At 30.4% G+C, this 57,671-nt stretch carries 46 protein-coding genes and 1 tRNA gene (2 of these 47 running past the window's edge); 23 read left to right on the plus strand and 24 right to left on the minus strand.

Annotation, left to right across the window (positions count from 1 at the left end):
* The 8 genes from C4S75_RS00665 to C4S75_RS00700 form a co-directional block, all read right to left on the minus strand.
* Window positions 1-551, minus strand: partial view of a hypothetical protein gene (locus C4S75_RS00665; protein ID WP_146105534.1) — the 5' end (the start) only. It extends 916 nt beyond the left edge of the window; only the first 551 of its 1,467 coding nucleotides appear in the window; the start codon lies at window positions 549-551; its stop codon lies beyond the left edge, outside the window.
* Between the two features lie 232 nt (window positions 552-783).
* Window positions 784-1,512, minus strand: a complete 729-nt coding sequence (locus C4S75_RS00670; RefSeq protein ID WP_105296392.1) for an SDR family NAD(P)-dependent oxidoreductase — start codon at window positions 1,510-1,512, stop codon at window positions 784-786.
* Window positions 1,509-2,309, minus strand: coding sequence for a hypothetical protein (locus C4S75_RS09995; RefSeq protein WP_146105535.1), 801 nt, complete (start codon window positions 2,307-2,309; stop codon window positions 1,509-1,511). The genes C4S75_RS00670 and C4S75_RS09995 overlap by 4 nt, the downstream gene beginning before the upstream one ends.
* A gap of 593 nt (window positions 2,310-2,902) precedes the next feature.
* Entirely contained in the window at window positions 2,903-4,228 is a 1,326-nt protein-coding gene (locus tag C4S75_RS00680) for an FAD-binding oxidoreductase (RefSeq protein ID WP_105296394.1), read from the minus strand.
* Between the two features lie 4 nt (window positions 4,229-4,232).
* Window positions 4,233-5,096, minus strand: coding sequence for a decaprenyl-phosphate phosphoribosyltransferase (locus C4S75_RS00685; RefSeq protein ID WP_105296395.1), 864 nt, complete (start codon window positions 5,094-5,096; stop codon window positions 4,233-4,235).
* A gap of 91 nt (window positions 5,097-5,187) precedes the next feature.
* On the minus strand, window positions 5,188-5,784 hold the full coding sequence (locus C4S75_RS00690) for a ribonuclease HII (protein WP_105296396.1): 597 nt from the start codon (window positions 5,782-5,784) through the stop codon (window positions 5,188-5,190).
* Window positions 5,785-6,555, minus strand: coding sequence for a C40 family peptidase (locus C4S75_RS00695; protein WP_105296597.1), 771 nt, complete (start codon window positions 6,553-6,555; stop codon window positions 5,785-5,787). It abuts the gene before it with no gap.
* Between the two features lie 10 nt (window positions 6,556-6,565).
* Window positions 6,566-7,198 carry an O-methyltransferase gene (locus tag C4S75_RS00700; RefSeq protein WP_105296397.1) on the minus strand — a complete coding sequence of 211 codons (633 nt, stop codon included), beginning with the start codon at window positions 7,196-7,198 and terminating at the stop codon, window positions 6,566-6,568.
* A 589-nt stretch (window positions 7,199-7,787) separates the two neighbouring features.
* Between C4S75_RS00700 and C4S75_RS00705 the strand changes: the two genes are divergently transcribed.
* Window positions 7,788-8,114 carry a YegP family protein gene (locus tag C4S75_RS00705; RefSeq protein ID WP_105296398.1) on the plus strand — a complete coding sequence of 109 codons (327 nt, stop codon included), beginning with the start codon at window positions 7,788-7,790 and terminating at the stop codon, window positions 8,112-8,114.
* A 177-nt stretch (window positions 8,115-8,291) separates the two neighbouring features.
* On the plus strand, window positions 8,292-11,102 hold the full coding sequence (uvrA, locus tag C4S75_RS00710) for an excinuclease ABC subunit UvrA (RefSeq protein ID WP_255410554.1): 2,811 nt from the start codon (window positions 8,292-8,294) through the stop codon (window positions 11,100-11,102).
* 136 nt (window positions 11,103-11,238) lie between these two features.
* Here uvrA and C4S75_RS00715 read toward each other — a convergent pair whose 3' ends face one another.
* From C4S75_RS00715 to C4S75_RS00750, 8 genes are all read right to left on the minus strand, one after another.
* Entirely contained in the window at window positions 11,239-13,509 is a 2,271-nt protein-coding gene (locus C4S75_RS00715; protein WP_105296399.1) for an aconitate hydratase, read from the minus strand.
* A gap of 1,505 nt (window positions 13,510-15,014) precedes the next feature.
* Window positions 15,015-15,515 carry a cupin domain-containing protein gene (locus tag C4S75_RS00720; RefSeq protein WP_221404040.1) on the minus strand — a complete coding sequence of 167 codons (501 nt, stop codon included), beginning with the start codon at window positions 15,513-15,515 and terminating at the stop codon, window positions 15,015-15,017.
* A gap of 46 nt (window positions 15,516-15,561) precedes the next feature.
* Complete coding sequence (locus C4S75_RS00725) at window positions 15,562-16,623, minus strand: alpha/beta hydrolase (protein ID WP_105296400.1); 1,062 nt, start codon at window positions 16,621-16,623, stop codon at window positions 15,562-15,564.
* 10 nt (window positions 16,624-16,633) lie between these two features.
* On the minus strand, window positions 16,634-17,380 hold the full coding sequence (locus C4S75_RS00730; RefSeq protein ID WP_105296401.1) for a carboxymuconolactone decarboxylase family protein: 747 nt from the start codon (window positions 17,378-17,380) through the stop codon (window positions 16,634-16,636).
* Between the two features lie 381 nt (window positions 17,381-17,761).
* Window positions 17,762-17,835, minus strand: a tRNA-Ala gene (locus C4S75_RS00735).
* A 10-nt stretch (window positions 17,836-17,845) separates the two neighbouring features.
* On the minus strand, window positions 17,846-18,277 hold the full coding sequence (locus tag C4S75_RS00740) for an Rrf2 family transcriptional regulator (protein WP_105296402.1): 432 nt from the start codon (window positions 18,275-18,277) through the stop codon (window positions 17,846-17,848).
* 14 nt (window positions 18,278-18,291) lie between these two features.
* Window positions 18,292-18,963: a 16S rRNA (cytidine(1402)-2'-O)-methyltransferase gene (rsmI, locus tag C4S75_RS00745; protein ID WP_105296403.1), complete on the minus strand. Its 672-nt coding sequence runs from the start codon at window positions 18,961-18,963 to the stop codon at window positions 18,292-18,294.
* A 15-nt stretch (window positions 18,964-18,978) separates the two neighbouring features.
* Entirely contained in the window at window positions 18,979-19,674 is a 696-nt protein-coding gene (locus C4S75_RS00750) for a hypothetical protein (RefSeq protein ID WP_146105536.1), read from the minus strand.
* 71 nt (window positions 19,675-19,745) lie between these two features.
* Between C4S75_RS00750 and C4S75_RS00755 the strand changes: the two genes are divergently transcribed.
* Both C4S75_RS00755 and C4S75_RS00760 read left to right on the plus strand, forming a co-directional pair.
* Window positions 19,746-20,345 (plus strand): thymidine kinase, encoded by a 600-nt coding sequence (locus C4S75_RS00755; RefSeq protein ID WP_105296405.1) that lies wholly within the window; start codon window positions 19,746-19,748, stop codon window positions 20,343-20,345.
* Between the two features lie 20 nt (window positions 20,346-20,365).
* Window positions 20,366-22,810: a bifunctional UDP-N-acetylmuramoyl-tripeptide:D-alanyl-D-alanine ligase/alanine racemase gene (locus tag C4S75_RS00760; protein WP_105296406.1), complete on the plus strand. Its 2,445-nt coding sequence runs from the start codon at window positions 20,366-20,368 to the stop codon at window positions 22,808-22,810.
* A gap of 218 nt (window positions 22,811-23,028) precedes the next feature.
* Here C4S75_RS00760 and C4S75_RS00765 read toward each other — a convergent pair whose 3' ends face one another.
* A complete protein-coding gene (locus C4S75_RS00765; protein ID WP_105296407.1) occupies window positions 23,029-23,760 on the minus strand; it encodes a S24 family peptidase in 732 nt (243 codons plus the stop codon).
* 352 nt (window positions 23,761-24,112) lie between these two features.
* On the opposite strand from C4S75_RS00765, the gene C4S75_RS00770 reads away from it, so the two are divergent.
* The 5 genes from C4S75_RS00770 (at window position 24,113) to yaaA (ending at window position 28,178) form a co-directional block, all read left to right on the plus strand.
* Window positions 24,113-24,382: a hypothetical protein gene (locus C4S75_RS00770; RefSeq protein WP_105296408.1), complete on the plus strand. Its 270-nt coding sequence runs from the start codon at window positions 24,113-24,115 to the stop codon at window positions 24,380-24,382.
* A gap of 252 nt (window positions 24,383-24,634) precedes the next feature.
* Entirely contained in the window at window positions 24,635-24,988 is a 354-nt protein-coding gene (locus tag C4S75_RS00775; RefSeq protein ID WP_105296409.1) for a hypothetical protein, read from the plus strand.
* Window positions 24,989-25,246: 258 nt separating this feature from the next.
* On the plus strand, window positions 25,247-25,981 hold the full coding sequence (gene sufC, locus C4S75_RS00780) for a Fe-S cluster assembly ATPase SufC (RefSeq protein ID WP_105296410.1): 735 nt from the start codon (window positions 25,247-25,249) through the stop codon (window positions 25,979-25,981).
* A gap of 46 nt (window positions 25,982-26,027) precedes the next feature.
* Window positions 26,028-27,293 (plus strand): Fe-S cluster assembly protein SufD, encoded by a 1,266-nt coding sequence (sufD, locus tag C4S75_RS00785; protein WP_105296411.1) that lies wholly within the window; start codon window positions 26,028-26,030, stop codon window positions 27,291-27,293.
* A gap of 126 nt (window positions 27,294-27,419) precedes the next feature.
* Window positions 27,420-28,178, plus strand: coding sequence for a peroxide stress protein YaaA (yaaA, locus tag C4S75_RS00790; RefSeq protein WP_105296412.1), 759 nt, complete (start codon window positions 27,420-27,422; stop codon window positions 28,176-28,178).
* 15 nt (window positions 28,179-28,193) lie between these two features.
* Here the strand turns inward: yaaA and C4S75_RS00795 are convergent, their stop codons facing one another.
* Entirely contained in the window at window positions 28,194-28,724 is a 531-nt protein-coding gene (locus C4S75_RS00795) for an RNA polymerase sigma factor (RefSeq protein WP_158254190.1), read from the minus strand.
* A 181-nt stretch (window positions 28,725-28,905) separates the two neighbouring features.
* Between C4S75_RS00795 and C4S75_RS00800 the strand changes: the two genes are divergently transcribed.
* From C4S75_RS00800 to C4S75_RS00825, 6 genes are all read left to right on the plus strand, one after another.
* Window positions 28,906-29,451: an HdeD family acid-resistance protein gene (locus C4S75_RS00800; protein WP_105296414.1), complete on the plus strand. Its 546-nt coding sequence runs from the start codon at window positions 28,906-28,908 to the stop codon at window positions 29,449-29,451.
* A gap of 290 nt (window positions 29,452-29,741) precedes the next feature.
* Window positions 29,742-30,020 carry a co-chaperone GroES gene (groES, locus tag C4S75_RS00805; protein WP_055426187.1) on the plus strand — a complete coding sequence of 93 codons (279 nt, stop codon included), beginning with the start codon at window positions 29,742-29,744 and terminating at the stop codon, window positions 30,018-30,020.
* Between the two features lie 34 nt (window positions 30,021-30,054).
* Window positions 30,055-31,683, plus strand: coding sequence for a chaperonin GroEL (gene groL, locus C4S75_RS00810; protein WP_105296415.1), 1,629 nt, complete (start codon window positions 30,055-30,057; stop codon window positions 31,681-31,683).
* A gap of 478 nt (window positions 31,684-32,161) precedes the next feature.
* Complete coding sequence (locus C4S75_RS00815; RefSeq protein WP_105296416.1) at window positions 32,162-33,088, plus strand: mevalonate kinase; 927 nt, start codon at window positions 32,162-32,164, stop codon at window positions 33,086-33,088.
* A gap of 53 nt (window positions 33,089-33,141) precedes the next feature.
* Window positions 33,142-34,038, plus strand: a complete 897-nt coding sequence (locus C4S75_RS00820; protein WP_105296417.1) for a UbiA family prenyltransferase — start codon at window positions 33,142-33,144, stop codon at window positions 34,036-34,038.
* Between the two features lie 81 nt (window positions 34,039-34,119).
* Entirely contained in the window at window positions 34,120-35,016 is an 897-nt protein-coding gene (locus C4S75_RS00825; RefSeq protein ID WP_105296418.1) for a pseudouridine synthase, read from the plus strand.
* A gap of 21 nt (window positions 35,017-35,037) precedes the next feature.
* Here the strand turns inward: C4S75_RS00825 and C4S75_RS00830 are convergent, their stop codons facing one another.
* A complete protein-coding gene (locus C4S75_RS00830; protein ID WP_105296419.1) occupies window positions 35,038-36,033 on the minus strand; it encodes an acyltransferase in 996 nt (331 codons plus the stop codon).
* Between the two features lie 10 nt (window positions 36,034-36,043).
* Window positions 36,044-37,066, minus strand: coding sequence for an endolytic transglycosylase MltG (gene mltG / locus C4S75_RS00835; RefSeq protein WP_105296420.1), 1,023 nt, complete (start codon window positions 37,064-37,066; stop codon window positions 36,044-36,046).
* A 129-nt stretch (window positions 37,067-37,195) separates the two neighbouring features.
* Between mltG and C4S75_RS00840 the strand changes: the two genes are divergently transcribed.
* Window positions 37,196-37,918, plus strand: coding sequence for a shikimate dehydrogenase (locus C4S75_RS00840; RefSeq protein ID WP_105296421.1), 723 nt, complete (start codon window positions 37,196-37,198; stop codon window positions 37,916-37,918).
* An 8-nt stretch (window positions 37,919-37,926) separates the two neighbouring features.
* On the opposite strand, the gene C4S75_RS00845 is transcribed toward C4S75_RS00840, so the two are convergent.
* From C4S75_RS00845 to C4S75_RS00860, 4 genes are all read right to left on the minus strand, one after another.
* A complete protein-coding gene (locus tag C4S75_RS00845; RefSeq protein WP_105296422.1) occupies window positions 37,927-38,682 on the minus strand; it encodes an SDR family NAD(P)-dependent oxidoreductase in 756 nt (251 codons plus the stop codon).
* An 89-nt stretch (window positions 38,683-38,771) separates the two neighbouring features.
* Entirely contained in the window at window positions 38,772-39,431 is a 660-nt protein-coding gene (locus C4S75_RS00850) for a hypothetical protein (protein ID WP_105296423.1), read from the minus strand.
* Window positions 39,432-39,442: 11 nt separating this feature from the next.
* Window positions 39,443-40,771, minus strand: a complete 1,329-nt coding sequence (locus C4S75_RS00855; RefSeq protein WP_146105537.1) for a DUF5689 domain-containing protein — start codon at window positions 40,769-40,771, stop codon at window positions 39,443-39,445.
* 40 nt (window positions 40,772-40,811) lie between these two features.
* Window positions 40,812-43,607 carry a TonB-dependent receptor gene (locus C4S75_RS00860; protein ID WP_105296425.1) on the minus strand — a complete coding sequence of 932 codons (2,796 nt, stop codon included), beginning with the start codon at window positions 43,605-43,607 and terminating at the stop codon, window positions 40,812-40,814.
* 80 nt (window positions 43,608-43,687) lie between these two features.
* On the opposite strand from C4S75_RS00860, the gene C4S75_RS00865 reads away from it, so the two are divergent.
* From C4S75_RS00865 to C4S75_RS00890, 7 genes are all read left to right on the plus strand, one after another.
* On the plus strand, window positions 43,688-44,878 hold the full coding sequence (locus tag C4S75_RS00865; RefSeq protein WP_105296426.1) for an endonuclease: 1,191 nt from the start codon (window positions 43,688-43,690) through the stop codon (window positions 44,876-44,878).
* A 275-nt stretch (window positions 44,879-45,153) separates the two neighbouring features.
* Window positions 45,154-49,347: a type II CRISPR RNA-guided endonuclease Cas9 gene (gene cas9 / locus C4S75_RS00870; protein ID WP_105296427.1), complete on the plus strand. Its 4,194-nt coding sequence runs from the start codon at window positions 45,154-45,156 to the stop codon at window positions 49,345-49,347.
* Window positions 49,348-50,506: 1,159 nt separating this feature from the next.
* A complete protein-coding gene (gene tgt / locus C4S75_RS00875; protein WP_105296428.1) occupies window positions 50,507-51,637 on the plus strand; it encodes a tRNA guanosine(34) transglycosylase Tgt in 1,131 nt (376 codons plus the stop codon).
* The gene (locus tag C4S75_RS00880; RefSeq protein WP_105296600.1) at window positions 51,634-52,734 is read left to right on the plus strand and encodes an LptF/LptG family permease; all 1,101 of its coding nucleotides are present in this window, start codon (window positions 51,634-51,636) and stop codon (window positions 52,732-52,734) included. The genes tgt and C4S75_RS00880 overlap by 4 nt, the downstream gene beginning before the upstream one ends.
* Before the next feature lie 25 nt (window positions 52,735-52,759).
* Window positions 52,760-52,957 (plus strand): hypothetical protein, encoded by a 198-nt coding sequence (locus C4S75_RS10000; RefSeq protein WP_146105538.1) that lies wholly within the window; start codon window positions 52,760-52,762, stop codon window positions 52,955-52,957.
* A gap of 5 nt (window positions 52,958-52,962) precedes the next feature.
* Window positions 52,963-53,625 (plus strand): tRNA (adenosine(37)-N6)-threonylcarbamoyltransferase complex dimerization subunit type 1 TsaB, encoded by a 663-nt coding sequence (gene tsaB, locus C4S75_RS00885; protein ID WP_105296601.1) that lies wholly within the window; start codon window positions 52,963-52,965, stop codon window positions 53,623-53,625.
* 510 nt (window positions 53,626-54,135) lie between these two features.
* Window positions 54,136-57,671, plus strand: the start of a protein-coding gene (locus C4S75_RS00890; RefSeq protein ID WP_105296429.1) for an MBG domain-containing protein. Its footprint extends 3,967 nt past the window's final position; only the first 3,536 of its 7,503 coding nucleotides appear in the window; its start codon is at window positions 54,136-54,138; its stop codon lies off the right edge, out of view.

The raw sequence follows: 57,671 nt of genomic DNA on the forward strand, positions 1-57,671 counted from the left end.
AATAAAAATACTAATACAAAGGATGTCAACTTAATATTAACAAATAAAACAACGATCATTAATAATAATAAGTCTAAATAAGGACATCTCTCATTAAAGGATTTTAAGAGTAATAGTGACAAACTTATTAATAATGATAAATAAATTATTCCATCTACGTAAAAGGTAAATAGTTGATTAATTACAATAGGATTAGCATTTAAAAACAAAGTAAATGCTACTGAAAATATTTTTTTATTAAATATTTTCTTGATACTAAGATATGTAAAACATAAAGATGATAATAAAAATAAAAAATTGATAACCTTGGAAGATTCAATATTACGAGTTAAACAGAAAACAGAATATTGCGAAAATTCTATTCCTTTTACATAATGATTATATACATATTGAAAAGGAATATCTTTTGTCATCTCTTCGTATATAGGATTCCATTTTTTACTAATTTCCAAGATAATGCCTTTATGATATAACATGCCATCCTGACTAAAATCAATGATAAAGCTATTAATGACTATAGTAATTATTACAAAAGCAGTAAAATAAAACATAGTTCCATTTACCTTGCTTGTTGGAAATTTAAATAATGCTAAAAAATAGGACAGAATTATAGCTAAAGGAAAAACAAATAAGTTAAATTCTATCTTGAGATTTAAACATAAATTTATAAGTAAAAAATTAAAAAATAAGGTTGATATACATAAAAAGGCAATTAAATATATATCAATTTCTTTTAAGGAAAAATATGATAAAATTTTTTTCATTAATTTAAATGATCATAAATTACATTTTTAATTTTTTAAATATAAATTCAGGAATATTCCTTACAATTAGCATTATATATCTCCAGATGCCCGTAATATAAATTTTATTTTTTTTCTTCTTATATGCTTTATAAATAATGTCTGCGGCTTTTTCCGGTGAAGCGGTTAGAAGTTTAGGTAATGCCATTCCCAAAGTCATCTTGGTATCCATAAATCCGGGAAGAACGGTCATAACATGAACATTTTTATGATAAAGATAATTACGCAAACCGTCTAAATAAATCATAAATCCGGCTTTAGAACTTCCGTAAATAAAATTACTTTGCCTACCCCGTAGTCCGGCAACAGATGATAATCCGATGATAGTTCCTGATTTTTTATTTTCAAATTTTTGAGCAAAATAATTTACTAATGGTACAAGTTTAGAATAATTTATTTCAATAATCCTTTGTGTATTATTTTCATCATATAATCTCTCTTCTGTATTTTTTCCTAAAAAACCTGTTGCACAAAATAATAAATCCGAATCTATAGAATCAAATACGGAATAATCAACATCTTTAGTTAGATCGAAATTTATAATTTCGGAATCTTGTTTAAACTTAATTAAAATATGCTTTGATAATCGTTGAGTTTCTTCCGGATTTGACGTTATTAAATATATTTTGGGATATCTGTTTATATTTTCAGATAATAATTTATTAATAAATGCTTGAGAGATATCTGAAGTTGCTCCTAGAACTATCATTTTATTTCAGAATTGTATAATATTAAACTTTTATTTGTAATTGAATTGTCTTTTTGAATGGTTTGGATATCAGGATTAATTGATCTTACAATATTAGAATTTATATAACCTGATTGTAAATAAGGATGAAAGTATTCAAATTTTTTATTAAGTAATGGAATTTTATATATGGAAACATGATCGTTACCCGTATCGTTTAAAAAATATTTTAGATTTTTTCTTTCTTTTAAAATTTTAATCACTTTTGATCTATAAGAAAGGTAATTTACAGGCGATTTAAGTTGATATATTATATTTATTGCTAACGATAAAATGCTTAACATAAAAATATAATGCAATTTGTTGGGATAAGTTTTAAAAAATAATATTAAAAATGAAAAACAAAAACAGAAAGATGCCGGGGCCAACATTCTTGTGTTTAATGATTCTATTCCTTGTGTAAATTCTGAAATAAACATTAAAATGAGATATATACATCCTATAGTCAGTAATAATTGATGAAATGTGGTAACTTTACCTTTAAAAGGCATTCGATAAAACCATATATAGGATAGTAGGAAGAATAAATCTATTAACAATATACCTATCATTAAAAAAATTATTACCGACGTCGGTTCCAGTATTTTAATTGAAAATATAGGATTAACAACATTTAGTACACCTAACAAATTATCTAATGTATGTTTCCATAGATTATCTAATGAGGGAGCTGATCTTATATGCTCACCAAAAAAACTTCCAAATTCCAGGTAATTATAGATTAAATATATACCGATTCCTAAAGATGAAAATAACAAATAATAAAAATAATTTTTATAAATAAGTTTATCGAAGAGCTTATATTTAATTGTATAACATATAAAGTATATTGTTATTGCTATAAAAATATATAAGCCTGTATATCGTACTAAAGTTAAAAATACATTTAAGATAACTGCCGGATAAATAATTTTAAATTTTAACTTGTTTTCTGTCAAAAATTTATTTAAATAAAAGATTAAAATATAAAAAAATGTTAAGAAAATACTTTCAGAAATAGAAAGAATATAGAGAGAAATAATAAATTTAAAAGTAACCAGTAAAGCCGTCTCCTTAAAATAAAATTTTTTAAAATATGAGAAGCTAATTATAACAGCAAAACTTAGGCAACTAATAATTCGAGAACTAAAATAAAACTCATTTGTAATAAAATATCCAATTCTTAAAACTATTGGATATCCGATAGGAAACAAATTACTTTTACCATTGGGTATATCTTTTGCAATCTTAAAATAAGATATTGAATCAGGTGCAATACCCCCAAACGGCAAAAACAAAGGTAATAAAGCAATGCTTAATAATGTAATTATGATGAGAATCCAATATTTAACTTTCTTATAATCCACCATTATCAAGATAAATAATTGGTAATTCTTTTTCTTTGTAAGGAATCAAATTTACCTGTTTCTGGAACTTTGACATAGTCTATAAGTGATTTTTTGGACATGGAATCTTTGGCTAAATAAATCCTTCCCCCATAATGTTCCACTATTTCATCTAATTCCTTAACTAAAAATGGTAATTTTTTATTGATTTTAAAATCCAATGCTAAACTGTATCCGTCAATAGGAAACGAATTATGAGCATTTATATTTCCTTTTTTATATAATTTTAAAACTGCAAGGAATGAACCTTGGCCACTTTTTGCTATGGTTTTTAAAATCTCCGTCATTCCCTCTTTACCAACTTTTTTAGGTATTATAAATTGATATTGAATAAATCCATTTTTACCATAAATTCTGTTCCAATTGTTTATCGCATCTAAAGGGTAGAAAAATGTATCATAGTCTACTACATTACTTATGATTTTTTTTCTTTGTTTCAAATAATATAAAAAATTAAAAGCCTTAACAGACCATGTATTCAATACAAATGACGGAAAATCAAAAGGAACATTTAATTTTAATTTTTTCTTAGTTTGTAATGGATTTTCTTTCCATTGAGTGGGTAATTCAGACAATTTTGCATGTTCACCCACCATTAATATTGATCTCCCCATTTGGTTGCCTTTTTGTAGGCAATCAATCCAAGCTACACTATATGTCCAGTTTTCACTTTCCTCGAAAAATTTAAAAATTTCCTCAAGGTTTTCAGCTTTTAGAACTTTTTGTTTAATATAAGCTGTCTGTATTCTTTTTAAGGTAAATTTAGCAGAAATAATGATACCGGTTAATCCCATACCTCCAATGGTATTCCAAAATAAATCGGAATTTTCCTCACGGGAGCATTTTTTTATTTCTCCATCTTGGGTGATTATTTTGAAATCAATTAAATAATCCCCAAAACAACCTTCTGAATGATTATTTTTTCCATGAACATCAGATCCTATAGCTCCTCCAACTGTAATTAATTTAGTACCCGGTGTTACAGGTAAAAAATAACCTTCCGGAACAATTACATCAAGAATATCAGACAAAATAACTCCGGATTCACATTCAAAAATACCATTTTCTCTATCAAAGGATAAAAATTTATTTAATCGCAGAGTAGATAAAATATGATCGCTGTTTAACGAATTATCACCATAGGACCTTCCGTTTCCCCTTGCAATAATTGAAGTACTATTTTTTATTATTTTTATTATTTCTTTTACGTCAGATGTTATATGAAAATTAGTTTTAACTACCGGATATTTCCCCCAATTAGTTATATTTATTTTATTTTCAATTTTACTCATCTTTTTAATTTAAATATTTTAGTATAAAAATCATCACGATCCAAATTGCTAAATCTATTTGAAGAAATAAATCTCTGTAAAGCACCTTGGTAGGTGATTCTGTTTTATTATATACAAAAGTTAATTGTAAATATCTTAGAATACCAATAACAGCAAATAAAGAAGTATATATAATATAATAATGGAAGTTCGTTTTTATTACAGGGTCTAAGGTATACATAATATAACAAACGACAAAACAGGTAGAAACCATCGTAATTGCAATATCTATAAATTGTAGATTATATCCGTCTAATGCTTTTCTAGTTTCGCCTGTTAATTGAACGTTTATTAATTCTCCCCTTCTTTTCCCTAAAGCCATAACTAATGCTAAAAAAAAGGTAACTAATATTGCCCACACGGATATGGGTAAATTTGTTGCAAATCCCCCCATATAAATTCTTAGTAAAAACCCTAAAGAAATAATTACTACGTCTACAATAGCAATTTGCTTTAATTTAAAGCTATAAGCTAAATTCATTATAAAGTAAACAGAAATTATTAAAATTACCCCCCAAGAATGAGTAAAATAACCAAAAAAATAGGATGCAATGACTAGAAATAGAAATACTATAATTGCATGATTAATTGGTATCTTGCCGGCTGCTAAAGGTCTATTTTTTTTTTCAGGATGCATCCTATCTTTTTCGATATCTGTATAATCATTAATTATATAAATAGAACTTGCTATAAATGAAAACGAAAAAAAGGCGATTATTGAATTTAACAATAAATTCATATCTAATATTTTACCTGCAAAAAATATAGGAAGAAATACAAAAACATTTTTTAGCCATTGCTTGACCCTTATTAATCTTAAATAACCCACTTTTATTTTATCCCATTGATTTTATAAGTCGTAAAGATATAACATTTATGTTAATTATATATTCACAGGAATTAGCTAATAATTTTCTAATTCAGAAATTTAAGGATAATTGATCGTCTAACAGTTTAAAAGTCTTTCTATGAAGATAAGTAATTCCATAATTTTTTATTGCTTGTCTATGAGCAGTCGTTGGGTATCCCTTGTTCTTTTTCCATAAATAATCAGGAAATTCTTCATGGAATTTATCCATTAAAAAATCTCTGTGATTTTTAGCCAAGATAGATGCAGCAGCTATATTCATATAATTAGCATCACCCTTTATCGCACAAAAATGCGGTATTTCTTTATATTTATGGAACCTATTTCCATCAATTAATAAAAATTCCGGTTGAACTTTTAATTTATCTACAGCTAAATGCATAGCTAAAAAGCTGGCATTTAAAATATTAATTTCATCAATTTTTTGTGGGGAAACTTCTGCAATTGCATAATCAATTGCATTTTGTCTAATAATACTATCTAATTCTTTTCTTTTCCTTTCACTTAGCTGTTTGGAATCATTGATTTCTTCATTAAAAAAGTCTTCAGGAAGCACGATTGCTGCTGCAACTACAGGACCGGCCAAACAGCCCCTCCCTACTTCATCCAGTGCAACTTCAAATTTATATTTTGAATATTTTAATTTCATTTAGAATATTCTTCTGATAAAACGCAACTGATGCGTATATTTATTAAGATCTGAATTAAAAATTCCTGTATAATCTAAATTGTCAATGCGCACTTTTCCGTGGGCATGTAGAATTTTCTGATCAGGAAGTATAAACCCCACGTGTATAATTTTTCCATCCTGATTTTCAAAAAAAGCAAGATCTCCCGGTTCTGCTTCTTCTATAAAACTTAATACTTGCCCTTCTAATGCTTGTTGACCGGCATCTCTAGGTAATTTATACCCGGCTAATTTATAAACCATTTGAACCAAGCCACTGCAATCAATACCATAGGTTGTTTTCCCACCCCACAAATAGGGAGTATTTATGTATTTAAAAGCCAATTCTAAAATTTGATCTTTTTTTTGTTTTCCTTTTAACAAAGTTTCATCAATAAAAAAATGTTTATCGGGAGCTAATTTAAAAACGCTATTTTCAATAGCACCGTGAACCTCTGCACCAATAGTAACCGGAAAAGGTTGATTATTTAAAATTAATAGGCTGAAAGGCTCTGATATATATGAATGATCTTGAGAAAAATTAGCAAATTCTATCTCACTGAGAATGGAAACCTGTTTATAATCTACCCATCCTTCATAGCCATCAAAATAGATTTTAATTTTAACCCATTGTTGTTTCACTTCTAAAATCTCACATAGCTCACCAAACAACAATTGAGTAACCATTTCTGAAGAATCAGACGGTTCTTTTCGTACTGGGGCAACACTTACCTGACAAATAGATTTACTCATAAATGCAAATTTATTTTTTTCTAACAATACTTATACCATCTCTAATAGGTAAAATTAGCACTTCTAGTGATGAATCCGATCTTATAAAAGAATTGAATTCCCTTATACATTCCGTTTTTTTGTCTTTAAAATCTTGAACTACCTTTCCCTTCCATAAAATATTATCTGCTATTATTATTCCCCCTGAACGCAACTTTGGCTTAACTATCTCAACATACTTACTATAATTCTTTTTATCGGCATCCAGAAAAATCATATCAATTTCCTGATTAATTTCTTGTAAAACATTTATAGCATCATCCAAAATAAAATTAATTTTTTGGGAGTATTCTGATTTTAAAAAGTATTTTTTAGGTATATATGCCGTTTCGCGATTATTATCTACTGTAATTATTTTACCGGACTCTGCAAGTCCTTCAGCTAAACATAATGTTGAATATCCGGTAAAAGTTCCTATTTCAACAATTAAATGGGGAGAAATTAATTTCGAAATCATACTTAACAGCCTTCCTTGCAACAAACCGGACAACATATGTGGTTGTGTCGTTTTTAAATACGTTTCTCTCCTTAATTCTTTTAATAAAGTCGGTTCTTCTGTACTGTTTTTTTCTATATAATCTTCCAGTAAAGGGGTTATCTCCATTATTTTATATTATTCTTTACAAATATAAATCGTTTCTAAAAAATCGTTACCATTAAATGGCATTATATCTAACTAATAATTAGGACATTTAATCATAATAATATTTACACCCTATCATATAAAACGTCTTCTATAAAGCAAATTATAAACAAAATTCTTTTATCAAAAATTTAATTACACATATTTTTAATGAATTTAATAACATAAATTATAATTACTTTTTAACAGTATAACATAATGGATAAAATACCATATTTTTGTACACATAAAAGTTACAAAGAAAAAATATAACCATAAAGTATATATAAGATAAACTAAAATCATATAAAATTGCATGCAACTAGTGAAAAATGCAAAAATGTCAGTATACAATTTTGTGTACATCATTGTAAAAATTATCTTAAAAAATGTTAAAATTTAAATTATAAATTTTATTCAAAATAAGCTACAATCCTTTATTTTAGCCTATCCTATGAAATTATCACATTTTTTATCTATTGTTAAAAAAATACAGAATAGTTTTGTTTATAAAATAATGGCATGATTTTTTCCTACCTTATGCCATATTAACACTAAATAGTATAACAATATGTTTGAAATTTTCAAAGACAAAGAAGGAGCTTTTTTCTTTAGATTAAAAGAAAAAAATGGTCAAATTATTCTTGAAAGTGATGGATATACACAAAAAACAAATTGTCAAAAAGGAATCAGTTCAGTAAAAAGAAATTCCAAAAATGAAGATCGTTTTGAAGTGAAACAAGCTTCCAATAAAAAATGGATGTTTAGTTTAAAATCCGGAAACGGACAATTAGTAGGGACCAGTTCTTATTTTGATTCTGAAACCGATGCTAAAAACGGTATAAGAACAGTAATGAAAACTGCACCTGTATCCGAAACAGTTGACTTGTCAAAATAATAGATTCCATAAATTGTTATCAAAAAATGAAAAAACCATCCGATGGATGGTTTTTTTTTATAATTAATACGATACTAATTACATTTTTTAAAAATTATTTATTTCCCTACCTTTGTATATACTATATTTATAGTAAAATAGCGTTACTTTTCAATTTAGCTAATCAAATACAAACTTTTGAAAACAAATAATAAAATTAAAACACATCCAGATCAAGATGTGGTTTTCATAAAAAATGCACATCTTCATAATCTTAGAAATATAGATGTTTCCATTCCCAAAAATAAATTAACCATAATAACAGGTGTATCCGGAAGTGGAAAATCTACCCTGGCTTTTGATACCTTATACGCAGAAGGTCAAAGACGATATGTGGAAAGCTTAAGCTCTTATGCGCGGCAATTTTTAGGAAAATTAGAGAAACCTCAAGTAGATGACATTAAGGGACTTGCTCCGGCAATTGCCATTCAACAAAAAGTTATTTCAGGAAATCCTAGATCAACCGTAGGAACTTCTACTGAAATTTATGATTATTTAAGACTATTGTTTTCTCGTGTTGGTAAAACCTATTCGCCCGTATCAGGACAAGAAGTAAAAAAAGATGAGGTTACAGATGTTATTGATTATATACTCTCTTTAGCGGAAGGTGGCAAATACATCTTATCTGCTCCGATTACTACGGTAGATAAAGATTTTAAAGTATTTTTAAATACATTGAAAGGCCAAGGATATGTCAGGTTGGAAGTTGGTGGAAATATTGCTACTATTGAGGATTTGGAAAGTTTTGGATTTGTACCGGATAGCAATACCCCTATAAATTTAGTTATTGAACGTTTTTCCGTTGAACATAATGAGGAATTCTTACAAAGATTTGCTGATAGTGTTCAAATTGCTTTTTACGAAGGCAAAGGCTCTTGTTCCATTAAAAATGTTGATACCCAAGAAATTAAAACTTTTTCTAATGCGTTTGAACTGGACGGAATTAAGTTTTTGGAGCCTACCATACATTTTTTTAGCTTTAATAATCCTTATGGAGCTTGTCCGGTTTGTGAAGGATATGGTAAAATATTAGGTATTGATGAAGACCTTGTAATTCCTAACAAAAATTTATCAATCTATGAAGATGCTGTTGTTGCATGGAGAGGGGAAAAAATGAGTGAATGGAAAGATGATTTTATTAAGAAATCATCTAAATTCAACTTTCCCATTCATAAACCTTATTTCGAATTAACAGATAAACAAAAAGATATTTTATGGAAAGGTACAGGGGATCTTAGTTTTCCCAGCCTGAACCACTTCTTCAAAATGGTTGAAGAAAATACGTATAAAATTCAATACAGAGTAATGCTTTCCAGATATAGAGGCAAAACTATATGCCCGGAATGCAAAGGAAAACGTTTACGACCTGAAACCAATTACGTTAAAATTAACGGATATTCGATTAACGATTGGATTGATTTACCTATTGACCAATTACACGGTATAATAAAAAATTTAAAACTTAACGAATATCAACAAAAAATTGCTAAACGATTACTTTTTGAAATTAATAGCAGAATTGAATTTCTTTTAGACGTTGGTTTGGGATATTTAACTTTAAATCGAGCTTCTAATACCCTCTCAGGGGGAGAATCTCAACGAATTAATTTAGCAACGTCATTAGGAAGCAGTTTAGTAGGTTCAATTTATATTTTAGATGAACCTAGTATCGGACTACATGGAAGAGATACCAACCGCTTAATTACTGTTCTGGAAAAATTAAGAGATCTGGGAAATACCGTGGTTGTAGTTGAACATGATGAGGATATTATGAAAGCTGCCGATTATTTGGTTGATATTGGACCAAAAGCCGGTAGTCTGGGAGGAAATGTCGTATTTTCTGGCACTTATTCGGAAATGATGCAAACCCATACATTAACCGCCGAATATTTAAATGGTGAAAAGAAAATTGAAATACCTAAAACTCGAAGAAAAACTAAAGAATTTATTGAAATAACAGGAGCCAGACAAAATAATTTAAAAGGCATTAATGTTAAATTACCTTTACACTGCTTAACGGTTATAACCGGAGTAAGCGGTTCAGGTAAAAGTACTTTAATGAAAAATATATTAACTCCTGCATTACAAAGAAAATTGGGAATAAACGGTGATAAGCCCGGTAATTTTTCTGAATTAAAGGGAAATTGGAAGGAAATTAAACATTTAGAACTGATTGACCAAAATCCAATCGGAAAATCTTCCCGATCTAATCCTGCCACCTATGTTAAAGCTTTTGACGATATACGCGATTTATTTTCCAAGCAAAAACTAAGTAAGCTTAACAATTTCAAACCGAAACATTTTTCATTCAATGTAGAGGGCGGACGTTGTGAAACTTGTTTAGGAGAAGGATTTATAACTGTTGAAATGCAGTTTATGGCAGATATTGAATTAGAATGCGAAACCTGTCATGGCAAAAGATTTAAGCAAGATGTTTTGGAAGTAAAATATGAAGGTAAAAATATTGCTGATGTTTTAGAAATGACCATTGATGAGGCCATAGCCTTTTTCAACGAACACAACCAGGATAAAATTTCAACCAAATTGCAACCTTTACAAGATGTGGGCTTAGGTTATTTGGAACTGGGACAATCATCCGGTACACTATCCGGAGGAGAAGCTCAACGAATTAAATTAGCATCATTTTTAGTAAAAGGTAATTCTTCCGAAAATACCTTATTTATTTTTGATGAACCAAGTACCGGTTTGCATTTTGATGACATAAATAAATTACTAAAATCATTTAATGCATTAATTGAGAAAGGCCACAGTGTAATGGTTATTGAACATCATCCGGATATCATCAAATGCGCAGATTATTTGGTTGATATCGGCCCTGATGCCGGAATTAACGGAGGAAATATTGTCTTTCAAGGCACTCCTGAAGAAATTATTAAATGTAAAGAATCTTATACCGGACAATTTTTAAAAGAAAAGTTTAATGAATAATGATACGTACACATTGTTTACACGTTTAAATGTTTATTTAAAAATGACAAAATTTCAGTAATCAATCATTATATTATTAAAAGAAAAAACACCGGAATAAACCGGTGTTTTTTTATGATTGTTTTTTTATTTTTTATTAAATATTACCCTCATTTTTCTTAATTAAATTTAATGCTGAACCTGCCTTAAACCATTCGATTTGTCCATTATTATAAGTATGATTAGCTATGATATTTTCTCTAGTTCCATCAGAATGAACTAATTCAATAGTAATAGGTTTTCCGGGAGAAAATTGATCTAAATCTAAAAAATTAAATAAATCATCTTCCTGAATTTTATCGTAATCTTCGGGATTAGCAAAAGTTAAAGCTAACATCCCCTGCTTTTTTAAATTTGTTTCATGTATTCTTGCAAAGGATTTAACCAAAACAGCTCTTACTCCTAAATGACGAGGCTGCATAGCAGCATGTTCTCTTGATGATCCTTCCCCATAATTATAATCTCCTACCACAATAGTAGGAACTCCATCTGCTTTATATTTTCTTGCCGAATCAGGAACAGCCATATATTCTCCTGTATCTTCATTCTTAACTTTATTAGTTTCCATGTTAAAAGCATTTACAGCACCAATCAAAGTATTGTTTGAAATATTGTCTAAATGCCCTCTGTATTTTAACCAAGGTCCGGCCATAGAAATATGGTCTGTAGTACATTTTCCATAAGCTTTAATCAGCAATCTCATTCCGGAAATATTTTTACCGTTCCATGCAGGGAAGCTTTCTAACAACTGTAATCTTTCTGAAGTAGGTGAAACTTGAACCTGTATTTCGGAACCATCTTCGGCAGGTTTTTGATATCCCGGATCATCTACTTCAAATCCTCTCGGTGGAAGCTCAAATCCTTGCGGTTCGTCCAACATAACCTCTTCTCCTTGATCGTTTATCAATTTATCTTTTCTAGGATCAAAACTTAGATCTCCTGCAATAGCCAATGCAGTAACTAATTCCGGAGAAGCTACAAATGCATATGTATTAGGATTTCCATCTGCTCTTTTAGCAAAATTTCTATTGAAAGAATGCACAATAGTATTCTTTTGTTGTTTTTCTGCCCCTTCTCTAGCCCATTGTCCAATACATGGTCCACATGCATTTGCAAAGACTTTGCCTCCAATTTTATCGAAAACAGCTAAATATCCGTCTCTTTCTACGGTATAACGTACCAATTCCGACCCCGGTGTTATGGTATATTCTGCTTTAGGACTAATCTTTTTATCTGCTGCTTGTTTCGCTATCGAGGCTGCTCTTGAAATATCTTCATAAGAAGAATTGGTACAAGAACCTATCAATCCGACATCTACTTTTAAAGGCCATCCATTTTTTTCAGCTACTTCTTTAATTCGAGATATAGGTGTTGCTATATCCGGAGAAAATGGACCATTGAGATGAGGCTCTAAAGAAGTTAAATCTATTTCAACAACCTGGTCATAATATTTTTCCGGGTTCTCATAAACTTCTTTATCGGAACGAAGTTCCTCTTTAATTTTATCTGCCATGTCTGCAACTTCAGTACGTCCGGTAGCTTTTAGATACTTTGACATATTTTCGTCATAAGCAAATATTGAAGTAGTTGCTCCTACTTCCGCTCCCATGTTACAAATAGTTCCTTTTCCGGTAGCCGATAATGATTCTGCTCCTTCTCCGAAGTATTCAATGATACATCCCGTACCTCCTTTTACGGTCAAAAGACCTGTTACTTCCAATATGATATCTTTAGGTGCAGTCCAGCCATTGAGTTTACCTTTAAGATGAATTCCAATTAATTTTGGAAATTTTAATTCCCAAGACATACCCGCCATAACGTCGACCGCATCAGCTCCTCCAACTCCAATGGCAACCATTCCTAAACCACCTGCATTCGGAGTATGGGAATCAGTTCCTATCATCATTCCTCCCGGAAATGCATAATTTTCAAGAATTACCTGATGTATTATTCCCGCTCCGGGTTTCCAAAATCCTATATTGTATTTGTTGGAAACCGATGATAGAAAATTATATACTTCGTTATTTTTATTGATTGCCTCTTGCAAGTCTTTATCGGCTCCAACTCTGGCCTGAATTAAATGATCGGCATGAACGGTAGAAGGCACCGCTACCTTTTTCTTACCGGCTTGCATAAATTGTAATAAGGCCATTTGCGCAGTAGCATCCTGCATAGCTACTCTATCCGGTGCAAAATCTACATAAGATTCTCCTCTTTTATATGCTTCAGATGGATTTCCATCAAACAAATGTGAATATAATATTTTTTCAGAATATGTCAGAGGCCTCCCCACTACTTTTCGCGCCATTCCAACCTTTAACTGAAAGCGATTATATACCGCTTTTATCATATCTAAATCAAAAATCATATAGTAAATTTATTTTTTGCTTTGTTAATTTTATGTAACATTTAAATTTTACTTTACTATTGCTGTTTAATGACAGCCTTTTAATAAAACAAGTATTTTTAAAGGAAAATTTATCTGCTAGGTTTTTAAATATACAATTTTAAAATCAATATATACGATGTTTTAATTTTTTGACAGATATTTATAAAGATTCTAAATAATTTTAAGATATATTACAGGTATTATATTAAATAAAGCACTTTATATATAAATTTATTTGATATAAGAATTTATTTTTTTTATTCAATTTATACACATTTATTAATATTTAAATATAACTAATTAAATATACTGTAAAACTATTTATAATTTAAAGAAAAGAGGCTGTTATTAACATATGTTTAAAATTATTCAAGTGTTATAAACGGAATTATTTGCCTATAAATTTAAAGCTTTAAACAAAGAATGAGAATATAAATTTAATCGATTAAATTTTAAATGGATTATCAATTAAAAGCTCCCTTTTTTTTTAAAAAAAAGAGAGCTTTAACTACACTAATTAGTTGTTTACATATAACAATAGGTGCTTAATAATATTATAAAATTTGTACGAGGCAAAGATATTCTATTATTGTAACATTAAATTGAGGAATCCCGTAATTATAATTTTTTTTTATAATAAAATTTTTAAAAATTAAAATTTATGAATCTCTAATAAATTATAATATCTTCTTAAAACTCCTTATAATGCTTAAATAATTCATCATAAATTTATTTTACAAGTATATATTTACAGATAAAAAATATATTTTTATGAAATAAATCATATCTAAAAAATCTCAATAAATATGTAAAGAGATATGGAATTTAGTTAATTACTTATGTATAAATACGATTTTTCTTACTATTCGATAATTAAAAATACAACAAAAATGAATAATATTATATTTAGATAAATATATTATTTTTAAAAAACAATTACCATATAATTTTATGATATTTACATATATTGCAAATTATATTACCATATATTTTTGTAATTGCTATTACAATTATATTAAAAATTGAGATTATATATTTATTTAAACGGTTAAACTTGTCTCTGGTTTTCATCTTTATAAATATTATTTCAATTCTGACAATTATTTATAATTTAACTTTATTTTTTCATTTATATAGATTTTATATTTCAGATGTTTTTATAATTATAAAAAATTTTATTATTAAGATTGAAATAATATTTTACCTTATATATAACTAATAATAATGATTGTTTACTATTTTTTTTACTATATGATCGTTTTGTCTTTTTTAAAATCTTTTTAAGAAAACAGATGTAATAATATTATTCGACACATATAATTGTTACCCTATTTAGACTGCAAAATGAAAAATTTAAATTTATCATCTTGAACTTGATAATATACTTTTGGGTATATAGGTTTTGTTATTCGAATATTTTAACAACTAGCAGCAGTATATATTATCGATAAAATGGAATAGAATATAAAATATTACCATTTAAATTAAAAATCCCCGCTAAAATATTCTTTATCGGTAACCGGATGAAGCCACATAGCTCCGCCTAAATTACTATTAGTTCCAATGGCAATATGTGTCATGGACTGATCTTTTGAAGCTCCATGCCAATGCTCAATATCACGCGTACATTTTATTACGTCTCCTTTTTTAATAATTTCAACGGGCTTACCTTTTTCTTGATACCATCCTTCCCCTTCAGTTATCAATAATATCTGGCCTCCAGGGTGATAATGCCAATGAGTTCTTGCTCCCGGCTCAAACCTTACAGAACCAATTATAACATTATAAAAGCTATCGGATGGAGCTAAATATGTTAACCATACGTTTCCTGTAAAATGCTCATTGGAAACCTTAGTTCCTTTAGGAAAAATCGCCGACACTTCCCGTGCTTCCAATCTATTACTTTGTTGGGTACTCCTACACGCAATTAATAATAAAGTACATAAAAGTATTCCTTGAAAAAATGAGCTCCTAATTTGATTCATGGTTTATTAAATTTTTAAAAAAACTCGATGATTTATCCACTACTTTTTAAAGATTTTTCTTATAAAATTCAACTAATTTATTTACTGCTTGAGATACATATTCAGGCTTCCAATAGGTTTGTATATGAGTTGCCCCTTCTATTTGGAATAACTCCTTATTTTTTGCATTAATAGCCTTAGAAAAAGCTTCTTCGGTCATGTATTTGGTATCTGCTTTACTTCCTGCAATCATTACTAATGGCTGATTGAGTAATTCTAATTGATCGGTCGCATCCCACGCCATTAAATACATAAGGCTACTAGTAGTATAAAGAAAAGTTGAATTGGGATGTGCATGAGTTCTGTAATAATATACAAATCCTTCACGATATAAATCCGTAGGAGTTTTATTAATCTCTTCATCCGTAACACTAGCTACTCCCGAATACAAAATTTTTCCTCCGGATGCTTCTTGGGCTCGAGCCTCGGATGCTTGTTTTAAACGTTCTTGAATCGTACTGATTTGTGAGTTCCGGAATCCATTGCGTCGTACTTCTCCCGAATTAAACATACTAAGAGTGGCTATAGCTTTTAATCTTTTATCTGCTTGAGCCGCCTTAAGAGTATACCCACCGCCCCCACAAATTCCCAGAGCTCCGATACGATTGGCGTCAACTCCGGGGTATTGAGAAATGTAGTCTGCCATGCCATGAATATCTTCAGTGCGATAGGCCGGATTATCCGTATGACGAGGCTCTCCCCCACTGGCTCCTTGATAGGCAGCATCGGCAGCAATGGTAATATAACCTGCTTCTGCCAATTTTTGCGCATAAAGTCCTGCAGTTTGTTCTTTCACTCCCCCGTTAGGATGGGCTACAACTACAGCCGGATATTTTTTTGAAGAATCATAATGGGCCGGAGTATAAACATTAGCCGCTATTTCAATCCCATGTAATTTATAGGTAACCGGATGTATATTTACTTTTTCCGGTTCATTTTTTCGGATCGCACCTTCATAAACTAAGGTAAACGGATTTTGTTGATCATTTTTATGAGACGATTGTGCTTGTATTGCATCAGCCCCTACAAATGATGTTGCAATAGCTAATATTGAGGTTAATTTATTCATGATTAAAATGTTATGTATTTTTTTCTTGCTGTTCAACTATTTCATTTACAATTTTTCGCACAGAGGCAGCTTCTTTTCTTTTTAAAGTTGTTTTTATTATAGTTGTAAATTGTTGAAGTTGTCGGGGAGACCACCCTACATTAAGACAGATATTTAAATGGGAACGAAGCATAGGTTCTGCTTTTCCTATTGCACTAATAGCTGAAATGGTTACTAATTCCCTTTCAGCATAAGTAATAATATCTCTTTCAAAAATATCGGCAAATAAATGTTCTTTCAAAAAGGTATCAATTATCGGAGCAAATGCTGAATAACCACTAAGTTTTTCAGGTTGTTGGGTTTTAGTCAATTCTTCCAGTATCTTTTTTCCTCTTTCATATTTGTTTTCGTTCCTTATAAGGGGAGAAATATCTTTTCCATCTATATCTTTTATGCCTTGATTTTTACGATCCTCAATCACTTCCATAAAAGTTTGTAATCCCCAAATACTGCGCGGAAATCCACAATAGGCATATAAATGTACCAAGATCTCTTTGATTTCATTTACTGTTAAACCGGAGTTAAGCCCATTATTTAACGCTTTTTTAAGTTGAGATAAGTCTCCTTTAGCTGTATAGCTCGATATAATTATTATACTTTGCTGCCTGGAATTCAAAAGAGGATCATGTATTTTATTGTTATATTGTGATTTAAGATGGCTAACCATACCAATGACAATAAATAAAAACAGTATGGTTTTATGATATATTATTTTCATCTTTTAAATACATGCAGTTGTTAACAAGAATCTTCTAAAATTTAATTACTTCATCTCTACCTATACTCTAGTTGCAATGATTATACCTTTATAATTTTTAAATCGTTGATAAAGATAACGATGGTATCCTTTAAACTGTTTTTAAATTATTTTAATAATAATCTTGTTTATTAACATTGATAGAGCTAATGTAAATTTCTGATTTTAAATCATCTTAATTTGTATACTGATTACCTTTATTTCTACCAATATAACTGATATTAAAATGGATTGATTTTCAAAAGAGAGGAGGTAATTACTTATAGATGTAGAAATAAGAGTTATTAAAAAATAAAAGCACCGATTTTTTTGGTGCTTGTTTAAATTTATTTCCTTTATTTGTGGAGCTGATGGGGCTCGAACCCACGACCTTTAGACTGCCAGTCTAACACTCTAGCCAGCTGAGCTACAGCCCCGAATTTTCGATCACAAAGATAACTTATTTTTCTTTTTTGCCAAACTTGCTAAGGTTGTTTTTCTATATATTTCTAAAGTTGCATCTCGAACTTCTATAAATACATCGCGTATGGTACAAGTATCTTCAGTTGTACAAGTATCACACGGCTGATGGTACATAATCGACACACAAGGCAATAAAGCTATCGGCCCATCCATTAATCGAATCACTTCTATCAAGGTTACTTTTTCGGGATCTTTATTCAATCGATACCCTCCTTTTGCTCCTCTTCTACTGGTTAAAAATTGTGCATTCTTAAGGTCTCTTAAAATATTTTCCAAAAACTTTTTGGGAATATTTTCATCATTAGAGATTTCTGTCGACAATATACTTTTATCCTTATCTTGTCTTGCTATATAAATCAAAGCTTTTAAAGCGTATTTACACCGGTTGGAAATCATAAATCTAAAGATACTTATTTTCCTTCAATTAGTAAAACTATTTCACCTTTCAAAGGCTTTTCTTTGCATATTTTTACTATTTCTCCTACGCTGCCACGCAACGTTTCTTCATACATTTTGGTAAGTTCCCTGCTTATGCTAACTCGTCGATTTTCTCCGAAAATTTCAGATATTTGTTCCAAAGTAGTATTTATTTTATGGGGGCTTTCATATAAAATAATAGTTCTGCTCTCTTGAGATAGCTCTTTAAGTTTTGTTTGCCTTCCTTTTTTGGCCGGTAAAAAGCCTACAAAAATAAATTCATGAGAAGGAAGCCCGGAGATAGCCAGGGCAGGAACAAAAGCCGTTGCTCCCGGAAGGCATTCTACAGATATATTTTTTTCGATGCACGACTTTACAAGCATATATCCGGGATCCGAGATTCCCGGCGTTCCGGCATCGGTGATTAAAGCAATGACACGTCCTTCAGAAATCTGCTGAGTATATCCCTCTGTTTTTTGATGTTCATTAAACATATGATATGATTGCATTGGCGTTTGGATATCGTAATGCTTTAAAAGCTTACCGGAAGTACGAGTATCTTCAGCCAAAATTAAGTCTACTTCCTTTAATAGTCGTAAAGCCCGCAGGGTTATATCTTCCAGATTTCCAATAGGAGTTGGAATTAAATATAGCTTTCCACTCATATATTTTATAAACTTTTAAGAATCAAACCTGTGTACGATTAAACCGGATAGCCGTTCCACATATTCTTCTTTGTTTTTCCAATTATATTTTACGAACATTTCTTCCATCCATCTTTTTGCTTCTTCTATGGTTTGCGTTTGGTTCAATTGGGCAAATTCAATATCCATATCTGATTTGCTGCCATTAAACAATTGACTGATAAATGCTATGGAATCATTAAAATCTAAATTAATTGGTCGTACAATTCTATTCTTTTCTTGAGGTTTTATTTCTGCAATTTGGATATTCAGAGAATCCATTTTTTTTAAATTTTCTTCCTCTGATTTTCTCATCTCTTTAGTTGTGTTAACTGCTTCTACAAAGGGCTCCTCAACTTTTTGTTCTTCTGTGATTACATTGTTTTCAACCTTATCATTTTTTGTTGAGTCTATAGGATCAGATACTTCACTTGCCGCCTCTTTGTCCGTTTCATAAAAATCTCTAACCTCTACTTTTTTTTCCTGAACTTTTCCACTACTTTCTAAATTTTCAAGAATCTGCTGATACTTAGAAGTAGATAATTGTTTTAAAAAAATAAATTTTTCGTATAAATTTTGAATTTTCTGCTGATGTGACAAAAGACCTGAAAAGCTTTGCACACGGCTAATTTCTCCGGCAATGGATTTGATTTCCTCTAGAACTTCCTTTTGAAATATTTCTTTAGCATTCATAATTTGCTTTTTAATATGTTCGTTAATTTCTACTTTTGTAAAAATTTTTATTAAAGACCCGAAATTTACAAATGTTTCTTGAAAATACAACAAATAGCACTCAACAAACTGGCTGGATTGAAGTAATTTGCGGTTCCATGTTCTCCGGTAAAACTGAGGAACTTATACGCAGACTTAAACGTGCAGAATTTGCAAAACAAAAGGTTGAAATTTTCAAACCTGCCATGGATGTAAGATATGATGAAACATTGGTGGTTTCCCATGATCAAACCTCTTATCCCAGCACTCCTATTGATAATCCTTTAGAAATTCCTCTTTTGGCAGCCGATTGCGATGTTGTAGGAATCGATGAAGCTCAGTTTTTTAGCGATACAATAGTGGAAGTTTGCAATCTACTTGCGAATCAAGGAAAACGAGTTATAGTTGCAGGTTTGGATATGGATTTTAAAGGCAGACCTTTTGGCCCGATGCCCTTTTTAATGGCTACCGCCGAATACGTAACAAAAGTTCATGCTGTTTGCGTAAAAACCGGAAATTTAGCTAATTATTCCCATCGAATTTCATCCGGTGAAAACTTGGTGGAATTAGGAGAAAAGGACAAGTATGAACCTCTAAGCAGGCAAGCTTTTTGGGAGATAATGAATAAGGAAAAAGTACAGAAAAAGGATTAAATTTAACTAGAGGTTCTACGATGAAATATTCCGCATCTCAACTGTCCCGCATTATCGATGCTCAACTCATCGGCAATCCTGATAGAATAATTAAACATGTTTTCTATGACAGCCGAAACATAGTATCTCCTGCCGATGGTGCTTTTATTGCATTTAAAGGAGTTCGAGACGGACATACTTATATGGAAGATGCTTATAATAAATCGGTTCGAATTTTTATAGCGTCGCATATACCCTCAATGCATCCTGATGCTACATATTTGATAGTAGATGATACGGTTTCTGCATTTCAAAAATGGGCTCGTCATCACACAACTTCTTTTCCTAACCTCCTAACCATAGGCATTACCGGAAGTAATGGTAAAACCATACTAAAAGAATGGCTTGACCAATGTTTATGGGATGAATTTTCAATTATAAAAAGTCCTAAGAGTTTTAATTCTCAAATTGGACTTCCCTTATCTCTATTACAAATTACATCTAAACACAATTTAGGTATTTTTGAAGTCGGAATTTCCAAACCCGGTGAAATGGATAAACAGGAAGATGTTTTGCATCCTTCAATTGGGGTTCTCACAAATGTACTGGCAGCTCATTCCGAATATTTTAAAGATCGGGAAGAGCAAATTATAGAAAAAATTAAACTTTTTAAACATTCACGGGTAATTATTTATCCAAGTGATCCGATTATTTCAAAAATAATCCAAAAAACGTATCCCAATAAAAAATTAATTTCTTTCGGAAAGGAAAATTCAGACATCCAATTAATAGATTTTTCTCTTACCGGTAACACAACAAAATTGAGCATTTCCGTTTGGGGGGAAAATAGAAAATATACTATCCCTTTTACTGATAATGCCTCTATTCAAAATATATTATGTTTAGTAGCCGTACTTTCTGAATTGGGCTGTAAATACGATTTTATACAAGGAAAAATTTTTCATTTGCAACCGGTATCGATGCGTTTAGAACAAGTATCGGGAATTAATAATTGTACTATTATAAACGACACCTTCAATTCGGATTACCAATCTTTGGAAATAGCCTTACAGTTTCTTTTTCAGCAAAATAAACCCAAAAAAGTATTGATATTGTCGGATATTTTCCAATCTCATCTTCCTGAAGCTGCATTGTATAAAAAAATTGCTGACTTGGTTAATTCTTTTCCTTTACATCATGTCCTTTTAGTAGGAGAAAAAATGCACCAATATCAAAGCTTATTTAATGCTATGTTAAAAAGCTTTTTATCCACGGCAGAAGTTATTAAGTTTTTAGAAAGTCGATCTATAAAAGATGCTGCCCTATTAATTAAAGGGGCCCGTGCTTTTGAATTAGAAAAAGTTGCTCAATTACTGCAAGTTCAATCTCATGATACCATATTGGAAGTTAACCTGCATTCACTTTTGAATAATGTAAATTATTTCAAAAGTCAATTAAAACCGAAAACTAAAATTATTGCCATGGTTAAGGCTTTTTCTTACGGTTTGGGAAATTTTGAAATTGCAGAAGTTTTACAATATTATCATATAGATTATCTGGCCGTAGCTTATGCGGATGAAGGTATTAAATTAAGAGACCGGGGGATTTATTTGCCCATTATGGTTATGAATCCTGAAATCAGCAGTTATGATCGTGTCATTGAATATAACTTGGAGCCGGAAATATACAGTTTTAGAGAACTTGACTTATTTACACAAAAATTAAAAGAAAAAAACGTATCGGATTATCCTATTCATATTAAAATAGATACCGGAATGCACCGCTTAGGCTTCCAACCCGATGAAGCTCAAAAATTAGGTGACTTATTAAAAGATAATATTTTTGTAAAGGTAAAATCGGTTTTCAGTCATTTTGCAGTGTCCGATGTGTTAGAGCAAGAAGAATTTACCAGATTGCAAGCGACGAGACTGAAATATTCATTTGATTTATTAGTTAAAATATTAGGTTATCAACCCCTTCTTCATATAGCAAATTCAAACGGTATTCTTAATTATCCCGAATATCAATTTGACGCCGTTCGTTTAGGTATTGGTATGTATGGATATATTGATAATGAAAAGGCCTTAAAAAAGCTGGAAAATGTAATTACTTTAAAAACTGTTATCTCTAATATTCACAATCTTAAACCCGGAGAAACGGTTGGATATGGCCGACGTTTTGTTGTTGAAAGAAATTCTTCTATTGCAACTTTGCCTATTGGCTATGCAGACGGTATTCGGAGAATCATAGGAAATGGTAAAGGTTATGTAACGATACATGGAATGAAAGCTCCTATCATTGGAAATATTTGTATGGATATGATGATGATTGATGTAACGGGTATTGCTTGTAAGGAAGGAGATCCAGTCATTATAATTGGTGAAAATCCTAGTGTGGTAGAATATGCTGACTGGTATCAAACAATTCCTTATGAAGTCTTAACCTCTATTTCGCCCAGAGTAAAGCGCATCTATTACAGGGATTAAAATATTCATTCCTATTTATATTTGAGGATCATCTATATTCTTATATAATTTTGAACTAATAAGCCTTTAATTACTATTGGCAACAATATTATTTATTTATAAAAAATTTATAATATCTACAGGTTTAAAAACGGTTAAGGTAAAAAAGTCACTTTATGAAGTTTACAAATAAATTTTACTTAACCGTATAAAATCTCAATCGTATTAAATATAGTAATTTAATTATGCAACCGTATACTTGCTCGTATTAAAGCAATAGCATTTATATGCTCCATTAACATATCTTTAGACTGATGATGTTGATTCTGTGAAACCAGCTTTATATAATTGTCTCCTAATTCAGATTTTTGGACAAACTTAACGGTAATATATTCGCTCCAATCATCAATTTTTATAGAAAGCAAATACATTTCTCCCCAAAAAATTTTATCTAAAGTTATTTCTTTATATAATACTATATCACCACTTTTTAGTAATGGATACATGGAATCTCCTTTCACATATACTCCTCCATCGCAGTTAGCTATACCCGGTATACGAATTCGATCCAGAATCGCTTCACTGGAAGTCCCCTTAAAAAGCTCAACCAAACCGGCCGTAGCTTCTAAATCATATAATGGGACATCTTGTATTTCTTTAATAGGATCCGCCGTTTTACGTTGCATATTTATCGGAACAGTAATAATTTCTTTTCCTCTTGGAAATCCCAATCCTCTTTTTAACATAGATTCTCTTCCGGTAAGAAGCCAATTTACATTTATTTCATCAAACTTATTGGCAATATCTTCTAATATATCGTAAGAAGGTTTAGTTCCTTCCCTTTTTAATCGGTTTAATTTTTCCGAAGAACTATATCCCAACCCATTAATTGCAAAATCATGAACACTTCTAAATCCTTTATATTTAATGATCGCAGCTATTCTTTCAAAGAAATTTGTGTTATTTTTCATATTTTATTTATTTTTTGCAAATATGTTTGTATGTTTGCTTTGTATTATAAGGTAAATATACATTATTTTTTTAAAAACCCATATAATTGCCAGAAAATTAATTTATTAGATATCGAAACTTTTATTTCGATTTACAAACAAACAAGAAAGACATTAACTAAATAGACACTGTATATGAAAATATGTACAAAATAGCATTTTTAAGATTGATTTCACGAATTATAACAATTTAGTTAAATATAGTTCGCGAATTTAGAATGATCCAATTATTCATATTCAATTATAACCCGATTAAGCTTGGTCTCAATTAACTATTAAAAAGAAGCACTTCACCAATAAATAACACCATACCATGAGAAAAAGAAAATTAAACATCCATGATTTAAGAACCTGTTTAAGCTATGATTCTGAAGTTCGAAAATTTCTTAGTTTAAAGGAAAGATGTATCATCCATCATAATCAGATTAAAATTTTAGAGTGGTCCTACCCGTTAGAGATACCCGTAGATCTCATTGATAAAATTGAAGATAAATTAGATGAAATACGTCGAAAAAGATGGAAACGACCTGAGTTTCATTTTGAAAGAGAAAGCAATCATATTACGAGAATACAAATAAAATGAAAGAAAATATTCTTTTTTTATTATTTATCTGTTGATATGTTACCGATTTCATTTAGTAAGAATTTCCTTTTTTTATTCTTTTTTATTAAAAGCTTCTTTATTATTAGCTTTTCTTATCCCTTAATTTTCAAGAAGACCTAAGCTAATAATTTTTGTTATCGAAACCAGATACTTTAAAAATTAATATTTTATATGATATAATTAAAGTTATTTCATATTAAAACCTTAAATGACAACCTTATAAAAGCCCATATGATACCTTATTGTAAAGAAATTAACGAAACACTATTTTATTTTTTTATCCAAAACAAAGGTGTGATCCTTGTTACTGTGATCAGTATGATCGCTCGTTCCTTATATAAAGGAACTTCTGTATGCAGACTTCTTATCAAAACACCCATTTCCATAATAATAGGAATTTCTATGGGGATACTGATGCAAGAATTTACCGATGTATCCCTCAATACTATATTTGTATTATGTATGCTTACCGGTGCATATACCGGAGAAATTTTAGATGGCATTGAACAACTTTTAAAGTGGATTCCATCGGCTTTAAAGAAAATTATAAGTAAAAAACTGAATATTGACGATAAAGACCTTTAATTTAAAGAGAATCAATATCAATTGAATTCATTGAATTTATTATAACATACTTTTTAAATAAGAAGTATTTAAAAATGAGCGATTTTTCTGTGAAATATTCTATTTAATAGGAATTTGTATTAGTAAGTCTTTGAAAAATATTTATTTAAATAATGTTAATCAATTTTGAAATCAATAAAATTTATAACCTATTTTTTAAAGCAGTTATAAAGGTAGTATATTTGTTTTTGAATAAGTTTAAGATAATATACGATAAAAATGCTATCAATAAAAAATTTGCACGCAAGAATTGGAGAAAAAGAAATACTTAAAGGAATAAATCTTGAAATTAATAAAGGAGAAGTACATGCGATTATGGGTCCTAATGGAGGAGGAAAAAGTACGCTTTCCAATGTAATTACCGGAAGAGAAGATTATGAAGTTACCGAAGGTTCTATTCTTTTAGAAGGAAAAAATTTGTTAGACCTTGCTCCTGAAGAAAGAGCCAATGCCGGTATATTTATGTCTTTTCAATATCCCGTGGAAATTCCGGGTGTTAGCGTTTCCAACTTTTTAAAGGCAGCCATAAATGCTAACCGCAAAGCTCGAGGACAGGAAGATATTTCGGCACAGGAATTTTTACAAAAAGTTAAAGAAAAATCTGAAATGCTTGAAATTAGAAAAGATTTTCTTTCCCGATCTCTTAATGAAGGATTTTCAGGAGGTGAAAAGAAAAGAAATGAAATTTTCCAAATGGCTATGTTAGAACCTAAATTATCCATTTTGGATGAAACGGATTCAGGGCTTGATATTGATGCATTACGTATTGTTTCTAACGGGGTTAATAAATTAAAAAATAAAGATAATGCCGTTTTAGTTATTACTCATTACCAACGCTTATTGGATTATATCGTTCCTGACTTTGTACATGTTTTAATGAACGGAAAAATTATAAAATCGGGAACTAAAGAATTAGCATTGGAATTAGAAGAAAAAGGTTACGATTGGTTATAATTTTCAAATACGCCAATCAGTCATCCTCTTAACTAAAATTAGTAAAATGAACATTCCACAACATACTGAATTAGTAAAAATTATAAAACAAGCTCAACAAACATTAGAGAATAGCAGTCTTCCAACCTCAAAAAATGAAGATTGGAAATTTTCTAAAATAGCAGATTTTAATCCGGAAACTTATGAAGCTGCAAAAAACAATCCTGTTTCTAAAGAGACTATAGAGAGTATTTTAGGTAATGAATCGAATTCTTTTAAAATAGTTTTGATTGATGGAATCATTTCACCAATGTATTCCAATTACCCACAGGATTCATGGAAAGTGCTTCCTTTTTCTGAAGCATTACAAAATGAAACGTATAAAACAATTATTCTCTCTAAGCTAAATTCCATTTCTAATAATGAGAATTATTTTAACGTATTAAATACGGCATCATATCAAGAAGGAACTTTTATTTATGTACCTAAACAAACAATAGAGAATCAGTTAATTGAATTAATTTATATAAGCTCAAAACAAGAATATAAGGCCATTAGCAACCTTCGTAATTTATTTGTCATTGAAGATCAGTCTCAAATTCAAATTTCTGAAAGAATTCATACGCTTTCTGAATTGGACATCTTTCATAATATAGTTACAGAAATTTTTGTTGGAAAAAATACGAATTTCAGCCTTTATAAAATTCAGGATGATAAACATTCCTCTTGTTTAATAGACTCTACCTATATTGAACAAGAAAAAGACAGCAACGCTTTTGTGCATACTTTTTCTTTTGGCGGCAAAACGGTTCGTAATGAGTTGTCATTTGATCACAAAGGCGAAAATATCAATTCAACGTTAAAAGGGGTTACCCTTATAGGAGATGGACAAGAAGTGGGAAATCATACACTTGTTAAACATAACCAACCTAATTGTGAAAGCCATGAACTTTATAGAGGAATATATCAAGAATCTGCACATGGCATATTTAACGGAAAAATCAAAGTAAATAAAATAGCTCAAAAAACGAATGCTTTCCAGCAAAATAATAATATTTTGCTTTCTGAAAATTCGAGCATCGATACGAAACCTCAGCTAGAAATTTTTGCAGACGACGTGAAATGTTCCCATGGATGTACCGTAGGTCAACTTGATGATGATGCCTTGTTTTATATGAAACAAAGGGGAATTCATGAGAAAGAAGCTAAAGCTTTACTTATGTTCGCATTCTGTGCGGATGTAATGGAATCTGTTTCCATTCCTTATTTGAAAAATAAAATAAACAAGATTATTGCTCAAAAATTAGATGTAAATTCTGATTTTGAAATATAAAAAATATATATAATTTTTTTCAAAGGTTAGGATTAATTCCTAACCTTTAGTATTTAAATAAGTTAAATTCAACGTTTAAACATCAATCTTTTTTAATAACTTAGCTACATCGCTAATAAATTTTAAATGAAAATACTTCTTTCTCCGGCAAAAATTATGAGTTTGGAAACCAATTCAAGCTGGAATCAACACACTCAACCCGAATTCATTGATTATAGTAAAAAATTACAACTTGTTTTAAAGGAATATTCTCCATCTGAATTAGAAAATCTCTTGAATATTTCATCAAAATTGTCCGAAGAAAATTGGGAACGAATTCAGAAATGGACTCCCAATCCTTTAAAAAAGGAGTGCGTACAGGCTATTTTTGCATTTAAAGGAGAAGTTTACAGAGGGCTAGATGCCGAATCCTTATCTAAATCCGCCTTAGATTATTTACAAAAAAATTTATTAATTCTTTCAGGCCTTTACGGTTTGCTTCATCCTTCAGATGATATTATGTTATATCGATTAGAAATGGGTAAAAAACTTAAAACCGAACGAGCCAACGATTTATATGGGTTTTGGAAAGATATATTGACTACTTATTTGAATAATTTACTTGAAAATGATGAACCTATACTTAACCTTGCCAGTAAAGAATATTTCAAAGTATTTGATCTTAAAAAGTTGAAAGGTCAAGTTAAGGATATTGAATTTAAAGATTATAAAAATGGATCTTTAAAAAGTATTATGATGTATTTTAAAAATGCCCGTGGAAAGATGACTCGATGGTGCGCTGAAAACTCTATAACCCATTGGGAGGATATCAAGACGTATAATGAGGACGGATATGAATATTCAGATCAATTATCTACAGAAAAAAGTTTAGTATTTGTTAGGTAATTAAAGTAAATTTTTTTAAGATAAAAGCTTACGTGCTCTCATCAAGCTTACTTTTACATTAGCTAAAGATAAACCGGTTTCTTCAACTATATCTTTAAGCTTTTTTCCTTCTACATATCGAGAATAAATTAATTTTCGATAATTTTCAGGAAGATTATTTAATCTTTTTTCAAATGCTTCTAAATTTTGTTTATCAATAAACAACTGCTCAGGCGATGGTTCCCAATCTCTTGGTTGTTGATAGTCATCATCTAAAAATTTATTTTTATCCTTATTTTTTTTTCTTAAAAAATCTATGGCTGAATTATGTGCAATGGATGTTACCCAAGTTCTAAAATCAAAATCAGAATTGTATAAATTTAACTTACTTAAAACTTTTGTAAAGGTTTCAACAGTGAGCTCTTCTGAATAATTTTCATCTTTCACTAAAGAAAAAATATAGGATTTAATATCACTCCAAAATAAATTTACTATTTTACTTTGAGCCTGTTGCCTGGAATTTTTTGCTTCTTCGATTAGCTGTAATAGATCTAATTTATTTTTCAATTTGAAATTATTCTCTTTTTTTAGTTGACAATCTACAATAATAATACCTAATTAAAAAAATAAAAATTTAATAGTTACACTTATTATATGGACACTTACCAACCTTTATTTCATTTGTATATAACAATTTCATGGCATTATTTTTGAAATTATCTTATCCTAATAATTACATAAAATTTATATGAAATCTTTTATAAAAAATTGGTGGATTATGCTCCTTTTAGGCATATTGTTCATTTTAGCAGGTATTATAGTAATGGTGTCTCCTACTCCATCACTAATTTTCTTAACAACATTTTTTTCTGTCTCTTTTCTGGTTTTTGGTATTTTCGAAATTGTTTTTTCATTAAGTAATACTCATACCAGCAATTGGGGATGGTATTTGGCCGGTGGTATTTTAGACTTATTGGTAGGAATTATATTAATATCCTCCAATATATTTACTCAAATGGGGATCTTATCTTTCTTTATTGGCTTCTGGCTGTTATTTAAAGGAGTTAGTTTAATTGGCCACTCGTTTGATATTAAGAACATGGGGTTAAGTAATTGGGGATGGTTATTAACTTTAGGCATACTGGAAGTTATCCTTTCTTTTGTAATAGTGGTATTCCCTCCAATCGGATTAGCCGCTTTGCTAATATGGGTTAGCATATCTATGTTGTTTTTAGGAATCTATTACATAAGTTTATCTTTTAGTGTTAAAAAAATAAAAAATAATATAGTTTAATTTTAAATTATCTATACTTCATTATAGACCTTTGATATTTTTATTTTATCAAAGGTTTTTTCATTTACACATAACTTTTTTAAATGCATTTTAAACTTATAATACTGTATTACAACTACTTATTTATAAAAATAAATACCCCGCTTAAACCATATATATTAGTCATCTGACACCTTGACGCGTTTACTTTCTTTTTGTCATAAAACTTTTATTTGGCATATTTTTAGAAAAAAGAAAAGGGTATTACCAATTAGTTTAAAAAAATAATATAAAAATTAAAAATAATAGATATGTCAGAACTATCAATTAAACCATTGGCTGACCGTGTAGTAGTAGAGCCGGCAGCTGCTGAAACAAAAACAGCTTCAGGAATCATTATCCCTGATAGTGCTAAAGAAAAACCACAAGAAGGGGTTATAGTTGCAGTAGGAGCCGGAAAAAAAGACGAACCGTTGACTGTTAAAGTTGGTGATAAAGTTTTATATGGAAAATATTCCGGAACTGAACTAAAACTTAATGGAAAGGATTATCTTATAATGAGAGAGTCTGATATTTTAGCAATTGTTTAATTAAACCAAATACGTAAATCTTAAAAAAATTAAAATGGCAAAAGATATAAAATTTAATATTGAATCTAGAGATGCCCTTAAAAAAGGGGTAGATGCTTTAGCTGATGCTGTTAAAGTTACTTTAGGACCTAAAGGAAGAAATGTAGTTATACAAAAATCTTTCGGAGCTCCTCATGTAACTAAAGACGGTGTTACTGTTGCAAAAGAAATTGAATTAGAAGAGCCTATTGAAAATTTAGGAGCTCAAATGGTTAAAGAAGTTGCATCTAAAACCAATGATGTTGCCGGTGATGGAACAACTACAGCAACTGTATTGGCACAAGCTATTGTAAGAGAAGGATTAAAAAATGTAGCTGCGGGTGCAAATCCAATGGATTTAAAAAGAGGGATCGATAAAGCTGTAGCTGCTGTTGTTGAAGAATTAAAAAAACAATCTCAAGAAGTTGGTTCTGATTCAGAAAAGATCAAACAAGTTGCATCAATTTCTGCAAATAACGATGATACTATCGGTTCACTTATTGCTGAAGCTTTCGGTAAAGTAGGAAAAGAAGGTGTTATCACTGTGGAAGAAGCAAAAGGTACTGATACTTACGTAGACGTAGTAGAAGGTATGCAATTTGACAGAGGATACCAATCTCCTTACTTTGTGACTAATACAGATAAAATGATCACTGAGCTGGAAAATCCATATATTTTATTATGCGATAAAAAAATATCCAGCATGAAAGATTTACTTCCTGTATTAGAACCGGTTGCACAACATGGTAAATCTTTACTTATTATCTCTGAAGAAGTAGATGGTGAAGCTTTGGCTACTTTAGTAGTAAATAAGTTAAGAGGGTCTTTAAAAATTGCTGCTGTTAAAGCTCCAGGATTTGGAGACAGAAGAAAAGCAATGTTGGAAGATATAGCTATTTTAACAGGAGGAACCGTTATTTCTGAAGAAGCCGGATTAACTCTTGAAGGAGCAACATTAGAAATGTTAGGTACTGCTGAAAAAGTATCTATTGATAAAGATAACACGACCATCGTTAACGGTGCAGGAAGTGATGAAAATATCAAACAAAGAGTAGCTCAAATTAAAGCTCAAATTGAAAATACTACTTCTGATTACGATAAAGAAAAACTTCAAGAAAGACTTGCTAAATTAGCCGGAGGAGTTGCTGTTTTATATGTAGGTGCTGCTTCAGAAGTTGAAATGAAAGAGAAAAAAGACCGAGTAGATGATGCATTACATGCAACTCGTGCTGCCGTTGAGGAAGGTTTTGTTGCCGGAGGAGGTGTCGCTTTAGTTCGTGCAATTAACGGAATTGAATCTCTTAAAGGTATTAATCAAGATGAAGAAACCGGTATCAAAATCGTTAGAAGAGCTATTGAAGAACCACTTCGTCAAATTGTTGCTAATGCCGGTGGTGAAGGTTCTGTTGTAGTTAATAAAGTTAAAGAAGGAAAAGATGATTTCGGTTACAATGCCAAATCTGAACAATACGAAAATATGTTCAGTGCCGGAATTATTGACCCTACTAAAGTAACTCGTGTTGCATTAGAAAATGCGGCTTCTGTTGCCGGAATGTTATTAACTACTGAATGTGTAATTACTGATATTAAAAAAGATGAACCTGCAATGCCTCCAATGGGTGGAGGAATGCCGGGAATGATGTAATAATCACATTTTTTCTTTATAAAGTAAAAAAATCCCGGAATTCCGGGATTTTTTTATTTTATTTTAAATTATTCAATTGATTTTTAGAATATTCTTTATTTTATATTTATACCGTTATTTGTTGAAATTATTTTTCCCCATACATTACAACTAGTTAACTTCTTATTTAAAAAATCGCCTACAACAGGTTAACTTGCTAATTAGGTGATTAATAGCAATTACATCCAAACCTAAAAAACTACTGATACATATGCAATATCCCAAAATTTTTATATAATTAAGTTAATGTTTTAATCTCTGAAAAAATTAATGTCAAATTATTCATTATCAGCATGAATATTTTGTTTTTATATCGAATGGATTCAAATAATTTTTAAAATTAGAACCTTTCAAAGGTTTATAAAAATATTAGTTAAATTTTAATTACAAAATTAATATAATGTGTAAATTTGTAATGTTTTTTGAAGAATATTAAAATATGAAGCATCCTTTATTTTATGCAAAAATTTTACTCTTTGGAGAATATGGAATTATTGAAAATTCAAGAGGGTTAACCCTACCCTACAATGCCTATAAAGGAACTTTACAGTTTTCATCAGAACTTAATGAAATTGAATCAAAATCAAATAAATCATTGCATAAATTTGCAGATTATTTGAAAACTTTATCATTGCCTGAAAAATTTTCGATTAATATTTCTCAGCTTGAAAAAGATATTGAAAAAGGAATGTTCTTTGATTCTAATATTCCTCAAGGATATGGGGTTGGTAGCTCCGGTGCTCTGGTAGCAGCTATCTTCGATAAATATTCTGTAAATAAAATCTCATCTGATAAGATTCTAAAAACGGATTTAAGAGATTTAAAAAATGTTTTTGGACAAATGGAATCTTTTTTTCACGGTAAAAGTTCAGGTATTGACCCTCTTATCTGTTATATGAATATTCCTTTGTTAATTCAACCTAATGCAGATGTTGACAAAATAGGATTAACTGAGAGCAAAGACGGAAAAGGAGCTGTTTTTTTAATTAATTCCGGTATGCCCGGAGAAACAGAACCTATGGTTCAGATTTTTTTTGAAAAACTTAAAAATGAAGGTTTTAGAAAAACATTAAAAGAAGAATTTATAAAATATAACAACAATTGTATAGATTCTTTTCTCAATAGGGATATGGGGTCCTTTTTTCAAAACTTGAAACATCTTTCTCTATGGGCCTTAGATCATTTTACCCCTATGATCCCTCGAAAATTTTTAAAAATTTGGAAAAAGGGTATTGATACTAATACCTATTATTTGAAACTTTGCGGATCGGGAGGAGGCGGATATATATTAGGTTTTACCCAGGATTATGAAGCTACTGAAAAAATGTTAAAAAATTATAAAAAAGAAATCGTATATCGTTTTTAATTATAAATCCCATAATTTTTTTTGTATTTTTACCTGATTAATATCCTTAATGGATGTACTCTTCAGGAAAAAAAATATTTTTAATTAACCTTTCTTTTTTGGTTAGAGTTAGAATTTTTAATGTAATTATGCTAATTCTAGCCATGTATATTTCTGCTATCTATTTATTTGGTGATGAAAAAAATATTGTCGAAAATTTAAAAAATATAAAGCTTCATGGTATTATCTTATCCTCATCACTAAGTGCCATGGCTGGTTATATTATAAATTTTTTTTACGATCAGGAAAAAGATATGATATATAGACCGATAACTTCTATATTGCAACGATTTATCAGTAATGGAATAGCTTTACGATTTTACATTTTTTTCAATTTCGTATCTTTAACTATTGCCATAGTGTTATCTTATCGTATTTTTATTTTTTTTCTAATTTATCAATTTATCATTTGGTTTTACAGCCATAAACTTAGTCGAATAGTTTTTATCAATAATTTGACTAATTCTGCAATCATGCTTTTTCCTTTTTTAGCGCTGTTTTTATTTTATGAAAATTTTTCTTCTTACATTTTATATCTTTCTGGATTTTTATTCTTTATCATATTCATAAAAGATATTTGTAAAGATCTTCTCTCCTATAAATATGATCATCTATTTAACTACCATACTTTGCCTAATACTTTAGGTATTATACCTACCAAAATTATATTAAATATATTATTTTGTTTATTATTAGGTATTTCCTTTCAATTAAGTTGCGAACCTCATCTTTATGAAATACGACTTTATTATTTACTAACCATACTATTATGCGTTTGTTCGATTGTGGTTATCTGGTTAAGTAAACCTCAATATATTCAGATATTAATATTTATGATCAAATTTTGGATTTTTTTAGGCACTATTTCTCTAGTATTTATTGATGGGAATCCCTTAACTTTGCACTTTTAATGAAGTTTGTTTAAAAATAGCTTTCTACCCTATTTATATTCACATATATCATAAAGGTATATTAACATAGATTTGTAACAGATGAAAAATAATAAATCATACGACAGAAGAGGCTCTGGAAGAAATGAAAAGTCTCATAAAAAAGAATATTTCAAAGCCAATGATAAAAAGGAAAATAAACCCGGTAAAAAAAATAAATTCGAGGATAAAAAACGATTTGCATCAACTGCTCCATTTAGAAAAAGATTACCTAAAACTCCTAAAGAAAATGACGGAACAAGACTTAATAAATATATAGCAAATTCAGGAGTTTGCAGCAGAAGAGAAGCGGATATATTTATTCAAAATGGAGTTGTTGAAGTTAACGGAAAAATTATTACAGAATTTGGGTATAAAGTACAACCGGGCGATGAAGTATTTTTTGACGGGAGATATATTCGTCCTGAGAAAAATGTATACGTACTTTTGAATAAACCCAAAGGTTATATTTCAACCACTAAGGATGAAAAGGCCAGAAAGACCGTATTAGATCTAGTTGCCAACGCTTCTCCTTATCGTTTGTATCCTGTTGGCCGATTGGATAGGCAAACCACCGGTGTACTTCTTTTAACCAATGATGGAGATCTTACTAAAAAATTAACCCATCCTTCCCATGAAGTTAAAAAGATTTATCATGTCACATTAAATAAAAAAGTTTCGGTTGAAGATTTTGGCAAATTGTTGGAAGGTTTACGATTTGAAGAGGGAGTAGCTAAGGTTGACAAGATATCCTATATTGAAGGAGCTCCAAAAAACGAAGTAGGGGTTGAAATCCATATCGGGTGGAACCGTATAATTCGAAGAATGTTTGAAAGGTTAGGATATGAGGTAGAAAAGCTCGATCGGGTAATGTTTGCCGGATTAACAAAAAAAGCATTAAAACGAGGTTACTGGAGAATTCTCACAGACCTCGAAGTTAATACTTTAAAAATGCTTTAATTATTATAATATTAAACTTTCCTATTGGAAAGTTTTTTTCTTTATAGTTATCTTATTAACAATATTGTCAACTAATTTTTGCCAAATATACGCCAAAATAATTGTTACAATAAATGCGCAAATATCTTGAATATTTGAAGGCAAAAACAGATAAAATAAGAATAAGATTTTTTCGTGGAAAATAAATAAGGTAAGACTGTGAATTCCAAAAAAAGTGAGAATAGGAAATTTATACGACTTAAATAAAGAAAAGAAATAACATAAGAACATACACAATGGGAATGTTATAAGAATAAAAGGAGCCACATAAATTCCATATTGTTCAAAATAGGGAGTATAATAATAAAAATAATAAAGAAAGCTTACTCCTGCTATTAGACTTAATGCACATAAAACTATTGTAAATTTGTTTAATTCATATTCCTTATTTCTAATTAAGAAATCGGCTAACCAAAATCCTATTACATAATGAGGAATTCTAAAAGTTAAATTATAAAGATAATCATAATTCCCATTAGTAGAATAGCTAAAAACATATGCTGCTATAATAGCAAATATAGTAGTAACATTCTTGTTAATTTTAAAAAATTTATAATATAATGGCGTTACCAAATATAAAAATATAAGTGCCGGTATATACCAATCGTATATTTTTCCTAAACCCACATTTCTCCAGTAGCCTAAGGTAGTTAAATTATAAAATAATGAATCTGTATTCCAAATTCCCAATTTTATCGCTATAATAGTTACTATTATAACAATTGGATAGTAATAAGGTAATATACGTAACGCTCTTTTTTTATAAAAATGTCTTATTGAATCATCATTATGGATTGAAAAATAGACTCCAAAACCGGATACTAATATAAAAATATCCACCCCTCCATAACCTATACGCTTAAAGAATTCAAAAAATGTTGATGTACCTACCTGCACATGCGAATGGAAAAACATGACCCATAAAATGGCAACACCCATCAATAAAGTTCTATACTTACTAAGCAAATTTAATTTCATAATATTTATTTTAGTTTATTTTGATTGAGTTTAACCATTCTATATATGCTTTTGCATTTTTCATATGTTCTTCCGGTTTTGAAGTAAAGGCATGTCTGCCGGTATTTCTAATAGCGCACATATATAAATATTCAGTTTTAGCCGGATTTAAAACGGCATCGATTACAAAATCATTAGGAATACAAATAGGTAAAGGAGGTAAGCCTTTATACTTATAGGTATTATATGGAGAATCAATAGACACATTTTTTACTCTCTTGATTTGAACCTTAAAACCATATACCTTTCTTTCTGCATACTGAACGGTAGGATCCGATTGTAATTTCATATTTTCTTTTAAACGATTAAGATATAAGCTGGCGATGATGGGCAATTCTTCTTTATTTACATATTCCCTTTGAACTATGGAAGCTAAGGTATAAACTTCTAAAATAGACAACCCTAAGTTATCGGCTTCTGCCTTTCTTTTTTCATTCCAAAAACGGTTATGAATAGTTTCAAATCTTGAAAATAATAGTTCCGGTGAAGTATTCCAGTCCATATAATAGGTTTCCGGAGTGAAATATATTTTCAGTTCTTCTACATCATTATATCCTTTTAATGATGCTTGTTTTTTAAAATAATTTATAAAATGTAAAGAATCGTCCTCTAAATGTTTACCTAAGTCGGAAGCCAATTCATAAATGTCATCATATGATTTAATTCTTAAATGAACTTCATCTTGTTTGCCCAATAATAAACGTCTGATTAAATCTTTATTATTTTCTCCTACATTTAATTTATATCTCCCGGCTTTTATTTTATTCGGATATTTTTCGGCATAAGCTACTTTGTCAAAAGATTCAATGTCTTTAAGATAAGGAGCGATCATTTTTTTTACCTGATGGTAACTAGCTCGAGTTGGAATATATATAAGCTTTTCCTGTATAACATTTGAGCTGTAATATTTTTTGTAATAAGGAACGCCTACAATAATTAATCCCAACGAAAATAATAAAAACAAAATTATTATGACAATAATTATTTTTTTCATATTCGATTACTTGGTTCGATAAACATCCAATATGGATTGAACGCTGCAAAAATACATATCTTTATTTAATTTGTATAATATAAACTCGGGTTTTTATATATTTGTTAGTAACTTCAAGTTTAAAAAAATATGATTTTAGGTTTATTAGGAAAAAATATTTCTTATTCTTTTTCCAAAAATTATTTCACGGAAAAATTTAAACTACTGGGATTAAAAGATTTTTCCTATAAAATATTTGATATTCCTTCCAAAAATGATATTTCAAAACTTTTTAACACGCCAGATTTACTCGGTTTTAATGTTACCATTCCTTATAAAAAAGATATACTAGATTTTCTAGATGAATTAAGTCCTGAGGCTGAAAAAATTGGAGCTGTTAATACGGTTAAAATTAAAGGTAAAAAAAGGATTGGTTATAATACCGATGCAATCGGTTTTAAAAACTCATTAGTTCCTTTATTAAAACCTCATCACCAATCGGCTTTAATTCTCGGTAACGGTGGAGCTTCACAAGCGGTCGCTTATATTTTACACCATCTTTCCATACCTTATACAATCATCTCCCGAAACGGAATAAATACTTATAGCTCATTAACCCAAGAAATAATTTCATCTCACAATTTAATTATAAATACAACACCGGTAGGAACTTATCCTAATATAGATGATTGTCCCCCTGTACCCACTCATTTTTTTACCCCTGAACATTTAATTTATGATTTGATATACAATCCGGAAGAAACTAAATTGTTACAACTGGGAAAAAAAGCAGGTTCACAAACTAAAAATGGATTGGAAATGCTCCATTTACAAGCTGATCATGCCTGGAATATCTGGTATGAAAATAAGTAACTAAAAAATTATTTTCTGTCAAATAACGTTCCGGAAGCTTGAGCTTTCGGAAATATGGTCATATCCGCAATTTGTACATGATCAGGTCTTGATACTGCATAATAGATAGCGTCCGCTATATCTTCTGCGACTAAAGGCTCAAATCCCTGATATACAGCATCTGCCCTTTTTTGGTCTCCTTTAAATCGAACCAAGGAAAATTCAGTTTCAACAGCACCCGGAGCAATATTGGTAACCTTTATCCCTTGAGTTAACAAATCCATTCTCATTCCTTTACTGATTGCCTCCACGGCATGTTTAGTTGCACAATAAACCGTTCCTTTTGGATAGGTTTCCTTTCCTGCAATAGAACTTATATTAATTATATGTCCTCCTTTGTTGGCAACTAAAATAGGCACAACAGCTTTGGATACATACAGAAGTCCCTTAACATTCGAATCTATCATCGAATCAAAATCATCAATTGAAGAATCCAAAAATGTGTCTAATCCATGGGCATTTCCTGCACAATTTACTAATATATTTATATCTTTCTTATTTTGATCCGACAAACTTTCTATTGCAGAAAATACCGCTTCTCTATTTCCAACATCAAATGAAAGAGTGGTTATTTTCACTTTATCTTCCAATGCTTTTTTTATATCGTCCAATCTACTTTTTCTTCTTCCACAGAGTATAAGATTGATTCCATTTTCAGCGAATATTTTCGCCGTAGCTTGACCTATACCTGAAGTAGCCCCTGTAATTAAAGCTGTTTTTTGCATATACTATTTTTAAAGAATTTACCTACTAAATATACAAAATTATTCCAATTAAAATAGTTTATAAAAAACAGTTTGTATATTATTTGACTTTATTCAAAATTCGGAAAATTCTCAACCAATTCAATATCATCAACTCTAAAACCTCTATCATTACTTGCCGCTTCACTAATCAATTCTAAGGTTGAAATTTCTTTTAAAATTTCATCCGGAATTCTGATCATTACGCCTTTATATTTGTTTCTATTGTTGAAGGCATTGAGTTCAATATCGGGTAATGTCAGCTCTTTCTCATTAAATCTAATTCTTAGCTTGTTTGTATTAGAAATATCATCTGAGTTATAAATATTTGCATTGAAATTATATCTCAAGGCTATATTTTTCCGGTTTCCTAATGGGATATTACTTATCATTAAAGATGATTCTTTGTTTGCCGGGAACCATATAAAAAATTCTTTCTTGGCAATTTCACTGGATCCGTTTAATTTTCTTATATCAGCCAGTTTAAATGAATCCGAATAAACTGCTCCTACTGCTTCTCCATCAAAATTAGTAACCGCAGATATTTTAGGCCATGGACTTGAAATAATTATTCCTCCCTTGACTTTTGTTACCTTATTAAAAGTTTCTTTAAAAAATCCGCTTGGAGGAATCGGTGGCGTTGAATAGTCATCATTATCAACACAGGAGATAAGAAATCCTTTAATTACCAATCCAATTATTATAAGTGAATATATGTATTTTAATTTCATCATTTCAATAATTAATCTTCCAATTGTATCGTATCAATCCTAATTCCTTTTTTATTTTTACTTGCTGATCCAAAAAATTCAATTTTTTGAGTACCATCCGGAATAGGAATTCGCACAGTATAAAATGTATTTTTATTGTTGCTTACATCTAAAGCAATATGGGGCAGCTCTACTTCAACATCATTACATTTCACTATTAAATCATCCACAAAGCCAATATCCAATGAATTAAAAATGCCTACATTAAGTTTAAACGATAAAACCATTTGTTTATGACCAGATGTATTGATATGGTCTATAATTAATGAGGCATTCGTATTTGCCGGAAACCATACTAATGGAGAAGGAAATGAACTTCCAGAAGTCCTAATATCTGCTTTTCCATAAGGATCACTATAGGTGACCGATTGAGAATTATCAAAACCGATTGCATTATTTATTTTAGGTCTTACGGATACATTTGAAACCTTATTAAAAGTTTCAATAAAAAAAGGTTGAGTAAGTGGAAAATTTTTGACATCTTCTATAGTTCTCAGGTTCAATCTATAGGTTTTATACATCCCATCATATCGGGTCATAATTCCTCTCAATTTACCCTCTCCATAGGGAATTTTATATCCCGCAAAAGAAGCATAATTACTTACAGGTATAGCAAAATAATTGAGATTTATAGTATTTACCTGATTGTCAGTGCTTGAATTGTTTCTTACAAATGTCTTACCCGGTTCATTAAATTCTACTCTGCTAATTTCAACCAAGGTACACAAATATGTTTCGTTATTATTGACCTCTTTAGCCGTTAATAATTTACCGGCTGAATTTCTTTTAATAACCAATTCTTCTTCATTTTTTTGATCTTTACCCAACATAATATTCGATTTCATAATTGAAGGAGATATTTGATCGACGATATATTTTTCCGGCTGTGTGGGAAGCATACCAATCTGAACCATACCGTTTTGCTTTCCATAATAGAGATCATCTAATTTAATATATAGTTTAGACCCAAGCGGATAATAAGTATATAAGCTGGATTTATTAATGCTGAGTACAATCCCTTGAGTTCCGTCTTCAGTAACTAAAAATAAATTTTTATAAAAATTTCCGGCATGATCTGTTGAAATAACATAGCCCTCTAAAATTTCGCCATTTGTAAAAGCTTTTGCCTCTATACCATTTTTTCCGGTAAAAACAGGAGCTGTTTTTAAAAGATCAGAAATGTATACAGTTGCTTGCATTAGCCGACCTTGATTTACTGAGGGATTTTTATAATCATCATCATGTACACAGGCCAAGAGAAACCAAGATATAAATATAAATAGTACACTATTTTTAATCATTTTATCAATTTTAAAATTTATCGTTTATTTCAGCATTAATTTAAAATCTAAAAGAAACGTTTATGAAATACGATCTGCCTCTATCGTAAAAAAGCTTATTGTCAAAAAGCGGATAGGCCAACGATTTATCTTTTTCCAATTGTTCATAATTGGAATATCTTCCTTGTTCAAATGATCCGGTAACATATCCTCTTTCATTTAAAATATTATTTACCGAAGCACTTAAACCCAGGGAATACTTACCCATTTTAAGAGATTTACCCAGGGAAGCATTTAACATAAAAACATCTTGAAATTGCTTCTGTTTTACTATAGATTTAACATTTTCTTGAGTAGCTCCCTCATAAGGAAAAGCATCATCTTTCATAACAAAGTTTTTGGTTCTTGATAGAGAAGATATATTCGAATAATTATCTTGTAAGAAATTACCACTAACTCCTACCCACCAATAGTTAGGCGAATCATATTTAATTGCTACAACATATGCTTTTTGCGGTGTTCCGGTAATCTTATAATTTTTAATGAAAGAAGATCCGTAATCATGTACACCCGGTGAATTATCACTAAGTATGTACAAATTAGGATTATTTTTATACGTATATTGTCCTACAGATGCTATTCCGGAGAGGGTTAAAGATGGTGTTAATTTCCATTCCAATCCTATTTCAGAACCCAAATAGTCTTTTTCAACACCTGCTAAAACTTCTGAAACAAACGCGTCTTCACTTTCATCTAAACCAACTCCTTTAGCATAATAACGTGTTATTTCTACCGCATCTTTTATCTTTGTATAGTATCCGGTAATCCTGGCTTTCACAGAAGGAGACCTTAAAATATATGTTAAATCATTTGTATTTATTCTTTGATTGGATATATGAGGTGTTATATCATTATTTAATCGGGAATTCACAAAAATTTCATTTAAAGTTGGTGAAGACTCAAAATAGGCGGAGTTTACTATAATGAAATTTCTTCCATTAATCTTATAAGTTATTCCTGTTCTAAGACCCAATTCTGTAAAATTGGCTTTATTAGATTTTCCGTACGAATTATTCGGATATAATCCGTGTTTAAATTTTCCGTTTCTATAGGCTTCATTCCAACCGAATAATAAAGATACTGCCATCTCCCAATGGTTTAAGGTTACTCTTGAGGTAGCATTTCCCGTTATTTCCTGCCTGAACATTCGGTAATCATATTCCGTTTTCTCGCCTTTCCTTGCTACACTACCCGGTTTTAAGCTGTTATAATCATCGGTAGATGAACCGGAACCATCACCCTTTATAAATGAACTTTTATTTACAACAAAATCTGCTCCCAATAAATCATTTACCTCTCTATAATTATCTGAAACTAAATTTTGATAATTTATATTGAGAAATAATTTCCAATTATCGCTCAAAAAAGTCTGCAAATGAGTGGCAGCATTAAAGGTTTTATCTTTATAAACATCATCCACCAGGAAATAGGAAGCCCTTCTGCCTATTTGCCCGCTGTAGGGATCTTGATATGTTGGAGCATGATAATTTGTATTATATAAATATCCCCAGTCGAGTTGAGTAACGTTGAGATCATTAGTCTCCCAAGCATGAAGAAAATTTTCATATTCCGTCATATTTTCCTGACTAAGCCAGTAACTAGGTAAATTTTTATAATAAGTTGGAGTTGGATTATCGGCTTCATACCTATTTAGACGGGAACTTTTATTATATCCAAATTGATATGAGGCTGTTGTTGTTATCTTTGATTTATCGCTTAAATTCCAGTAATGAGTTAACATAAATATCGGTTCAAAAATTCTTTTTACCCTTTCATTTCTTTTATCTCCATCTTGCCAGCCCCAATATGAATTATAATTCTTACCTCTTATATCATATACTTCTTGTGTATTAGGACTAATTCCTGTTTTTCTTGTAGGGGCACCGAATGCAGTAAGATTTAGTCTGTGATTATCGTTGATTTTTTTTTCCAGGGATGCGAAATATGCATAGGAATTATTATAAGTCCCATCAATTACTCCTTCTTCCATCCATCTTCTGGAACCTGAAAAAGTAAATGCCCATCCCGACGGAAGCATTCCCGAGGAATACGTCGTCATGATTCTATGTTGATACGTACGATTTGAAAAAGAATAGGTAAGCTGAAATCCTTTCCTGTAAGAAGAAGATCGTGTATCGTAATAAGTTGTTCCTCCCAAATTGCTGAAAGAATAATCAGAGATGGTATTATTTTCCGCTAATTCGTAAGGATATTTAATAACATTATTTAAACCTCCCCAATTTCCAAAATCAGGTTTTCCTGTATGATTTTTAGACATCGGAATACCATTAAACATAATATTTGCATAACTGTTATCAATTCCCCTTACTTTGAACCAGTAAGATCCTAATTCAAAAGAGGCGGTTTTAGAAAATACATCTTTAGAAGATTGTAATAATCCTATTCCGGTCATAGATTGAGAACTCTCTTCTTCAGGCGAAAAATCATCTTCCATCAATGTCAATAAACCTTCATCCTCTTGAGAAGGATTATATTCTAATTTTATTACTCCTAAATCTTTCCTCGTTTCTTTAGGAAAAACTTTTACCGTTAGAGTTAAAGGCACATAGCCTACTCTATTAATGATGATTAGATAAGTTCCGGCAGCTACATCTTTAAACTGAAAATATCCTACCCTATCGGATTTGGATTGTATCAAACGATCTTCACCTAAGCTAACGACAGCCTGATCTAAAGGTTTATCCTGGTCTCCTTTGAGATAACCATAGATCATAGTTTGCGCAAATATTACCTGATTTACAAAAAGTATCCAATACAATAACTTAAATTTCATCATCTTTTAGTAATTTCAAGAAGCCTATTGAAGCAAATATAATTATTTATTTTTAGTTTTGTTAATATAAAAAAAGCGGATCTATGCGTATATTTTTAAGAAATATATTTGTTTTTATTTTTTTATTACCTGCTAATACCCCTATTGAAGCACAAATACGATATAAATCAGCAACCGTTATGTTCTATAACGTAGAAAATCTCTATGACACCATTCCATCTGCTGATCTTATTAACGGCACCCTAGATCCTAATGATCCAAAGTATCAAATAAGCGTATCCGAAGATGAAGCTTTACAATCCGGATATGAGATGTACAGAGGTGAACTATCCTTCAATAAACTAAAAGGAAAAAAGGTAATCAGAAAGCATATTTTAACCGATGAATTCCATTACAAAAGTTCGAAACGTTGGAATTCAAAGAAATATAAAGAAAAAATCAATAACATCAGCCGAGTTATATCCGAAACCGGTAAAGCCGAAACTCAATCTATGCCGGTCATCATTGGTTTATGTGAAATTGAAAATGAGCATGTATTGAATGATCTATGCGAAGCCATCAATAAAAGAGGAGGAAATTATGAATTTATTCATTTTAATTCTTTCGATGAAAGAGGCATTGACGTTGGCTTATTATATAACAAAACAAGGTTTATCCCCCTAAATAAACAAAAGCTGTTAATAAATTTACCCAGACAAGAAGGTTATAAAAATTATACACGCGATATACTACTGGTAGAAGGTCTGTTAGAAGGTGAAAAAATGTATTTCTTCGTCAATCATTGGCCTTCCCGACGAGGAGGTGAACAAAGAAGTCTTCCCAAAAGGATGGCGGCTGCCAAAGTCTTAAAACAAGCAATGGACAGCCTAATAAGCATCAACCCAAAGGCAAAAATAGTAGCTATGGGTGATTTTAATGATGATTGCACCAGCCCAAGTATTAAAAAAGGGTTAAATACGGTATCTAAAAAAGAAAACGTAACAACCAGTTCTTATTATAATCCCGCAGAGAACTTATTTAAAAAAGGATTGGGAACTATTACCTATCAAGATTCATTTAGCTTTTTCGATCAACAAATTATGTCTGCTGCCCTTGTTACAGATCAGGAAGGTTATCACTTTTATAAAATGAATGTGTTTGCGCCATTTTATTTAGTTACACAAGAAGGACCTTATAAAGGCTATCCCTACCGTACTTTTTCTAATGATAATTATACCGGAGGATATAGTGATCATTTTCCGGTTTATACTATTCTTATTAAAGAAATTAAATAAGTTTAATTTAAAATAAATTATTCTATATAATTATCCTTAAAAAATACCATCTACTATAACAGCATAAAATCACCTAGACACCAATAAAAAAAGCGAGATAATTCCCGCCTTTAATGTTTTCACAACGGAATAATCCTTATTGTGAATTGCTTTCAAATTTTATTCGCTTCAAATATAATCAATAAATTAAACTAATTCATCATAAATATACATTTTTTTTATTTCTAATTAGTTTATACTTTTATTGAATAATTACTAAAACCAAATAGATCATTATGTCTTTTAAGAAAATTCTTGGCCTGAACGTAGGAGTATCTTCTATTGGCTGGGCTGTTGTCCATGAAAATGAAGAAAATCCAAATTTAAATACTATTACCAAATTAGGGGTGCGGGTGATTCCTATAACCAAAGATGAAAAGAATAATTTTGAGAAAGGATTGTCTGTAACACCCAATGCAGAAAGATCTTCAGCAAGAAGCGCTAGAAGAAATCTTCAACGTTTTAAGCTGAGAAGAAATAACTTAATCGCATTGCTACTTCAAAACCAAATTATTACATCCAACTCTTCTTTGACAGAAAAAGGTAAATTTACCTCTTTCGAAACCTTAAAAAATCGAGCAAAAGCAACAAAAGAAAGAATAGAGCTGGAAGAATTAGCCAGGGTTTTACTTCATATAAACAAAAAGAGAGGGTATAAAAGCAGTCGAAAAGTAAAAAACAATGAGGATGGGAAGGCAATAGACGGAATGGAGATCGCTAAGCTTTTATATGAAAAAAAGTTAACTCCCGGACAATATACTTACCAACTTATTAGAAAAGGAAAAAAACAAACTCCGGACTTTTACCGTTCTGATTTAGAAAAGGAATGGTCTGCATTATGGGATTTTCAAAAAAAATTTTATCCCGATATTATGACCGAAGATTTAAAAAAAGAGCTGGAAGGAAAAGGACAAAGAGCAACTGCCGCTTTATTTCTAAAAAAATATGGAATCAGAATCGCCATAAATAAAGGGAAAAGAGATGAAAAAAAGTTACAAGCCTTTAAATGGAGAAACCAAGCAGTCTCGGAAAAAATAACCCTTGAAGAAATAGCCTATGTTTTGGCTGAAATAAATAACCATATTGCTAATTCCAGCGGATATTTAGGCGCAATTAGTGATCGAAGTAAAGAGCTATATTTCAACCAACAGACAATAGGCGAAAATCTTTTTTCTCAAGTAGAAAAAAATATTCATACCAAATTAAAAAATCAAGTATTTTTGAGACAAGACTATCTTGATGAGTTTGAGCAAATATGGGAAACTCAAGCGCAATTCTACCCTCAACTTACTCCTGAGCTAAAAAAAAAGATTCGAGATTCCGTTATCTTTTACCAACGTAAACTTCGTTCCCAAAAAAGATTAATTAGTCTTTGTGAATTTGAAAACCAAGAAATTGAAATAAGTAAAAACGGAAAAAAGAAAAAGAAAAAAATCGGTTTGAAGGTTGCCCCCAAGTCCTCCCCTCTTTTCCAACAGTTTAAAATATGGCAAAGCCTTGGTAATGTTCTCATCAAAAAGGAAGGAAACGATCGTCCGTTGACGTTAAAAGAAAAAGAATTACTATTTACAGAACTGAATATTAAAGGAAACCTATCCGGACCAAAGGTTTTATCCCTATTAAAATTACCTTCTAAAGAAACTAAAATCAATTTTACGAACCTGGAAGGAAATCGAACTCAAGAACAGCTTTACCGAATTTATCTTAAAATTTTAGATATGGAAGGATATAATGTTTTTGAACTTTTAGACATACCGGAAGATCAAGAAGAATTAAAACCGGGAGACAGTAAAATCCCTGCCGCCGAAATCAAAGAAATAGTAAAATCTGTTTTTGAAACATGTTCTATTTCTACTTCTATATTAGATTTTGACCCGTTGCTTCCAAATCCTGAATTTGAGAATCAAAGCGCATATCAACTTTGGCATCTAATATATTCTTATGAAGAGGACAATTCTACCTCGGGAAATGATAAATTGTTGGAACTGTTAACTACTAAATTCGGATTTAAAAAGGAATATGCACAACTCTTTGCTTCTATCTCATATGATTCAGAATATGGTAATTTAAGTAGTAAGGCTATGCGAAAAATTTTTCCCTATTGTAAAGAAAATACTTTTAGTAAAGCTTGCATATTGGCGGGATATCAAAATTCTAAACATTACCTATCTTGTGAGGAAAGTAATTACCGCAAATTAAAAGATCGACTCGAAATTTTACCTAAAAATTCTTTGAGAAGTCCTGTAGTGGAAAAAGTCATAAACCAATTAATTAACCTGGTAAATTCATTAATAGGTGAATATGGTGCATTTGATGAAATACGCCTTGAATCAGCAAAAGAGCTCAAAAAAAACGCTAAAGAGCGAGAGAAAATTTCAAAAAATAGAGATGCTGCTAAAATTCGATATCAAAAATATTCAGAAATACTAAAAAAAGAATTTAATGTTTCGAATCCCTCTAAGAACGATATAATTCGCTATCGATTATATTTAGAATTGGAAGCAAACGGTTTTAACGATTTATATACTCATACTTCTATAAATAAAGATTATCTTTTTACAAATAGCTATGACGTTGACCATATCATCCCGCAATCCAAAGTATTTGATGACAGATTTTCCAATAAAGTACTGGTTCCCAGACAAGCAAACCTTGAAAAAAGTAATTTAACTGCTTTCGATTACTTATCAAATCAAGGAAAAGAGAAAGAAGAACGCTTTCAAAATGTAATTTCAGAATTATATAAGAAAGGAGCTATTTCCGAAACCAAATATAAAAACTTACGTAAAAAAGGCTCCGAAATAGGAGAAAGTTTTATCAACAGAGAGTTGAAAGATACACCATATATTGTTGGAAAAATTAAGGAAATCCTTTTTGAAATTGCTCCCGATGTGGTTACTACTTGCAGTGATATTACTTCAAAATTACGTAAAGATTGGAACTTAACTGATCTTATGAAAGAGTTGAATATTGAAAAATTCCGTAACGCCGGACTTACAAAGTTGGTTGAAAATTCAAGAGGTGAAAATAAAGAAATGATCATCGATTGGAACAAAGGAAATGACCATCGTCATCAAGCTCTCGATGCTTTACTTGTTGCTTTTACATCCCGAAATCATATTCAATATTTAAATCATATGAATGCTCGGGACGATGAAAAACATAAACGACATGCAGCTATTATTGCTATTGAAAAGAAAATCAAATATAAATACAACAAAATTAATGAAAATGAAAGCAGCCCCTCTCGATTTACTTTTCCAACTCAAAACTTTCGACAAGAAGTCGAAAAGCAATTAAAAGAAATTTTGGTTTCATACAAAACTAAAAATACGGTAGCCACTGTAAACTTAAATAAACCTAAGAAAAAAGGGGGATATTCGCCCAAGCTTGAACTTACGCCAAGAGGCCCTTTACATAAAGAAACCATTTATGGGATGTCAAAAATTTCCCGGACTAAAGAAATAATGATTTCTTCAAAATGTAACTATGAGACGGTATCAATGGTTCAAAATCCTATATACAAAAATGCTTTATTAAAACGATTGAATGATCATTTCAATGATCCTAAAAAAGCTTTTTCCGGTAAAAATTCAGTAACTAAAAAACCAATTTCTTTGAATGCTTATTCGGCCGATACTATTCCTGAAAAAGTTACCATCCAATGGTTTGAAAAAGTTTATACTATAAGAAAAGCTATTACCCCCGAAAATTTTAAAAATGAAAAAACTATTGAAAAAGTATTGGATCCTACCACCCAAAACATACTAAAAAATCGATTAAAAGAAGCGCATGGAAATGCTAAAGAAGCCTTTTCAGATTTGGAAAAAAAACCAATCTGGCTAAACCAAGAAAAGGGAATCTGCATTAAAACAGCAACTATAATCGGAGTTAGTAATGTGGAATCGCTTCATACTAAAAAAGACCATTTCGGAAATGAACTCCTAGATTTAAACGGCAAACCTATTCCGGTGGATTTTGTGAGTACGGGAAATAACCATCATGTAGCTATTTATGAAGATGCAGAAGGAAACCTACAGGAAAAAATAGTCAGTTTTTTTGAAGCAGTCGAAAAAGTAAATCAAGGACTTCCCGTAATTGATAAGTTCTATAATGAAAACCTGGGTTGGAAATTTCTTTTTACCATGAAACAAAACGAGATGTTTTTATTTCCTTCAGAAGATTTCAATCCGAATGATATAGATATCAATGATGAAAAAAACTTAAATCTAATTTCCCAACATTTATTCAGAGTCCAAAAATTAGCCTCTAAAGATTATTATTTCAGACATCATTTGGAAACCGGCATTGAATTTAATGATGCAAATTTAAAAAGAATCACCTGGAGGAGGGAAAGACCTAGTGGGGTTAAAAATATCGTTAAAGTTCGTTTGAATCATATGGGGAAAATTGTTCATATTGGTGAATAAAAAGAATTATAAAAACTTATTCCATTTATACGACATTTCGTTTTATCTCACACTTAAAGATATATCTACTTACTAAATGTAAGGGGGCTATTTTAGGAAAAGGATAGAGAACGTCTTTGTTTGAATTGGTAAAAAATTGTGTAAAATACTTAAGCGGACCTATAGTTATTCCCGTGAGAGCTAAATATCTCCGACATTAAAAAGTAGATTTACTAATTTATTATATTGAAAACACATATGCTATGGAGTAAAAATACAATAATATTTGAATAATTAGCACAAGCTTTTAATAATAAAGATAATTTTAGATTAGATACTTTTGCTCGGAAAGCTCATTTTTTTGCAACATCTCGAGAAGAATCATGCTCAGATTAAAAAGAAGCTTTAAAAGGAGAAAGTTTAAATTATGCTGCGGAAGACAGTCATTATACTTTAGATAGTGCAGACTTTGTATGGTAAGTTTTTAAATGAATTCCAAAATGAAAAAAATAATGTTATTGATTAGAAACTACTAAAATAAGTTAAACAATAAAAAAAACAAGGTTGACTAATTTCACCTAAATGTAAACTGAATCTGATGGATGGATTAATCGAAAGTTAAATTGACCTATAGGGTACTATTCAATTAATTTTGAAAACTATACAAAACAAAAAAATAAATACCCATTTAAAAGTCAATAATATATTTCTATATCTAATAAAATTTGAAATCAATTCACAACATTACATATTTTCCAACCCTTACGGGTACTTGCGATTGATTTATACCATTATGATTTAAATTACCTAAAAGCGTTCACAATATTCTCACATCAAGTTGTTCACTAATTGTTATTATGAAAACTCGGTATATCTAATAAAATTTAAAGCAATTCACAACACTAAGTATACTTCATTGTAATAATTAAAGTTGTGAATTATCACTAAAACATCATATTAAAAAAGCATTATCATCATGACTTCTTTAATCTTTTAAAGATAAAATGATTACAATTTTACAAATATATAAAATTTATCAATCTTTATCCATGAATACTCTAGTTAAATATCGAACGCAAAATTTAAAAATCAAAAATAGTTAAAATTTATAGGTTATCTTAAATGTTAAAAAACATCCTTTTTTAGAATATTTCTTAAATCAGTTTATATATTTGCATTTATGTTTTTTAGTAGCAACGTTAAGGATAAAAATTCTAAAGCAAGAGCAGGTATTTTGCAAACTGATCACGGAAAAATAGAAACCCCTATTTTTATGCCGGTTGGAACGGTTGGATCTGTAAAATCAGTACATCAGAGAGAACTTAAAGAAGATATTAAAGCCCAGATCATTTTAGGAAATACTTATCATCTATATCTAAGACCGGGCACCGATATATTATACAAGGCCGGCGGGTTACATAAATTTATCCATTGGGATCGTCCTATCCTTACAGATAGTGGCGGTTATCAAGTATTTTCTCTTTCTCAAACTCGTAAAATCCAAGAAGAAGGAGTAAAATTTAAATCGCACATTGACGGATCGTATCATTTTTTTACACCTGAAAAATCTATGGAAATCCAACGATATATCGGAGGGGATATCTTTATGGCATTTGATGAATGTACCCCCTATCCTTGCGATTATTCCTATGCTAAAAATTCATTGGAAATTACGCATAAATGGCTTAAACGTTGTGTGAAATGGTGTGATGAAAATCCGGAATTTTATAATTATAAACAACATTTATTCCCTATTGTACAAGGAAGTACCTTCGATGATTTACGCAAATTTTCAGCAGAATTTATTTCCTCTGTCAATGCGGATGGTAATGCTATTGGTGGGTTAAGCGTTGGAGAACCGGAAGAAGAAATGTATCGTATCACCGATTTGGTAACCGATATTTTGCCTCTTGAAAAACCGAGATATTTAATGGGTGTAGGTACTCCATGGAATATTTTGGAATCCATTTCTTTAGGTATTGATATGATGGACTGTGTAATGCCTACTCGAAATGCCCGAAACGGTATGCTATTTACCTGGGATGGCGTTATTAATATTAAAAACAAAAAATGGGCGGATGATTTTTCCGAACTGGACCCTAAAGGTACTGCTTTTGTTGACCATGATTACTCCAAAGCCTATCTAAGGCATTTGTTTTCTGCTAATGAATTTTTAGGAAAACAAATTTCTTCTGTACATAATCTTGCTTTTTATTTAGACTTGGTTAAAACCGCTCGTAAACATATTGTAGAAGGTGATTTTACAAGTTGGAAAAAATCGGTCATTCCGCAGCTAAGAAACAGATTATGATTACTATTTTAGACCGGTATATTATTCGAAACTTTCTGGGAACCTTGTTTTTCATGCTGCTTCTTTTAATTGCTGTTTTTGTGATTATTGATATTCAAAGTCATTATCAGGAATTCAGCGAAAACGGATTTTCCGTATTGGATACCCTAAAATTATATTATCCGTTTTATGTTATTTGGGCAGTAAATGTTTTTGCATCCATACTGGTTTTTATTTCAGTAATTTATTTTACCTCTCGAATGGCAAATAATACGGAAATTGTTGCCATAACCAGCTCAGGGACCAGTTTTTTCAGATTTTCACGCCCCTATTTTATCGTGGGAATCATGATTGCGTTAGGTTCTTTTATGACCAATCATTTTCTTCTTCCTTGGGCAAACATTAAAAAGAATGAGTTTAATGTAAAAATTCTTACCGGAAACAAAAAAGATGCCTATATGGCCAATCAAAATATATCTGCACAAATATCTCCTACAGAATATATTTTCGTTAACAGTTATAATCGTCAAATGAAGAGAGGAACGGGATTTTTATATCAGAAATTTAATGAAAAAAGAATATTGCTGCATGAATTACGTTCTGCTGAAATTTATTGGTCTGAAGAAGACAATACTTATGTCTTAGGCAACTATTACGAAAAGGAAATGTCTTCTAATGGAAATATAGTATCTTTAAAAAACGGAAATACGTTAAAAAAACATTTTAATTTTACTCCTGATGAATTACTGCCTGAAGCCTTTGTAGCAGAAACTATGAATACTCCTGAATTAAGAGAATTTATAAAAAAAGAAAAGATGAGAGGTGCTAATAATGTAAATATCTATCTTAATGAGCTTCATCAAAGAACCAGCTCATCTGTAGCTGTAGTTATTCTTACCTTCCTTGCCTTATCTCTTTCTTCAACCAAAAAAAGAGGCGGTTTAGGAATAAATTTGGCGATTGGTATATCCTGTGCTTTTTTATATATATTTTCTTTCCAAGCCTTACAAGTTTTCTCTTCCAAAGGAATTTTACCTTCTTGGTTTGCAGTATGGCTCCCTAATATTATTTTTGGTATAATTACTTTAGTCTTGTATGTAAAACGCGCATACGCATAAAAAAATAAGTAAAACTACTATTACGATGAAAAAAAAGATTGCAAATTTTATAGCATTTATAATTGGTATTTATTTTATTATCCGTTCGTTTTTCTGGTATAACCGCTCGCAAGGTGATCCCTCACAAAATAATTTTTTTGCGATCGTTTATTTTTGCATTGGAATAGTTGCCATTATCATTCAATTAGTTGTAAATTACCGTAAGAAAAAGAAAAAACAGTAATGGCCATCAACATTCTTCATATAGAAACCTCTTCAAAAAACTGTTCGGTAGCGATTGGAACTGACGGTAAAATAAATTCATATTGTGAAGAAATACCCCAAGATTATAAACATAGCGAAAATCTTCATTTATTTATTCAATGGGTACTTGAAGGTGCAGAATTAGCACTTTCAGATATCCACGCCGTCTCTGTAGGAAAAGGCCCCGGATCTTATACGGGTTTACGTATAGGATTAGCATCAGCCAAAGGGTTTTGTTTTGGAAATGATATCCCACTAATCTCCATAAACTCTTTATATATTTTAGCCGTTCCCTATTTAAATTCCGAGTACGATTATATTATCCCTGTTATTGATGCGAGAAGGATGGAAATTTACACGTCAGTCCTAAATAAAAAAGGTGAATATCTAATTAAGACTCATGCTCATGTTTTAAATGAAAAATCTTTTGAACAAATAAGTTCAAAGAAAGTACTCTTTGTTGGAGATGCTGTTGAAAAAACTGAAAATTTCTTGAAAGAAACTTCATTTCCTTTGGAAAACGCTACCTTTATTAATGCTTATCCTCAAGCAAAAAATATGGTTGATCTCTCCTATAAAAAATTCCAACAAACTATATTTGAAGATGTTGCCTATTTCGATCCTTTGTATTTAAAAGATTGGAAATAGTTTTCTCAAATTACTATTCCAAACTAGATCTTTATACTTTTAAAGTAAAGTTGATTGTAATAACTTATCTAATTACATTTACTCTATACTAATGTAGCCCAATAATTTATAAAATGTGTTTTTAATTTTAAAATTATTTCTACAATAAGATTAAAAATTATTTTTTTATAAAATTGTTTTTATAAAATATAATCTATTATATAATTCTTATATTTTTAGTTTATATCTATTAACAATTATTCATCTAATTATAATTAATTTTATTATATAAAAAGTAATTTTATACAAAAATTAAGATAAACACCTTAATAACAATATAGAAATATTTGTATTTTTGCAAAATTGTGTGTGTGTAATTAGTTTTAGTTTATGTTGTTTAAATAGTTTTTTAATATAATTTTATTGCATTTTTTCATATAATTCTATTTAAATATTATTTATTAATAAGATTACTTCATCCACTTTGATAATTTAATTAATTATTTAATTTTTTTGATCAATAGTTGATTTATGAAACATCTATATTTTGTTCTTATTTTACTGCAAACTATAGGCATTGGGTCCCTTTATTCGCAAGAAAAAAATTCAATACTTACAGAACTTTCTCAAACACTAAAAGAGAGAACCTACCAACACCTAATTATGTATGGACAAAGTTTGTCCACCGGAGCTCAATCGTATCCCGCTCTATCTACCGAAAATATTGAGGGAAACTATATGATAGGAGATCAAGTCTGGATCGAGCAAGGAAATACCAATTTCACAGAATTTAATCCGCTGAAAGCTTCCACTGCCATAATGTACCAAAATTATCCTAAAAACAGAGCTTCCATTACTTTAGCGGAAACTCCTTTAGTTGGCCTGGTAAACCATTTACAATTAAAGCAACCCAAAGCAGGGATTAAATATCTGGCTTCATCCGATGGAGAAAATGGAAAAAGCATTGAAGCTTTATCTAAAAAAGGGTATTTTAAAACTAATTATTATAACAATTATTTTTTAAAATCAGTTGAATCTGCTGCAAATATTGCCCGATCTAATGGTTATAAAATGGTCACTCCGGCTATTTTTTGGCTTCAAGGAGAATACAATTATTTTACTCTTCATGATGATAATACTAGTGGTGCTACTCTTGACAAATACGGTTATAAAAAACTTCTGGTTGAATTAAAAAATGATATGCAGAAAGATATCATGAATGCTTATGGGCAAACTAAAAAACCGGTATTTATTACCTATCAAGTAGGATCGTTACGAAATGATGATAATCTCAATATTGGACTCGCTCAATTAGAATTATCAAATACATATGATGACATTATAAATGCCGGCCCAATTTATCATTTGCCACACAGAGGAATTCATATGGATGCCAACGGATACAGATGGTATGGTGAAATGTTGGCAAAAGTGTATTATAAAACCCAAGTACTAGGCGAAGATTTTAAACCTCTTCAACCTAAACAGATCTATCGTATATCTTCGAATTCAGTGGGGATTATATTTCATGTACCTCAACCACCTCTGGTATTTGATACCAATCTTGTGCAAGCACTTCCCAATTATGGATTTAAAATAAAGAATAACGGGGTGGAACAAAATATATCTGAGGTAAAAATCGATTCGAATAATAATACGATAATTATTTCTTGTACAAATGCTATTACCGGAAATGTAGAGGTCATATACGGACAGCAAAATATATATCTTAATAATAAATTATTGATTAAAGCCGGAAATCTAAGGGATAGTGATAACTATCCTGCTTTTTTTACTTATGTAGATTTGGATGCTAAAAAGTATGGCGAATATATCTATCCAAGAGAAAAATCAGAAACAACCTTAAGACCGGACAATGAACCTAAAGATAAGGACGGGAGTTTTTTACATGGCAAACCTTATCCGTTGTATAATTTTAGTGTAGCTTTCAGTTATACTCTGGATGCTAATAGAACTTCAGTTTTTATGCCCGGTTTCAGATCCAAACAAGACATTTTATATGTTAAAAAAGGTAGTAATGGAGACGGGAGCTCTTGGGAAAATGCTTTGGGAGAATTAGCTGATGCTTTAAAAATTGCTGAAGAGCAAAATATGGGTAATAAGATACAGGTTAACCAAATATGGGTTGCTAAAGGTTCTTATTCTCCATTATATACTGCAGGTGATGGAGGAAATGCTAATGATCGTTCATTTGTACTACCGAAAAATGTAGAAATTTATGGTGGATTTACGGGAACAGAAACATCCGTTAGTCAAAGAGATTGGAAAAATAATAGTACTACGCTCCAAGGGGATAATGTTTACCATGTTGTTATTTCATCAGGAGATGCCGGAAAAACAGTTCTTGACGGTTTCACTATAAAAGGAGGTAATGCAAGCCTAGCTACTAAAGCATGTAATAAATGGCCATTTAATACCCTTTGTCACATTATGCTTAATAATAGTTGGATTTTTACAGGATACGGAGGAGGAGTTTATCTTTCCAATTCATCGCCCAAACTAAAAAATTTGATTATTGAAGAAAACAAAGCAGCGGATGCCGGAGCCGGTTTAATAATTGATGTATCTAGCCCTTTATTAAGCAATGTTACAATAAAAGATAATATATTAAAAGGTAATGAGGTAATTGGTGGTGGCGGCGTTTATAATTATAAATCATCACCTAACCTAGTTAATGTTACCATTAATAATAATAAAATTGAAGCAACTAATAGCACTGTTGGTGGCGGAATATATAATCATGAATCAATACAACCCAAACTAACTAATGTACTAATTGCTGATAATTCAATTACTATTTATTCCAAAAATAAAAATGTAATTGGTAGAGGTGGAGGTATTTTTAATAAAAACTCCGGTTTATTATTAACTAACTCTTTAATTGTTAGAAATAAATCCCACGTAGGTGGAGGTATTTATATGGAAGGAACAGATGGATCTAAATTTACAAATGTTACTGTTTCAGACAATGAAGTTTTGGCTAATAGAGGAAGTGGTTTATATTGTAATTCTGCTGACCCAATAATTTACAATAGTATTATTTGGGGCAACAAACCCAATACAATCTTTAATGATGAAGGTCAAAAACCTATTTTTAATTATAGTTTAGTTCAATATAATTTTTCCACCGATAATTTTAATTTAAGCGGTCAAACAGATCCTTTATTCGAAGACGGATATAAATTAAATCAAAACAGTCCGGTTATAAATAAGGGCAATAATGAGTATATAACTGCAACGAATAAAGACTTAGACAACAACCCTCGAATTGTTAACAAAACCGTAGATATAGGTGCTTATGAATATCAAAATGAAACCTCTTGTAACAGCTTTAATGATATTACAATTAATGACACAGAAGTAACTTATGATGGAACACCTAAAGAAATTGTTTTAAATGATCTTCCAGATCATATAAGTGCAGAAATCAAATATAAAGGTATCGGGAATACTTCTTATAATGAAAGTTCTGACGCTCCTATTGATGCCGGAACTTATTTAGTAATCGTTCAATTAAAAAATAATTCTGAATCAACTGATTGCGAAACAACTCTTACAGCAAATTTGACTATCAATAAAGCTATAACTGAAATTGTTTCGGATGATTTATATACCTACATTTACGATGGAAAAGAAAAGAAAGTATTCGCTTCCCATAATCATACTGATTCTTCAATTACTTATGAACCCCAACAAGAATATGTAAATGCCGGTGGGTATACCATAACAGCAAAATCTGCTGAAACAAAAAATTACCTTGCCGCAAAAAAAGATATTATATTAGTTATAGAAAAAGCAAACTTTACTAATATTTCGTTACCTGAAATAAGTGTTACTTATGATGGTTTAGAAAAATCTGTTGAGATTACCGGAACTGTACCGGCAGAAACCGATATAGTGTATGAATACGAAGGCATTAATGCAACATCCTATCCTAAACAAAAAAATAAACCTGTAAATAGTGGTACTTACCTTGTAACGGCAACAGTAAGTAACCCTAATTATAATACCCTGTTGATACAAGGTAAATTAATAATTAATAAGGC

Source organism: Apibacter sp. wkB309 (genome assembly GCF_002964915.1).
Classification (GTDB): domain Bacteria; phylum Bacteroidota; class Bacteroidia; order Flavobacteriales; family Weeksellaceae; genus Apibacter.

Coding starts and splice junctions, on each gene's coding strand:
- C4S75_RS00860 (WP_105296425.1), bottom strand. CDS start 43,607: ATGATGAAATTTAAGTTATTGTATTGGATACTTTTTGTAAATCAGGTA.
- mltG (WP_105296420.1), bottom strand. CDS start 37,066: ATGAAAAAAATAATTATTGTCATAATAATTTTGTTTTTATTATTTTCG.
- C4S75_RS00825 (WP_105296418.1), top strand. CDS start 34,120: ATGAAAAATAATAAATCATACGACAGAAGAGGCTCTGGAAGAAATGAA.
- C4S75_RS00720 (WP_221404040.1), bottom strand. CDS start 15,515: ATGAATCAAATTAGGAGCTCATTTTTTCAAGGAATACTTTTATGTACT.
- C4S75_RS00775 (WP_105296409.1), top strand. CDS start 24,635: ATGATACCTTATTGTAAAGAAATTAACGAAACACTATTTTATTTTTTT.
- C4S75_RS10000 (WP_146105538.1), top strand. CDS start 52,760: ATGAAAAAAAAGATTGCAAATTTTATAGCATTTATAATTGGTATTTAT.
- groES (WP_055426187.1), top strand. CDS start 29,742: ATGTCAGAACTATCAATTAAACCATTGGCTGACCGTGTAGTAGTAGAG.
- C4S75_RS00820 (WP_105296417.1), top strand. CDS start 33,142: ATGTACTCTTCAGGAAAAAAAATATTTTTAATTAACCTTTCTTTTTTG.
- C4S75_RS00670 (WP_105296392.1), bottom strand. CDS start 1,512: ATGATAGTTCTAGGAGCAACTTCAGATATCTCTCAAGCATTTATTAAT.
- C4S75_RS00855 (WP_146105537.1), bottom strand. CDS start 40,771: ATGATTAAAAATAGTGTACTATTTATATTTATATCTTGGTTTCTCTTG.
- C4S75_RS00800 (WP_105296414.1), top strand. CDS start 28,906: ATGAAATCTTTTATAAAAAATTGGTGGATTATGCTCCTTTTAGGCATA.
- C4S75_RS00705 (WP_105296398.1), top strand. CDS start 7,788: ATGTTTGAAATTTTCAAAGACAAAGAAGGAGCTTTTTTCTTTAGATTA.
- yaaA (WP_105296412.1), top strand. CDS start 27,420: ATGAAAATACTTCTTTCTCCGGCAAAAATTATGAGTTTGGAAACCAAT.
- C4S75_RS00760 (WP_105296406.1), top strand. CDS start 20,366: ATGAAATATTCCGCATCTCAACTGTCCCGCATTATCGATGCTCAACTC.
- C4S75_RS00815 (WP_105296416.1), top strand. CDS start 32,162: ATGAAGCATCCTTTATTTTATGCAAAAATTTTACTCTTTGGAGAATAT.
- C4S75_RS00755 (WP_105296405.1), top strand. CDS start 19,746: ATGTTTCTTGAAAATACAACAAATAGCACTCAACAAACTGGCTGGATT.
- sufD (WP_105296411.1), top strand. CDS start 26,028: ATGAACATTCCACAACATACTGAATTAGTAAAAATTATAAAACAAGCT.
- C4S75_RS00880 (WP_105296600.1), top strand. CDS start 51,634: ATGATTACTATTTTAGACCGGTATATTATTCGAAACTTTCTGGGAACC.
- C4S75_RS00750 (WP_146105536.1), bottom strand. CDS start 19,674: ATGAATGCTAAAGAAATATTTCAAAAGGAAGTTCTAGAGGAAATCAAA.
- rsmI (WP_105296403.1), bottom strand. CDS start 18,963: ATGAGTGGAAAGCTATATTTAATTCCAACTCCTATTGGAAATCTGGAA.
- tgt (WP_105296428.1), top strand. CDS start 50,507: ATGTTTTTTAGTAGCAACGTTAAGGATAAAAATTCTAAAGCAAGAGCA.
- C4S75_RS00730 (WP_105296401.1), bottom strand. CDS start 17,380: ATGAAAATAATATATCATAAAACCATACTGTTTTTATTTATTGTCATT.
- C4S75_RS00715 (WP_105296399.1), bottom strand. CDS start 13,509: ATGATTTTTGATTTAGATATGATAAAAGCGGTATATAATCGCTTTCAG.
- C4S75_RS00680 (WP_105296394.1), bottom strand. CDS start 4,228: ATGAGTAAAATTGAAAATAAAATAAATATAACTAATTGGGGGAAATAT.
- C4S75_RS00740 (WP_105296402.1), bottom strand. CDS start 18,277: ATGATTTCCAACCGGTGTAAATACGCTTTAAAAGCTTTGATTTATATA.
- cas9 (WP_105296427.1), top strand. CDS start 45,154: ATGTCTTTTAAGAAAATTCTTGGCCTGAACGTAGGAGTATCTTCTATT.
- groL (WP_105296415.1), top strand. CDS start 30,055: ATGGCAAAAGATATAAAATTTAATATTGAATCTAGAGATGCCCTTAAA.
- C4S75_RS00725 (WP_105296400.1), bottom strand. CDS start 16,623: ATGAATAAATTAACCTCAATATTAGCTATTGCAACATCATTTGTAGGG.
- C4S75_RS00840 (WP_105296421.1), top strand. CDS start 37,196: ATGATTTTAGGTTTATTAGGAAAAAATATTTCTTATTCTTTTTCCAAA.
- C4S75_RS00850 (WP_105296423.1), bottom strand. CDS start 39,431: ATGAAATTAAAATACATATATTCACTTATAATAATTGGATTGGTAATT.
- C4S75_RS00695 (WP_105296597.1), bottom strand. CDS start 6,555: ATGAGTAAATCTATTTGTCAGGTAAGTGTTGCCCCAGTACGAAAAGAA.
- C4S75_RS00690 (WP_105296396.1), bottom strand. CDS start 5,784: ATGAAATTAAAATATTCAAAATATAAATTTGAAGTTGCACTGGATGAA.
- C4S75_RS00700 (WP_105296397.1), bottom strand. CDS start 7,198: ATGGAGATAACCCCTTTACTGGAAGATTATATAGAAAAAAACAGTACA.
- C4S75_RS00830 (WP_105296419.1), bottom strand. CDS start 36,033: ATGAAATTAAATTTGCTTAGTAAGTATAGAACTTTATTGATGGGTGTT.
- C4S75_RS00770 (WP_105296408.1), top strand. CDS start 24,113: ATGAGAAAAAGAAAATTAAACATCCATGATTTAAGAACCTGTTTAAGC.
- C4S75_RS00765 (WP_105296407.1), bottom strand. CDS start 23,760: ATGAAAAATAACACAAATTTCTTTGAAAGAATAGCTGCGATCATTAAA.
- C4S75_RS00865 (WP_105296426.1), top strand. CDS start 43,688: ATGCGTATATTTTTAAGAAATATATTTGTTTTTATTTTTTTATTACCT.
- C4S75_RS00845 (WP_105296422.1), bottom strand. CDS start 38,682: ATGCAAAAAACAGCTTTAATTACAGGGGCTACTTCAGGTATAGGTCAA.
- sufC (WP_105296410.1), top strand. CDS start 25,247: ATGCTATCAATAAAAAATTTGCACGCAAGAATTGGAGAAAAAGAAATA.